Genomic DNA, 57,671 nt, shown 5'->3' on the forward strand with positions numbered 1-57,671 from the left:
CGGAGTCTACGTAAAGAATAAGGTCCCGAAGGACCTTATTGGTGCAGGCACTCTAAGTGCGAAAAAGAGTGAGCTTAGTTAGCTAGCCGATGGTCATCAGGCTGGCATTTCCTCCCGCGGCGGCGGTATTCACACTCAGTGAGTGCTCAATCAGCAGACGTTCCAGCAGTATATTTGTTTCACCACGGGCGAAGCCCTGTACCGAGACAATTGGCCCCTCAATTTGCGCTATCTGCTCACACAAGGTGCGCAATTGATCAGCATCACCGTGATAGATAACGGCATCAAACGGTACGTTGGCGGTTTGCCAGTCATGGGTAAGGGTAATTTGGGATTGCACTACCGCCGGTAGCTGGCGTAACAGATCCTTTTGTATCCCCTGTTCTGGCCATAAGATCTCGCAGCCGATTGCCAGAACGGCTGCCAGTTGTATTAGAGCATCAGTGTCATTATCCGCCAGACAAAGAACACGTTCACGTGGTAGTAGGGTATAACTGTTGCGCTCACCGGTTGGCCCAGGCAATAACTGTATGGTGCCACCTTGCGCCAGTTCGCCATAGCGCTGCGCTAAAGGTACTAATTCAGCATATTGTTGTTTGTCAGCCCATTGTATTAGGGCGCGATGGGCTATTTGTAATGCTTCGCGACCAGCCATATTCTGTGGTTGCTCAATATTTTGATGTGCCAGTGTCTTAAGAACTGCATCTTCTGGGCGGCTGCACAACAGGCGATACAGATACAGTGGACCACCCGCTTTAGGGCCGGTTCCTGACAACCCTTCACCACCAAAAGGTTGTACGCCAACCACTGCCCCAACCATATTGCGGTTAACGTAGAGGTTGCCTACCTTAGCTTTTTCAGTGACTTGGGCGATAGTTTCATCAATACGAGTGTGAATGCCCAAGGTTAAACCATAGCCGGATGCGTTGATTTGATCGACTAAGGCGCCAAGGTTCTGACGCTGGAAACGTACCACATGCAGTACCGGCCCGAAGATCTCTTTTTTCAACTCATCAAAGCTATCCAGCTCTATTAATGTTGGCTTAATAAAGGTACCGCGTTGCCACTCGGTTTCGTCCTGACTGTTGGTGCGGGCAGCCTGGTAAACTTTACGCCCTTTGGCGCGCATGGCCTGAATATGGCGCTCAATCCCAGCTTTGGCCTCGGCATCAATCACCGGCCCAATATCTGTAGACAGGCGTTCTGGATTACCCATCCGGCACTCGGCCATCGCGCCACGCAACATTTGCAACGTGTGCTCAGCAACATCATCCTGAATGCAAAGAATACGCAAGGCCGAACAACGTTGGCCCGCGCTGTCAAAGGCTGATGCGACGACATCGGTCACCACCTGTTCCGTCAATGCAGAGGAATCAACAATCATGGCATTGAGGCCACCGGTTTCGGCAATCAGCGGCGTTGGGCGGCCCTGAGGATCAAGGCGGCCTGCGATGCTGCGTTGCAAAATAGCAGCGACTTCGGTTGAGCCGGTAAACATCACGCCGCGCACACGGTTGTCATTGACCAATGTCGCCCCAACGTTGTCGCCTCGTCCTGGTAATAGTTGCAGTACGCCGTGAGGAATACCGGCCTCTAGCAAGATACGTACAGCTTGCGCAGCAATCAGTGGCGTTTGTTCTGCCGGTTTTGCCAAGACACTGTTACCGGCAGCTAATGCTGCGGCAATCTGGCCGGTAAATATTGCCAACGGGAAGTTCCACGGGCTGATACAAACCACAGGGCCAAGAGGGCGGTGGCTATCATTGGAGAAATCGTTTCGTACCATTCCAGCATAATAGTGCAGGAAATCAACAGCTTCACGCACTTCGGCAATGGCATTACTGAAGGTTTTACCCGCCTCTCGTACCAGTATCCCCATCAATGCTTGCATCTGACTTTCCATCAGTTCGGCGGCGCGCACTAAAATAGCCGCACGCTCAGCCGGTGGCGTTGCAAACCAGATAGCCCCCGCGCTGCCAGCCGCATCTAGCGCACGACTGATTTCAGCATCCGTTGTTTCGCGAACGTAACCGACGATATCAGCGGGTTCTGCCGGGTTGATAACGGCTTGCTCTATTAGGTTATCAAGTCCTATACCGTTATCTCTTTCTGCGTCAATCATCGGTTCTGCCCGCCATATCTGGCTGGCACTGGTGAGGAGAGCACTGGAGAGCGAGGCCAAACGGTGTTCGTTGGCCAAATCTAATCCGCTGGAATTGGCTCTATCTTTACCGTAGAGGTCGCGTGGTAACGGGATTCGTGGATGAGGCAAACCAAGTTGCCCTTCACTGGCGGCAATGGCTTCTACAGCACTAACAGGATCAGCGACCAGTTCATCCAATGGCAGAGTGGCATCGGCAATGCGATTGACAAACGATGTGTTGGCCCCGTTTTCCAGCAGGCGGCGCACTAGATACGCCAGTAAGGTTTCGTGGGTACCGACCGGAGCGTAAATACGACATGGGCGATTAAGCTTACCCTCGGCAACTTTCCCGACGACTTGTTCATATAGCGGTTCCCCCATGCCATGCAGGCATTGGAACTCATACTGGCCGGGGTAATAATTTTGCCCTGCAAGATGATAGATAGCGGACAAGGTATGCGCGTTATGAGTGGCAAATTGGGGATAAATCAGATTAGGTACGGCCAGTAATTTACGCGCGCAAGCCAGATAAGAGACATCGGTATACACCTTGCGGGTATAAACCGGATAACCTTCTAACCCATCAACTTGAGCGCGTTTAATCTCGCTGTCCCAGTATGCGCCTTTGACTAAGCGAATCATCAGCCGGCGGCGGCTGCGCTGGGCCATATCTATCACGGCATCAATAGTGGCGGGGCAACGTTTTTGGTATGCCTGAATGACGAAACCGATACCATTCCAGCCTGCCAATTTTGGCTCGAAACAGAGTTTTTCCAGCAGATCGAGGGAGATTTCCAGACGATCAGCCTCTTCTGCATCAATGTTAATGCCAATATCATACTGCCGTGCTTGCAAGGTCAACGATAATAGCCGTGGATACAGCTCATCCATTACTCGTTCATATTGAGCACGGCTATAGCGAGGGTGCAGGGCGGACAGCTTAATTGAGATACCTGGCCCTTCATAAATTCCCCTGCCATTTGAGGCTTTGCCGATAGCATGGATTGCTTGTTGATAGGAGAGCAGATAAGCCTGAGCATCTACCTCTGTCAGTGCTGCCTCACCCAACATATCGTAAGAGTAACGGAATCCTTTATCTTCCAGTTTACGGGCGTTCGCCAATGCCTCGGCAATGGTCTCGCCGGTCACAAATTGCTCGCCCATCAGGCGCATCGCCATATCCACACCTTTGCGGATCAATGGCTCACCACCTTTACCGATAATACGATTTAAGGAGCCGGAGAGCTTAGCCTCATTATGAGTAGAGACCAGATGGCCGGTAAAGAGCAGCCCCCAGGTCGCCGCATTGACAAACATCGACGGGCTGCGCCCCAAATGAGAGTGCCAGTTGCCGTTACTGATTTTATCGCGGATCAGTGCATCACGAGTGGGCTTATCAGGAATACGCAGTAGTGCTTCCGCGAGACACATCAATGCCACACCCTCTTGTGAAGAGAGGGAGAACTCTTGCAGTAAGCTTTGCACGATACCCGCGCGACCATTAGCACTCTTCTGGTTACGCAATTTTTCAGCAATGGAATAGGCCAGCTTATGGGTTTCTTGCGCTAAATCGGCCGGTAAACGTGCTTGCTCCAATAACATCGGTATGGCTTCAGTTTCGGGACGACGATAGGCCGCAGTGATGGCCGCACGAGTTACTGATTGTGGTAGCACTTGCTCGGCAAAATCTAAAAATGGTTGATGTGCGCTTTCAGTGACTTGCGGCATAATATCGTCCGTTTCCGCGATAGGGGTCACATGGGGTGTTGGCAATTCGGGTAGCTCACTGCCACTTTCCAGTCGTTCCAAATAGTTAAAAATGGCCTGCTTGATCAGCCAGTGTGGCGTGCGGTCAATACGCTGTGCCGCGCCCTTGATACGGTCGCGTGTTGCTTCATCGAGTTTCACGCCCATTGTGGTGCTACCCATGCTGTCCGGCTCCTTTAATAAGGGGGATTATGATTTGATTCCTGATAATATCAGGCATGTTGCAACTTTGTGCAACCGTGTTAAATCACGGCGTGAATGAAGTGTGAATTCAGTCTTGTTTTTAACAATCGAGCGGGGCGTAGGAGGGATCGAATATTATGTTTAACTAAGGCTAATGCTAACAATGGTAGGCTTTGTGAGGGATTAACCTTAGGTATGACTCATTTTGCAATGGAAGGTGTAACCTCTAACATGGCGTAATGTGATGCAGGGTGAATTTTTTGTAAAAAATTTGTTTAATTTGTTGTGAGTAAGGAAACTCCTCCACTAGGATAGCCACCGCGAGATGGCCGTTCGCCAGCGAATAGTTGTGCTGGTAGTTTATTTGAGTTCGAGATTCATCTCTGGTGCAACTGAGTGTCACGTTCCGGCTCTCCAGAGTGAAAACATGACACCGCACTGAGCGGAAAGAACTCAAAATAGCGGGATATATTAAAACGATAATACGCACTATGGAGACGTTGCATGACCATGAATACGCCAATGTTGGTGACTTTTTTAGTTTACATTTTTGGGATGATATTAATTGGCCTCATGGCCTACCGGGCAACCAATAACTTTGATGATTATATTCTGGGTGGGCGAAGTTTAGGCAGTGTGGTCACTGCATTATCTGCCGGTGCTTCCGATATGAGTGGCTGGTTATTAATGGGATTACCGGGGGCAATATTCCTGTCGGGTATTTCCGAGAGCTGGATAGCCATTGGTTTAACGATTGGTGCTTATCTTAACTGGAAGTTGGTCGCAGGCCGTTTGCGGGTTCATACCGAAGCCAATAACAATGCACTGACATTGCCTGATTATTTCACCAGCCGTTTTGAAGATAAGAGTAAATTGCTGCGGGTGATATCAGCGGTAGTTATCTTGGTTTTCTTCACTATTTATTGCGCTTCAGGAATCGTTGCCGGTGCGCGTTTATTCGAAAGTACGTTTGATATGAGCTATGGCACCGCATTATGGGCTGGTGCTGCGGCCACCATCGCCTATACCTTTATTGGCGGTTTCCTCGCAGTAAGCTGGACGGATACAGTACAAGCAACGCTGATGATTTTTGCTCTGATCCTGACCCCGATTATTGTTATTCTGGCGGTGGGAGGTATCGACACTTCCATGATGGTCATTGCTGCGAAAAATCCCGCGAATATCGACATGTTTAAAGGGCTGAATCTGGTTGCCATCCTCTCTCTACTCGGTTGGGGATTGGGTTATTTTGGTCAGCCACATATTCTGGCGCGTTTTATGGCGGCAGACTCTCACCGTACTATTCGTAGTGCACGCCGCATCAGTATGACTTGGATGATCCTTTGTCTGGCAGGGACCATCGCGGTGGGCTTCTTTGGTATTGCTTACTTTGAAAACCATCCTGAACAAGCTGGGAATGTGAGCCAAAATGGCGAACGTGTTTTCATTGAGTTAGCTAAATTACTCTTCAATCCATGGATTGCCGGTATTTTACTGTCCGCTATTCTGGCAGCCGTCATGAGTACCTTAAGCTGCCAGTTACTGGTGTGTTCTAGTGCGTTGACGGAAGACCTGTACAAAGCATTCCTGCGTAAAAAGGCCAGCCAGAAAGAGTTAGTGTGGGTCGGCCGTGCCATGGTGTTGCTGGTGGCATTGATAGCTATCGCACTGGCAGCGGACCCGGATAATCGGGTTCTTGGTCTGGTTAGCTATGCATGGGCTGGTTTTGGCGCCGCATTTGGTCCTGTGGTTCTTATCTCGGTGATTTGGCCACGAATGACTCGCAATGGCGCACTGGCAGGGATGTTGCTCGGTGCTATTACGGTTATCGTCTGGAAGCAATATGCCTGGTTGGGCTTGTATGAAATTATACCAGGCTTCCTATTTGCCAGTATCGCCATTGTGGTGGTGAGCTTGTTGGGCAATACGCCAAGTAATACCATTACTGAACGTTTCCGTAATGCTGAAGCGGAGTTTAAAACCATTTAATAGCGCACACATGCAGTTATTAATAGCATTTACTGTTGCTTAACATCGCCTCCTGTACAACAGGAGGCTTTTTTTTGCTGAAAATTGCGCCAGATATCGATAAATAGGCTGAGAGGGCGGTGCGACCTAAAAAAACGTATCTTAATGAATTTATTTGTTATTTAACCTAGCAGAAACAACTTGCCACAGTTTGTTTAACAATATTCTTATTTAGCCTCTTGAATTTCTTTTTGCCAGAATGATAATCACTATCGTTCTTAGTTTTACTTTTCTTTACGAAAATTGACGTTACTCATAATTACATATTTATACCCATATCCAGCGCAGGGGTGCTTAGCATGTTTGTCCCATTTCTAATTATGTTTCGTGAAGGGCTGGAAGCCGCGCTGATTGTTAGCTTGATAGCCAGTTACCTTAAGCGTACTCAACGCGGTCAATGGATGGGGGCAGTGTGGATTGGAGTGGTAACGGCAGCCGCGCTATGCCTTGCTATCGGCATCTTTATTAATGAAACCACGGGTGAGTTTCCGCAAAAACAGCAAGAGCTGTTTGAAGGTATTATTGCGGTGGTCGCAGTTTGCATTTTAACCTATATGGTTTTCTGGATGCGCAAGGTATCCAAGTCAGTCAAAGTCCATCTGGAAGGGGCAATTGATAATGCACTCAACTCAGGCCGCAGTCAGGGCTGGGCATTGGTGGCGATGGTCTTTTTTGCCGTGGCCCGCGAAGGGCTTGAATCGGTATTCTTCTTACTGGCGGCTTTCCAGCAGGATGTCGGGATTGGCGCGCCAATTGGCGCAATACTTGGCCTGACCTGCGCCATTTTGGTGGGGATGGCTATCTACTGGGGCGGCGTTAAGTTGCATCTGGCTAAATTTTTCAAATGGACCAGCCTGTTTATCTTGTTTGTCGCCGCAGGCCTGGCCGCCGGAGCCATCAGAGCTTTCCATGAAGCCGGTCTGTGGAATCATTTTCAGGATATCGCGTTCGATTTGACGAATGTGCTCTCCACTCATTCACTGCTCGGCACCTTCCTTGAAGGGATGTTTGGCTATCAGGAAGCACCAACAATCAGCGAAGTTGCGGTCTACTTTATCTATCTGATTCCGGCACTGATCCTCTTTTTCCTTCCACCACGCACTACGGCGGCCACAATTGCCCCTGCTGCGCGGAAAACTAACCAATAATTCAGGAATTTTCACATGTCTAACCGGTTCTTCCGTCGCACTGCATTGCACGCCGCGTTACTGGCACTACCTGCTGTGGCTATCAACGTACAAGCAGCTGATATTCCACAAATTAAAATTACCGTTAACGATAAGCAGTGTGAGCCGATGGCGCTGTCTATTCCGGCCGGTAAAACTCAATTTATTGTTCATAATGCCAGTCAGAAAGGGTTGGAGTGGGAGATCCTCAAAGGCGTGATGGTGGTTGAGGAACGCGAAAATATTGCCCCGGGCTTTACCCAGAAGATGACGGCTAATCTGGAGCCGGGTGAATACGATATGACCTGTGGCTTACTCAGCAACCCGAAAGGTAAATTGACAGTCACGGCGACTGGTGATAACGCGGCGGTAAAACCGGACGCGATGGCATTGGTCGGGCCAATTGCTGAATATAAAGTCTATGTAACACAAGAAGTTGCCCAATTAGTCACGCAAACTAAAGCCTTTACTGATGCAATCAAGAAAGGCGATTTGGCTCTGGCGCGCAAGTTGTATGCGCCAACCCGCCAGCATTATGAGCGTATCGAGCCGATTGCTGAACTGTTCTCAGATTTGGATGGCAGTATCGATGCCCGTGAGGACGATTTTGAGCAGAAGGCCGCTGATCCGAAATTTACCGGTTTTCATCGGTTAGAAAAAATCCTGTTTGGTGACAACACCACTAAAGGCGCGGATAAATTCGCCGACCAACTGTACAAGGACACCCTGGAACTGCAACAACGCATCACCGGCCTGACATTTGCGCCAAATAAAGTGGTTGGTGGTGCTGCGGGCTTAATCGAAGAGGTTGCGGCCAGCAAAATCAGTGGTGAAGAAGACCGTTATAGTCGTACTGATCTGTGGGATTTCCAGGCCAACGTTGATGGAGCACAGAAAATTGTTAATCTGCTGCGGCCATTGCTGGAAAAAGCCGACCAGCCGCTGCTGCAAAAAATCGATGCTAACTTCAAAACCGTCGATAGCGTATTGGCGAAATATCGCACGAAAGAGGGTTATGAGTCTTACGAGAAGTTAACTGACGCCGATCGTAATGCTATGAAAGGGCCGATTACGGCACTGGCGGAAGACCTTGCTCAGCTTCGTGGCGTATTGGGTTTGGATTGAGGCATTAAGATGAGTAAGAAAACCGACCCGCAACACGGGTCGTATCAACATGATAGCGGGGCGGCGTTGCCCTCCCGTCGGCGTTTACTGCTGGGTATGGGCATGATGAGTGGTGCCTTGGCTCTTGGCGGGGCAAAGATAGCCCGAGCGGCAGATTGCCCTGCACCCGAGGCTGCACTTGTGCAAGATGAACGCTGGCAGAAGCAGCCCTTTTATGGTCAGCATCAGTCAGGGGTATTAACCCCACAGCAAGCGGCCATGATGCTGGTAGCATTTGATGTACTGGCCACCGATAAGGCGGCCTTGACCCGATTATTCAAACTGCTGACGGAGCGGCTGGCCTTCCTGACCCGCGGCGGGCATGCACCTTCGGTTAATGCCAAATTGCCACCGCTGGATTCTGGAATTATGGGGCCGGAAATTTACCCGGATAACCTGACCATTACGGTTTCTGTGGGGGATTCCTTGTTTGATGAGCGGTTTGGTTTGCAGGGGCAGAAACCACTGCGGCTACAAAGAATGACGCGCTTCCCCAATGATTCACTGGATGCGGGTTTGTGTCATGGTGATATCTTGCTGCAAATTTGTGCTAATACCAATGAAACGGTGATTCACGCTCTGCGCGATATTATCAAGCACACGCCAGATTTACTCAGTGTGCGGTGGAAGCGTGAAGGTTTTATTTCTGCTCATGCGGCCCGTAGCAAAGGTAAAGAAACGCCGATCAATTTGTTGGGTTTTAAAGATGGGACTGCGAATCCCAAAACCAGCGATAAGCCGCTGATTAATCAAGTGGTATGGGTTCAGGGCAATATCGGCGAGCCCGCATGGGCAGTCGGGGGTAGCTATCAGGCGGCGCGGATTATTCGCTTTAAAGTGGAATTTTGGGATCGCACACCGTTACAAGAACAGCAGACTATCTTTGGCCGTGATAAACATAGCGGTGCCCCCTTGGGGAGCCTACATGAACATGATGAGCCGGATTACACCAAAGATCCCGATGGCAACGTGATTAAGTTAGATGCACATATCCGGCTGGCAAATCCACGTACCGCAGAAACTCAGAGTAACCTGATGTTACGCCGTGGCTACAGTTACTCGCTGGGAGTGTCAAATTCAGGGCAACTGGACATGGGCATGCTGTTTGTCTGCTACCAATCTGATTTGGAAAAGGCGTTCCTGACGGTACAAAAACGGTTGAACGGTGAGGCGTTAGAAGAGTATGTCAAACCGATCGGTGGGGGATATTTCTTCGTGTTACCTGGGGTGGTTGATGCTAACCACTATCTGGCACAAGGGTTGCTTGAAGCCTAACTCCGTTTAATGAGTAAGAAAAAGCACCGCTTTCATGCGGTGCTTTTTTATTGCCAGACAGCAGGGTTGATGCTCAAAGCAGATTTGAACGCTACTTGCCAAGCCCTGATATGGGCTGAATATTGAGCGAAACTAACCCCGCTGCGGTATTAGGTCTGAAGGGCGTTAGCTTACCAGTTTGGCGGTAATTTTTGCCACATGCTCGCCCTGGAAACGGGCGATAGCAAGCTCTTCAGCAGTTGGCTGACGGGAGCCATCACCACCGGCAATGGTTGTTGCACCATATGGGGTACCGCCACGGGTCTGTGAAACATCAAATAACTCTTTGGCCCCATAGCCGATTGGCACGATGATAAAACCGTGGTGGGCTAATGTGGTCCATGTGGAGGTGATGGTGTGCTCTTGTCCGCCGCCAGTACCGGTTGAGGAGAATACACTGGCAACTTTGCCGTACAGTGCACCAGAAGCCCATAGCCCGCCGGTTTGATCGAGGAAGGTACGCATTTGCCCTGCCATATTACCGAAACGGGTTGGGGTACCAAAAATGATGCCATCGTAATCGGCCAGTTCTTGCGGCGTTGCGACCGGGGCTTGCTGGTTGTTTTTGCCACCGGCATTGGCGAAGGCGTCTGGTGGCATGGTTTCAGGGACCCGTTTGATGGTCACTTCAACACCGCTGACTTTTTGGGCACCTTCGGCAATCGCACCGGCAAGTGTTTCAATATGCCCATACATGGAATAGTAAAGCACTAAAATTTTCGCCATCTCGCTATGCTCCAATCAAATTTATTGAATAATGCTGATGATGTAATCATAGTCGCTGCTAATGACACCTATTAACCATACGCCAATACAATCAGGCTGCAACTTATTAGTCGTGCGCAAAATGAATGGGATATGAGCTAACCTTCTCTTTCTGCTGGTTTTATTAGCGCAATATTGTTACAGATTACGTAACTTCTTTTGCAGGCGTTTTTGCTGCCAGCGCTCGACCCAATTACCCAGCAATAACAGATTTATTGCGCGCAGACACAGCGGGATACTTAGCCCTAGCACTACCCACCAGGCCCACATATAGCCAGGTGAAGTAAACCAATTGATAGCAAACAGCACTGCACACAGAATAACCGCCCGCAGTAACTGACGCAGTAAAGACATTTCATCCTCAACCGCTTTGCGGGCATCAATGACGCGTTGGTCAACAGCTTGCGACGGGGTGCTCTGTTCCTGAGAGACATTTGGGCAATACAGCTCACTGACTTTCAGATCCATGACGGCCGCAATAGCACTCAGTGTTTCCAAGCTGGCTTGTTCACCATTCTCTATGCGTTGAATCGTGCGTACACTCAGACTGCAAAGTTCAGCCAACTGTTCTTGTGACCAGGCCCGGGCCAACCGCAATTCACGAATACGATACATGTTCATACTGATTTTCCTATGAGGTTTGAAGCGATATCAACAAACCTATGCTTAAGCCCTCGTCACTGCCACGACAGCAGCATGACATGTTCCCGACAGCTTTCTGACACGCTTATCACGACTTATTTAACCGCTGTTGCGAGCATTTTACCGCGACGACCCTGCACATGGCGTGACGTCTTGGTTATAAAACGCCTTAACGCTCTTGATTGAGCTTTTTGGCACACTAACAGAGCGTTATGGCACAATGTAAACAAGCCTGTTTGCGTAAGCTACTAACTTACCTCACAGGAGAACCATCATGAAAAAGATAGCACTGTCTCTGGCGATTATCGCAGTGTCATTATCTGCTCAGGCACAAACCTTCAGCGTCAAAAGTAGCGATATGCCTGAAGGTAGACCCTTACAAACCCAGCAGGTTTTTAACGGATTTGGCTGTGATGGCGGGAATCAATCGCCACAGCTTTCATGGCAGGGTGCGCCCGCAGGAACCAAAAGCTTCGCCATTACCGCTTATGATCCTGATGCCCCGACGGGGAGTGGCTGGTGGCATTGGACGGTGGTGAATATCCCCGCCGATGTTCATTCATTGGCAACAAATGCTGGGCAGAGCAAAAATGGCACTTTACCTGTTGGTGCCGTTCAGGGGCGCAATGACTTCGGCTATGCGGGATTCGGAGGGGCTTGCCCACCAGCAGGAGATAAACCTCATCGCTATCAGTTCACTGTGTGGGCATTGAAAACAGATAAATTACCCCTCAATAGTGATGCCAGTGGTGCATTGGTGGGTTTTATGCTCAACAGTAATGTGATTGCGAAAACGCAACTGGTTGCCACTTATGGCCGCTAATTATTAATCCAAGAGCAGGAAGTATGCAGCAGATAAATCATAGCCAGATGACTATCTCCAGCGCTGAAGTTGTTGCCCGCCGAGCACATACGTTGCATCGGGTCACGGTGTTTTCACCGGCACTGTGCCATGTCCGTCAGGGCAGTAAATTGGTGCAATGGGGGGCACAGGCTGCCAGTGCGGGGCAATCGTCGCTTATTTTGTTTCCTGCCGGTATCGAAGTCAGTATCGCGAATACCCCGGATCGGGGGCATTATTGTTCTGATATGGTCTATCTGCCGCAAAGTTTATTACGCCAGTTTCGCCACTGGTACGGTGCCTCGGCGGTGACGCCAGTGGCAACTGCATCGCTATGTGTTCCTCTGGATAGCCATACCCGCCTTGCATGGGATAGCTTATTGCTCAACGTGAAGTGTCATGCGCCAGATGCGCTCTTACAGCATGCGGCGATGGGGGTTTTATTGGCGCTGCACTTGGCTGGACAGGCAGGGACGTTATTAATCGACCGACGAGATAAATGGGCGGAACAGGTACAACAAATTTTACTGCTCGATCCGGCGCGCAACTGGAGCGTGAGTGACGTCGCCCACTCTTTGCATATTGGGGATTCAACTTTGCGGCGCAAACTGATGCAAGAAGATCGTAGTTTTCGCGTGATTCTGGAAGAGGTTCGTATGGGGTGTGCATTAAATGCATTACAAACCACATCACTTTCGATTGGCGAGATCGCTGCACAGCACGGTTATATTTCACCGTCCCGCTTTACGTCACGTTTTCAGCGGCATTTTGGCTTAACGCCACGCCGATTACGCGAAGCAATCACGGCAGCCTAAGTATATCTATATAAAAACCTTACTCCCGTGCAGGGAGTAAGGTGATGATAATAAAACAACCGCTATAGGTGATGATGATGCCTTACTGATTACGGTTATCGTACAAGTAGCTTCTGCGCTTCTTCAAGATGAGATAGCCAATGGTCAGAATGACAAACCACAGCGGCGTCACTATCAGCGCTTGGCGGGTATCACTTTCCAAGGTTAACAGCACCAGGACAAAGGCAAAGAACGCCATACATACCCACGACATGAAAATACCAGCGGGCATTTTATAGATGGATTTCTTATGTAATGCCGGGCGTCTTTTGCGATACACCAGGTAAGAGCAAAGGATGATGGTCCAGACGAACATAAACAGAATCGCTGAAACTGTGGTGACCAGTGTAAACACCGTCATTACGTTCGGGATTAGGTAAATGAGAACCACACCACCTAGCAAACAGATACAAGAAAATGTCAGGCCGGATGCGGGGACGGAACGGCGCGACAGCTTACCAAATTGCTTTGGTGCATCACCTTCTTTTGCCAAACCGAACAACATACGGCTGGTGGAAAACACGCCACTGTTAGCTGACGAAGCCGCCGAGGTTAGGACCACAAAGTTGATCACACTCGCAGCGGCGGGTAACCCGACCAGAACGAATAACTCAACAAACGGGCTTTTATCGGCAACTACTGAACTCCATGGTGTCACTGACATAATCATAATCAATGAGAAAACATAGAACATGATGATGCGGATAGGGATGGAGTTAATAGCACGCGGTAATACCACTTCAGGATCTTTGGTTTCAGCGGCGGTGGTCCCAACTAACTCAATACCGACAAAAGCAAAAACGGCTATCTGGAAGCCCGCAAAGAATCCACTGATTCCTTTCGGGAACATCCCGCCATCATTCCATAAATGGGTAAATGACGCGGTGGTACCCGAAGGGGACTGATAGCTCATTAACACCATGGTTAAGCCGGCAAAGATCAGTGCCACAATTGCCACAATTTTAATCATGGCAAACCAGAACTCCATTTCACCGAACATTTTCACCGTGGCCAAATTCAGTGATAGCAACAGTAAAACCACTAGCAGTGAGGCAACCCACTGGGAGAAACCGGGGAACCAAAATTGGGCGTAAGCCGTGATGGCAACCACATCAGCGATACCGGTGATGACCCAACAAAACCAGTAGGTCCAGCCGGTGAAAAAACCAGCCCAAGGACCGAGTAAGTCGGCAGCGAAATCACTAAATGATTTATATTTCAGATTCGATAGCAGCAGCTCACCCATGGCCCGCATCACGAAAAACAGCATAAAACCGATTATCATATAAACGAAAATAATCGACGGCCCGGCAAGGCTGATGGTTTTACCCGATCCCATAAACAATCCGGTACCTATAGCCCCGCCAATAGCAATTAGCTGGATATGGCGGTTGGAGAGGCTTCGTTGAAGGTGCTCTTCAGGTTCCGGCAACTGTTCTGCCACTATCTTGGATTGGTCTACCATCTTTCCCATTCCCTCTTCCTGTATTTGTGAAGTTGTTGAGCTCTATGTTGGCTCTTTGGTCTTAACCTGTCTGTCTGTCTGTCTGTCTGTCTGTCTGTTAGTTTTTTGCTATGTTTTAAGTACAATTTGCGAATTATTTAATATCTTCGCAACAATAATTGCACAATACGCCTCGTTTTCCAGTGTTTATATTTCACACACTGAATTTTGTTAAGTTCATCACAGCATCTGGAATTACAACATGAAGTCACATAACTAACAATAATCGTAAAGAACAGATGAATAATTAATCTCCAGAGAGGGATATAAACAGTATAAACAGAAAAATCCGATGAAATGTTTGACAGCCAAGGCTAACAGGAGAATAATTATCGCCGTTGGGTCGTTAGCTCAGTTGGTAGAGCAGTTGACTCTTAATCAATTGGTCGCAGGTTCGAACCCTGCACGACCCACCAACAAAATCAATAAGTTACACTAAATTTCATATGTTTTATTTATATTTTCGTGCCATATTTGTATCGGTAATATTTAATATTCCATCTGTTTATTTTATATGCTGGATTAAATTGATAGGTTAACCACGAACAAGCCTTATTAGTATCTCAATATCTTCTCTCAGCCTATTTCTTATGATATATAAATAGTAAATCTCGATTTAAATAATTGACTTTTTTATGTATATCTTAACCAGGAATATGGGTAAAACACGTTAAAACCCGAATGTTAATTGAGTAAATAAAGTTGAATAAACATCAATTATGATTATAGGCTTGCGCTGAATAGTTTTATTTTCTCCGTAGTTGTGATAATCGTAATGCTTTATTCACTAACATTGCACAATAAAAATCTCAATTTTCCATAATATCCAGGGGCCGTGATATGAGAGGTCTGTAAACAGTAAATACCTATGGTGGTCGAAAGCGGAAATCGCTCAAACGTTTGATACTACCTTTCCTGAGAATATTCTTTCGACTTTAGGCTAAACGTCGAGGCGTAATGGCTGTATGACTGCCATGTAGGGTGAGGATCAATGAGTCAAACAATTATTTTTTTGCGTATTAATACGACAATTTATTGTACTTTTTACCCGAGATAAAACAAAAGAGCCGCGCATTAGCGAGACTCTTTTAGCGGTTACTGAAAAATAAAATTGATGGTTCCAGCAACCAGTAGCAGAAATACAGTATATTGTAAGTAGTACGCAGACATTGCTCTCATCTCTTCCTCCTTGCTGTTATGGTCTTTAATTAAGCAATATTTGCGCCATATCTAACTAATTGAAAAATAGTTTATTTTTATTATGGATAACTAAGTTAGTGCCCCTATTTAGTGAGTCGGCACCATTTAGGAGCATATCGGATATATCTCTCCTGGCAGATTTATTGTTTAGGCATTTAGTTTTGATTTGATTAATTATTAACACGACGACTTACTGGTGCTTTGAGAAGTGTAATAACACATGACATTAACTCTTAGAAAAAGGGGTTTTTTTAGTGCGTAGCTCTAATTTATGCATGTACATGGATGAATCGGCGGCGGCGAGTAGTTCATTAATCGGTGTATCTTTCTCTAAATTGCAATTAGCGTACCCCACGCTAAAATCAATATTATAACCACGCAATTCTTGGCTATTGCGTAATTCTAACGCATTCTTAAAGCGGCTTAATATTGCTGGCATATCACTACAACCTGATGCCGTGAGTAATGTGACAAATTCGTCGCCACCCAATCGGGCGACAACATCTGTGTCACGGAAGAAAAACTGTAACTCCTCAGCGAAAGTCACTAATGCCTTATCACCTTCAGCATGACCATAACTGTCATTTATTTCTTTAAAATCATTTAGATCAAAGAAAATCAAAGTGGCAGGAATATTATTATGTGAGCAAAATGTTAATGCATGCTGAGCCAGAATTTCAAAGCCTCGACGGTTGGTTAACTGTGTTAGTTCGTCAATAGTTGCTAATTGAACGGCAGCAATTTCTTGCTCAGCCATTTTCGCTAAGTCACATAAAAGTTGTTGGTCGTATTCATCTAAAGAGCGCGGTTTAAGATCGATAATACAGAGTGTGCCAAGTTTACTGCCATTGGGAACAACCAGCGGACAACCCGCATAAAAACGAATGCCAGGATCGTCGGTAACGAGTGGGTTGTCACTAAAACGAAGGTCGTTAAGGGCATTGGGTACCAAAAGGATATCGTCACCTAAAATCGCATGACCACAAAAAGATATATCCCTGGGGGTTTCGCTGGTTTCCAGTCCGGGATGTGATTTAAACCATTGCCGGTTTACGTCGACGATAGATATAAGCGCTATTGGCACATTAAATAAACGTTTAGCTAAGCGGGTGATACGATCAAAGCGTTCTTCGGGAGAGGTATCGAGAATATTATAAGAGCGTAATGTAGCAATTCTCTTAGCCTCATCTTGAGGTATCGGGGGAGCTTGCATATTCATCGTCTCCTGTTACTTGTCTTATCCACTTAGCGCGAAGTGTCGCTAACAAAGATTAGCAGTAGTGACCAAAGACTACTGGGTGTGGCTACAAAACAACATCAAAAATAAATTTAACGCATTGAAAAATAGTTATTTTCTCATCAGTGAGATGACATTTTACAGACGTAAAACTCAATCCAAGAAGCTATTTATCCGTATCACAAATTACCAACTGTGGATCGGGTAGCTTTTATTACCATCAGGCTCAATTCCCAGGCCAAATGATCGCTTGTGCTGCAATTATCGTCTTTTTCTCTGGGTCATAAGCGATTGATGGTGAGCAGTATAATACATAGCCAAGCTTCAATTGATCAGACACTCGGTGACAAAATGATGAATCATCTGGTCCGGTAATCAGCCGGTATATTGGTAATCCATCTGGCGGCACAGTGTTCATATACATCCCCCATTTTGTTGATTAGTCGTGTGTATGCTTTTGTACATTCTCTCTGGCTGCGGCTTTGGCTTCTTCAGCCAACTGTTCAATTTGCTCTTCGGTAAGTTGTTCTGAAGCTTCATGAATTTTAGCCAAACCTTCATTAACTGTTGTTTCTTCGTGATTTTTATTAGACATAATGGATCCCATACAGCGTTGCATTTAATTTATACTATAGGTCATTTAACCCTATTAAGGGGTTTTATAATGAGTTAGTGGTTTTTAGGCTCGCCGAGTCAATATCAAACAGGCGCTGGGGGAGTAAACCTCCCCAAGAGTCACGAGTTGATGCAGGAATTTTTAATAAAAACCATCCCGATTTCTATTCAGGTTTCTTCGCAGAAAGTAAAAATAGCATAGGGCGTTCTTTCTCTTCATCCAATTCAGGATAATCTATAATTTGCTGTGTTGTTGGTCCCCATTCTTCGACATGCGTAATTATAAAACCTTGTTTTATCAAAAAATTAATATAAGTCCCTAATGTCCGATGCTGCTTGATAACGCCTTCTGCCAACCAGTTTGTTATACGTTCCCCTTCCGCCTGATAACTGTTCACCGGCCAGGATTTTTGCCCATTATCGGCAATTAACCAACCAGGTTGCTTTGCTGCGGTAAAGATAGGGTGTTCGGCGGAAAAAACAAAACTGCCCCCAGGAGTTAGTGCTTGATACATCGTGGCAAACAGTGCTGGCAGTGCTTTTATATAATGCAATGTGAGTGAGCTATAGGCTAATTGGAACAGTTGTGGTGGTAGATGCAAATGTTCCAGGTCTTCCTGACGGTAAATAATGTTTTCGTCAGTGGTCATCTCTTTAGCGTGGTTTAACATTCGCGTTGAAACATCCAGCCCTAAAACTTCGCTGGCACCTTGCGAGCGTGCGTAGCGACAAAACCAGCCATAGCCACAACCCAGATCTACAACTTTACTTCCTGACAGCGACGGCAGCATCTGGCGAATGGCTTCCCATTCTGGCGCGCCAGCCAATCCATCAACTGAACGGGGAAGTTGTGCATACCCTGAAAAAAATGCCTGATTATCATAAATATTCTGAGTCATTTCTCTTCTCCTTTAAATTAACTTTTTACTCCTGAATAAAAAACATCGACAGTTTAGCACTAATGAAAAGATATTGAATATATCAGAGCAGCCGCCAAATGTTATTCCTTTGTTATAAATACAAATGACTGAGATTAGCTAAAGCGATATTGAGATGTAATAACGGATAGTTAAAACTATTTAATATGGAGTGCGGAGTAAATTAATATTATGCGGATTCTGTTATTTATTGAGAAATAGCCTAAACTTTATACAGTACGTGTTGACGGACTTCGTTAACCGTTCGGGAAGGGTCACCTTCTGTTTGGTGTTGCCAAAGACTGATAAAGCGTGAATATACTGCGAGAGCAGGTAGCCACTATGCCAGATTAAGGCACTTTATCCCTGATTAGATGCTTCTCTTGAAGGAGATAGCGATGACTCCCGTACAAATACTGATTATTCTGGTGCTAACACTTTTTGCATTGTACCGCCAGTCGGTCAGCCACGAGGTGTCTTTAGGCCCCGCCCGTTTTAAATGGGCCTGGGTTTACGGGATGGTCGGCCTGGTAGTCGGTGGAACATATATGCCCGCTACGATGACTTCCTGGGTAGTTTTAGGTAGCGGAGTTTTATTTAGTATTGTTGTCGGTGTTTTGCAAGGTCGCCTTATAGAGATTTGGCGTGAACCTGATGGACGTATTTTTTGCAAGGGAACACCACTGACGATAACTTTATTTCTGCTATTGGTTGGTTCTAAATGGATTATAGGGACACTGCAATATCTTTATAATCAACCAACGGAACAAGGCGGGTTTGGTGAAATCCTGATCATGATTGCAGTCATGGCAGCATTTCAGGTCGAGATTGTCAGACGACGTATTCGGGTTTTATACCCGGATAACCCCGTTGATTCATTACCTGAAGGGCAGTAACAACGTTTATTTCAGCTAACAGCCGAGGACTGGCTGCTAGCTGAATATAAAGGACTCATAGACATCTTCGAAAAACGTGATCAGTCGACAATAAAAAGTCTGGCCCCTGAGATTGTAGATGAACGATGTGCTTCGGCGCCATCGGCAACCTGATAACTCATACCTGCCTTCAATATAAAGCTTCGCCCATCGTCCAATTCAGTGCTTAGTTCGCCTTCAAGGCACAGCAATATATGCCCTTTAGAACACCAATGGTCAGCTTTGTATCCAGCACTGTACTCAACCATACGGACTCTAACACGACCAAAAAGTTGTGTTCGCCAGTAGGCAACCCCTTGCTCCCCCTTATGCTCAGTTGTTTCTATTTCTGACCAATCGGTGATACCGAAGGGGATATCCACTATTTTCATTTAAATTACCTCTTTTTAATTCTGGCCGACCTTACATTAACTCACTATTAAAACGAATACACAGTCTATTACCTTATTGCCAATCCAACTTTTTATAAAGTGGGCCATACTGTGAGATATACGGTTAAATGGAGTTATCAAGCCTATGAATAATCCCACAATCTTCCAGTTTTTCCATTGGTACTATCCTGATGGCGGTAAATTATGGCAGGAGGTCTCAGATCAAGCCGCACATATTAGCCAACTTGGAATTAATATCGTTTGGCTTCCCCCCGCATATAAAGGTGCCTCAGGAGGATATTCTGTAGGATATGACACCTATGATTTGTTTGATCTGGGGGAGTTTGATCAGAAGGGGACTCAGTCGACTAAATATGGCGACAAAGAAGGATTACAGAATGCGATTAACCGATTGAAGGAGAATGGCATAAAAGTTCTTTTTGACGTCGTATTCAATCACAAGATGGGGGCGGATGAAAAAGAACAGGTCAGTGTCCGTAAAGTTAATCCTGATAACCGGACTGAAATGGACGATGATATTATCGATGCCCTTGCCTATACCCGTTTTACGTTTTCTGGCCGCAATGAAACTTATTCATCCTTTGTTTGGGATAAACAGTGTTTTACCGGTGTTGATTATATTGAAGAACCCTCAGATGAGGGGGTTTTTAAGATAGTAAACGATTATAGCGATGAGGGATGGAATACAGAGGTTGATGATGAGTTAGGTAATTTTGATTATCTGATGGGGGCGGATATTGATTTCCGTAATCCTGCCGTTATAGATGAGTTAAAATATTGGGGGAAATGGTTACTGGAGTCACTACCAATTGATGGTTTTAGATTGGATGCAGTAAAACATATCCCGGCATGGTTTTTTAAAGCATGGATAGAATATATACAAAATGAAACAGAACATGATTTACTGATTATTGCGGAGTATTGGTCCCCTGATATCGAAAAATTACAACAATATCTGGCACGGGTAGAAGGCAATGTAATGTTGTTCGACGTTGCTTTACATCACAAGTTTCACGAAGCGTCGAAACAGGGCGAAGATTTTGATTTAACGCAAATATTCAATGGCTCATTAATTGAAGTTGACCCGTCACATACCATTACGTTGGTGGCCAATCACGATACTCAGCCACTTCAGGCCCTGGAAGCACCTGTAGAACCTTGGTTTAAACCTTTGGCTTACGCGTTGATCTTAATACGAGAACAAGGTATTCCCTGTGTTTTTTACCCCGATCTTTTTGGTGCCAATTATGAAGATAACGGTGAAGATGGGGGGACTTATCAGATAGCGATGCCGGTTGTTGCTGAATTAGAGAGGCTAATTCAAGCCAGACAACGCTTCGCTCATGGCGCACAAACCGATTATTTTGATGATAAAAACTGTATTGCTTTTGTTCGTGCTGGTACGGCGGAGGCACCCGGTTGTGTGGTGATTCTTTCGAATGGCGCAGAAAGTGAAAAAACAATCGTCCTTGGTGAAGGTTTTGAAAATAAAGAGTTTGCTGATTACTTAGGTAATCGTCAGGATATTATTACTACAGATGAAGATGGTGGGGCGACATTTCCTGTTAATGGCGGGAGCATTAGCCTTTGGGTACAGAAAGAACTTCTGTAATCCGTATAATGAATATGTTCTTCAGAGAAGATGCCATATCATCTTGAGCTAGGCACTAAGTTGCTATGATTCACACAACTTAGCGCTTAGTCATTATTTCCTTAGCTTAATGATGGCTGATTAATTTGAAAGAAACGGATAATCTGGCGCAACTCCGCGCCTTGCTCCGTTAATGATTGTGCGGCGGCGGCGGCTTGTTCAACCAATGCGGCATTTTGTTGCGTAACTTGATCCATCTGTTCTACAGCGATACCGATCTCTTGAATACCAATGTGTTGCTCGTGTGATGCCGTCGATATCTCGCCAACGATATGAGCAACTTTCCCCACCGAGTCGACTATCTCGCCCATCGCTTGACTGGCATGGTCAGCGCGTTCTGAACCCGCATTAATTTTCTCAACCGTACCAACAATTAATTGCTTTATCTCTTTGGCTGCATTTGCACTTTTCTGTGCCAAAGTGCGTACTTCGCTTGCGACAACGGCAAATCCCTTACCTTCGGTGCCCGCTCGGGCGGCCTCAACTGCAGCATTTAACGCTAATATATTGGTTTGGAAGGCAATGCCTTCAATAACAGCAATAATATCGACGATCTTCCTTGAGCTTTTGGTGATTTCTTGCATACGAAGTAGCATTTCATCAACAATAATTCCGCCTTCTGTGGCGGTTGCTGCTGTATTAACCGCTAACTCACTTGCTTGCCGTGCATTCTCCGCATTCTGACGTACGGTTTGGGTGAGTTCCTGCATATTTGCTGAGGTTTGAATCAGAGAGGATGCTTGTTCCTCGGTACGTTGTGATAAGTCAGCATTACCCTGAGCAATCTGATTCGACGCCACAGAAATTGATTCGCTCCCATGCATGATCTCATTAATCGTTTTCTTCAACTGCCGGTTCATGATATTCAGGGAAGCCAGTAAGCTATTATTATCACCTGGGCGAAGTTTTATTTCAGTGGATAAGTTTCCGGCGGCGATATGGCCCATAATAGCCACAGCATAGGCCGGTTCCCCTCCCAATAAACGAGAAAAGTTGCGGGCAATCATGACAGCAAGCAGTGCAGAAATGAAAACAGCAAAGAGCAATAAAGCGATAAGTACGTTTTTGGCAGTATTAAAGCTTTGTTGACCATCTGTTGCAGCTTGTTCCCCACCTTGAACTTCCAGTACGACTAATTCAGCGAGGTCTTTCATCAACTGTGTGCGATATTTTCTTGATGTATCACCACTAACTTTAGTGGCTTCAGCTAATTGATTATTATTAACCGCATCAATAACGAGACTGTTTGCCTGAGAAAAGTGGTCAAAATCTGACATTATTCTCTTGAATAGTTCGGAGTGATTGTAACCTTCGGGTAATTTCAGAAATCTATCTTGCGCGGCACGAAAGTTGTCTACGGCTTGTAATATCTCCAGGCGGTGTCCTTCGCGCTCTTTTTCTGTCGATGAGGCGATATACTGAACCTGCTGCAGGCGCAATTCGGCTAAAACGCCTCGCATCTCTAATGCATAGCGAACACCCGGTAACCAACTGTCGCGATAGGCTTCCAGCCTGGCGTTATTACTGCTTAACTGTGATAGTGCCACAGCACCTAGCAATAACATCATGACAATAACAACCGAAAAGCCTGAGAGTAACTTTGTCAAAATGGATAGGTCGGAGAACTTTTTCATGAACATTACGTATATTAAATAGAGGTGCAATGTATAACGGCAAATAAAATGAATTCTTGATGTAATAAAACTACTTAATTTGATTTTTTAAGCATTTTATTTGAATGTACAAAACACAGGATAATGTTGCTTTTTGAGCTGAATTTATCATGTTTTAGATAAAGTCATAGATGATTTGTCTTATAATTTAGTTATCGCTTTATCTTATGCTATTTAATTGTGGATGTTCAATACGGTTCTTTTTTTAAATTAACTATTTATTAACTTCATTTCTGCTGTTTATGATGTTTTTAGACTGACATTTTATGTTTTCTGCATTCCTTTTTTTCTTGTAAGTGGGTCTTAATGGTTTTTAAGGAGTGTGCTAAGCTCGGACTATCAAAACTTTAGGTGGTTAATCATGGTCTTTGTCATTCTTTGGTTTGCTATTGCAGGATTAAGTGAGTACTTAGTCTGGGGATCTCCACTCTTGGCGGTGTCTCTGGCCTTGCTTTTTGTGGTGCTCGGCGGGTACTGGGTTTACAGAGTCAGAAAAATTCAAGTAAGTGATATACCTTCTGATGAAGTCAGATCAAAATCTATCAGTAATTTGAATCTCACCTTCTCTGTGGCGCTGTTGGCTATTCATGCGCTTGTTTTATTACTATTGCGCTGATAATGGTATGGTTTTCGTTAACTATGCCATTGGTTCCAGGCAGCTATAAGTATCCAGGCGGCGATGGCCCAACATAACACAGCCGCGGTCAATGCGAGTGGTAGGCGTAAATAGTCAATTAAAAAATAAAGCGATATCAAATAGATAAAGTAGGGAATGATAGCCCATAAACCGAATATAATTGTTATGCGCAGTGCTTCGATATTGCGCTCATGGCCAACAATATAGTGTGCGATGAGGGCGAAAGTAGGGAATAACGGGATTAAACCAGCAATATAGTAATTGCGCGTCTTCGATAATAGCCCAATCAATACCACAACTATGGCGCCGATCAGTGCTTTAAGTAACAGTCCCATCGCAATCCCGAAAAATTTAAAAAAAGCTGCCAATAGAATATATTTCAATGAAAAACAAAGAAATTCCTATATATGGCAGCGGAGCAAAATAAGACTCTATATCTTGATAAGCTATTGACGATAGCCGTTCTTGATTTGTGCCAGGGTATTGGTGAAAACTTCAGCTTGAGCAGTGTCTTCGATACCGGCAATGGAACGTTCGATATTTAAGATTACTTTCCCAGCATCGGCTTGGCCGATCGCTTTTAGCAATAGAGTCAATGTTGCTTTCAAACATGCAACTTCATTTGCTAAAGTTTCTGGGTCAGCAGAAGTGGTAAAGTCTGGATTACTCATTTTTTTTCCTGAAGTGATAGCTTACCTGTGAACAAAGTGATGTGGGCTAACCCAGTATCGCAGTGAACATTCGCGGCATTATTAAACAGTTATAGCATTATATCATAAACTGATGGTCAGCTTTGATAACATGTGCTTAATCTTTAGTTTGTGGCGCAAAATGTGGTCGAAGGCGAGCAGGGGATAGGTATGTCTGGAAGATGCTTCCTCTGACTATGTAAGTATTATCTTAATTAAGTGAGTTTTGTTCATAAAAATCATACCATTTCTGAATGAGTAATTTTGTGTCAAAAATCACTCATTTTGAGCGTGAATAAGAGATAAACAATAAATAAACAAAACTAAGAATAATTCCTATGCCGCAAAATTAGAACGGAAATAGCCGATCCTGTGTGGTATCAATATGTTGTGCTTTTTCATGTAAAAATAAGTTTCGGGATGTCAGCAATTACTGTTTGCATGAATAGCAGTGTAATGCCAAGAAAACTCTTAAAAAAACTTTTCTTTTTTATCATGTCGTTAATTGATATGTCAGCGATTTTATGTACATAGTCGAAATGATGATAAAAATAATATCTGTCAAACAATATAGATATGAATTTGCAATTATTCTGTATTCATTCTTTGGTCGAAAACAAGTAATATCATTGTCGTAAACAAAGCGTGATTAGGTTACTCCCTTATTTTTGGAGAATTTTCTTTGATTAGCGTTCTTCTTGTTGATGACCACGAACTGGTGCGCGCAGGGATTCGACGCATTCTTGAAGATATCAAGGGTATCAAAGTAGCGGGCGAGATGCAGTGTGGTGAAGATGCGGTAAAATGGTGCCGTAGCCATGTTGTTGATATCGTTTTGATGGATATGAATATGCCCGGTATCGGCGGGTTGGAAGCAACTCGTAAGATTTTGCGTTTTTCTCCAGATACTAAAGTTATCATGCTAACCATCCATACTGAAAATCCGCTGCCCGCAAAAGTCATGCAGGCTGGTGCCGGTGGGTATTTAAGTAAGGGGGCAGCACCTCAGGATGTTGTTACGGCTATCCGTGCGGTTCATTCGGGGCAACGCTACATTGCTTCTGATATTGCGCAGCAGATGGCTTTGGGTCAGTTAGAGCCTCCAGCCGAAACGCCTTTTAGTTGTTTGTCAGAGCGTGAGTTACAAATTATGCTCATGATAACGAAAGGCCAAAAGGTGAACGACATTTCGGAACAACTTCATCTGAGTCCGAAAACGGTGAACAGCTATCGCTACCGGATGTTTAGCAAGCTTAATATAAGTGGTGACGTTGAATTGACCCATCTGGCTATTCGCCACGGTCTGTTTAACGCGGAGACGTTGTCTAATAGTGACTGATTGTTTCGATTCTAAAGAGTTTTTGAAAACTGTCACCAGCCAACCTGGTGTTTACCGTATGTATGATAAGACGGGGACAGTTATTTATGTCGGCAAAGCAAAAGACCTCAAGAAACGTCTGACGAGTTATTTCCGTGCTCAGGTTGCCAGTCGAAAAACAGAGACCTTGGTTAAGAATATTGCTCAAATTGATGTGACCGTGACACATACAGAAACGGAAGCACTGCTGCTTGAGCATAACTATATCAAGCTTTATCAGCCTCGTTACAACGTACTGTTGCGTGATGATAAGTCATATCCTCTTATTTTCTTGAGTGCGGATACTCACCCGCGCTTAGCTATTCATCGCGGTGCTAAGCATGAGAAGGGTGAGTATTTTGGCCCGTTCCCAAACTCTTATGCTGTCCGCGAAACCTTGGCATTATTGCAAAAACTTTTTCCAGTAAGGCAGTGTGAAAACAGTGTCTACCGCAATCGTTCACGGCCTTGTCTGCAATATCAGATTGGCCGTTGTTCAGGCCCCTGTGTTGCAGGTCTTGTGAGCGATGATGAGTACCAACGCCAGGTTGATTATGTGCGTTTGTTCCTCTCGGGCAAAGACCAACAGGTACTGACACAACTGATTTCCCGGATGGAGGAAGCCAGTCAATCGTTGCATTTCGAAGATGCGGCACGTATTCGAGATCAAATACAAGCAGTAAGGCGAGTTACTGAACAGCAGTTCGTTTCGGGCGACAGTGCAGATCTTGATGTTATCGGTGTGGCGTTTGATGCCGGATTAGCTTGTGTTCATGTGCTATTTATTCGACAAGGGAAAGTGCTGGGAAGCCGGAGTTACTTCCCGAAAGTTCCTGCTGGGACTGAACTCAGTGAAGTCGTTCAGACCTTTGTTGGGCAGTTTTATTTGCAAGGAAGCCAGGGGCGAACGCTCCCAGGTGAGATCTTGCTGGACTTTACCCTAGAGGAAAAGGATCTGCTGGCTTCCTCTCTTTCTGAGTTGGCCGGAAGAAAAATTCAGATCCAAAGCCGTCCTCGGGGGGATCGAGCGCGTTACCTTAAACTTGCGCGCACAAATGCCTCTACTGCGTTGATTACTCGTTTATCGCAGCAATCAACAATACATCAGCGAATGAAAGAGTTAGCCAAGATTCTTAATCTTGATGAGATCAATCGTATGGAATGTTTTGATATCAGCCATACGATGGGAGAGCAGACTGTCGCGTCTTGTGTCGTATTTGATGCAAATGGTCCTGTACGTTCGGAATATAGACGCTACAATATTAGTGGCATAACGCCCGGTGATGATTATGCGGCGATGTCTCAAGTGCTTAAACGTCGATATGGTAAGGCATTAGATGACAAAAAAATTCCTGATGTTATTTTCATTGACGGAGGGAAAGGCCAGCTGTCTCAGGCTTTTGACGTGTTTGCTTCTCTCACCGTTGAGTGGGATAAGCAAAAACCATTATTGGTCGGCGTTGCTAAGGGAAGTGATCGAAAAGCGGGGCTGGAAACATTGTTCCTGGAGGCGCAAGGGGAGGGGTTCTCGTTGCCACCAGATTCACCAGCATTGCATTTGATTCAACATATCCGAGATGACTCGCATAACCATGCTATCACCGGACATAGGCAGCGTCGTGCTAAAGTAAAAAATACCAGTGCATTAGAAACGATAGAGGGAGTTGGCCCTAAACGGCGGCAAATTTTGCTGAAGTATATGGGGGGACTGCAACCTTTACTGAATGCTAGCGTCGAGGAAATTGCAAAAGTGCCGAGTATTTCACAAGCATTGGCAGAAAAAATCTACAATGCATTGAAACACTGAGGCTAATGTTGCACCATACTCATAATATCCACCCCAGCCAGATAGTTATCGTAGCATTATGCAATTGAATATACCGACTTGGCTTACCCTGTTTCGTGTTGTACTCATCCCATTCTTCGTTCTGGCGTTTTATCTGCCATTCGTTTGGGCTCCGATGGTTTGTGCCATCATATTTGTGTTTGCAGCAGCAACCGATTGGTTTGATGGCTTTTTAGCGCGCCGCTGGAAACAAACTACCCGTTTTGGGGCTTTTCTTGACCCTGTGGCGGATAAAGTTATGGTTGCCATCGCATTAGTGTTGGTCGCTGAGCATTATCATGTCTGGTGGATCACTCTACCGGCGGCAACTATGATTGCCCGTGAAATCATCATTTCTTCCCTGCGTGAGTGGATGGCTGAAATCGGTAAGCGCAGCAGTGTTGCGGTGTCATGGATTGGTAAAGTGAAAACCACGGCTCAAATGGGTTCGCTGGTTGGCTTACTTTGGCGCCCAGACCATAATGTTGAGCTCGCCAGCTTTGTTCTTCTCTACATTGCTGCGGTACTGACATTCTGGTCAATGTTTCAATATTTAAACGCCGCCTGGAATGATTTGCTCGAACCTTGATCGAAGCGCCGCAAAAAGCAGCAAACGAACACATTAGTCAGATAATTTTATTGACTCATTGCGTCAGGTAAGTAGAATGCATCGCATCAGACGGCAGCAACGAAATGTCGAAAGATAGCAAAAGAATCAGTAAGTTCTGATGTTGCGGGAATAGCTCAGTTGGTAGAGCACGACCTTGCCAAGGTCGGGGTCGCGAGTTCGAGTCTCGTTTCCCGCTCCAAATTAGTAGGTTGGCTTAAGGCGAACCTCAGCTGTAAAGGCAAAGAAGAATAAGGCGCGTTGGCAGAGTGGCCATGCTACGGATTGCAAATCCGTCTACCTCGGTTCGACTCCGGGACGCGCCTCCAGTTTTCCAGAGCCCGGGTGGTGAAATCGGTAGACACAAGGGATTTAAAATCCCTCGGCTTATGGCTGTGCGGGTTCAAGTCCCGCCCCGGGCACCATGGAAAATATTCTAAGTAAAACAAAGTAGTATGAGTATGTCGTTAACCGCCGAGAGGCGGTTTTTTTGTGCCTAAAATCACCTTTCACCATTGTTTCGCCATATCACTTCGCCACATCTTGCCCGCCCACAACTGGAACAATATTAATTTTTCTATCATATCTTGCGGTCTGTGATGCGTTTTTGTGCCCAGAGATTGCCTGCTTGTCATATAGCGAACCAGTTAGATCTGAGATACCTTTTGCTTTCAGATCGTGGAAAGTGAAATTAAACTCCAGTTCTGGATATTTCACAGCAGCCGCTTTTTTTGCTTTCATCCAGTGTGCGTTAAAACTATCGCGGGTGAAGGGTGATCCCGATTGCTGGTGTAACAAATAGATACTCATAACACCGTGGTTTAGAGGAAGGGTACCCGCCTGCCGTATAGACTCATGCAGCCTAGGTGTCCAAGCTTTAATTTGGGCAACGCCAGTTTTGCTCTGTTGTATAAGTATACCATTCTCCAGCAACTGCCCTTTTTTCATATCTAAAATATCCGCTTGCCTGGTACAGCATAAATAAGCTAACTCCATAGCTACTTTTACGACTGATGGAGCAACATCATAAAGTGCAGCGTATTCTTCATCTGTTATATAGCGAGTTCTGGCTTTTTCTTTAAATTGCTTAACCCCTTGGCAAGGATTTAACTTCACTTTCCCACGCTCATATCCCCAGCGAAATACCCTCGACATGAAGGACTTTTCCCTGTTTGCCTGAACCCTGCTTTTTGCTCCGCGTTTATCCATATACTTCCGAATATGCTCTGGTTTTATATTATCTGGAGACATTTTTCCAAACACGGCTATTATCTTTGATGAGTATTTTCGATAATCTTTTTGTGTCTCTGTGGCCAGTTCACAGAAATCACCTGACAATAGAAATTCATTAATCAAACCAGTAAATGTCGAATCCTCTTTTTGGCTAATCATTAATTTTTCAAAGGCAACCCATACATCAGCCTGGCTGCATTCAAAGCTACATAGTCGAATTGTTCTCCCGTCTATTGCCCTGAATTCATATGCAGACTTGCCTTTACGAACCCGTGGTGGCATCCAGTTATCTGTTGGGTTCTTGCGTGGACGTGACATTAAATATTCAGGTGGTAGACCTTGCTGCTGAATGTCTGCTATACAGTTTTTATCATCCGGGTATACGTAGCCTTGCGGCTCGTACTGGCACGGCTGGAATGTGTAGCCGACGAGTAAAAACAGGCCGTACATCATGATTGGCTGGCCGCAGTAAGCTCATTGAAGCGCGCCAAGAAAACAACGCGAGCATGACTAGGCGACATAGGACAAATGGCAATATTGGCTGGTTGAATCCCTTCGAGCATCGGCCAGACTTCACCATCATCTATTTCCAGCTCTTGCCGCTCAGTGGCCAGCATGACTAAATCAAAGTGGTGAACCTCTGGTGACATATCTGCAGGTAAACCAAACTTGCTGCGGATAACTAGATCAATCCCGCGCTCAATACCTTTGTAATCTGGCAACAGGCGCTTTAAAGGGGAGGGGATACGCCTCGGCTGCATCGTGCAGTAAGGCTTCCAATGCGAATTCAGGGCTAACAAGTTGACTAACAAGCCATGAGTGCTCCGCCACTGAATAGAAATTAGGTAGATGGCCAGCGAACCGGCATTCATTAGAAAGTGCCTGGGCAATATCATTGATGCTGATACTGCTTTCTTTTGGGTTTGAATAATCAAAATGCAGTCGGTCTGGATATGTTTTTATGCATGACATTGAAATTTACTCCACTGTTGATAGCGCCCGCATGCGCCGGTATTTGTTTATGCTTTCTTCTTTTTGGCGGTTTTAATTGGCTTGGCCTTTTCACCGCTCATCTTTGCGTAATTGAGAGCCACTTTTAGGCAATCGTCGTAAATGCCACGACTGCGGGTAGTTGGCTGGGAAGCGCGGCGATACAGATCAACCGCTTCATTTGCCCCCCCTGAGCTACCGGCAAGGAGTAACCTTCATCCATAAGCTGCTGGGTAATGTTCTTGCTGATAAATTGAATCGGATTCATGAAGTAACCCTCAGCCTGAATTTAGCATCCTGCAAGAGTAGTCCACCAGCACCTAGAGCAGCCGAATTAATCCAGTTGTGGCCCCCTGAATCAGCATTAACTCAATGCGAAGTGCCGGAGTTCGTCGGTACCACTTGGGGCGATAGTGGGCTGTATGCACTGGCCCTCAAGCGTGAGCTACGGATCTGCAAAGGTCGGCTCGATGAAATCATTAGCTGGCGGCAGAACGCCACACGGAAGCAATGAAAAAGGATCGTACATTAAAGTTATATAAATGGAGTTAATAGCTTGTAAATAGGCTTGATAGAGTCACCTTTTAACTGTATAAAAAAACAGTTCATTAATTTATTGTTAAGTACAATACGTTAATAATTAGAAAGATAATTAATTCACAAGGAGTGATTATATGGTAGTTCGTTTATCTGCATTAATTGTTGCTTTAACTTCGTTCTCTTCGATTGCAGCAACTTCACAAGAAGATATCCAAGGAGCTAAGGTAGTGACTGTGACTACCGAAACAATATCCGGCCATCTTAATATTGCAAATGGCCGTAACTGTTTGGATGAGAATACGCAAGGTAAGCCCACCTTGTTAGCCTGTGATAGCGTGGCAAAGGCCAGTTCAGAAAAAAACATCTTCCATTACATCGTGTTGAAAAGTGGTCAGTGTTTGTCAGATGAAGGTGGCTCAACACCGGTCATGGCCGTCTGTGATTTTCAGGATAAGAAGCAGCAGTGGACAGCCCTTCAAGGTATTGGTACGGATGTCCGTAATATGGCATCAAATAAGTGCCTGACGACTGCAGGGCTGGATAAGCCGGTGACGATGGCTACATGTGCTGGCCTGCCAGCTCAGAATTGGACATTACCTCAGTAAAGTAGCATTACAGGTGGCATTCATTGAGTGCCATCGATAATGCCTGTAGTAATATGGTTTCGTTATTACTTCATTGACCAGAGGTTGTTATATGCAAGACATAATGCTTTTTGGTGAGGGGTGGAATGGGGAAGTGCGCAGTATTGAGCAGGGATTACGTAGGTTAAATTTAATTCCGCACCGAAAAGACCCACACTTACGTGAAGTCACCTTTCAGGTTACCGACTACTATTCTGATAATGATGAAATGTATCTTGTTGGTTATGTTGGTAATGAACCAGTAATGGAAGATATTGAAGAAGCAATTATGAGACAGAAGCCAAAACCAATATAAGCCCAGCATGTACGGCTAATCACTTAGCGAACAATAAGCCACTGACTTTATAAGCCGGTGGCTTTTCATTTGAAATATTTATCTAGTGGATCGAAGTATCTGTACTTTCTGTAGAAAGCTATCCAGTAAGCTAGTCCCATCAAGCCCCCGACAGCAGAAAGCTTGAAACAAGTTATTTTTCGGTTTGTAATAAACTCAAAAAATGAGTATTCATCTTTCAGTATATCAATAAGAGCACCACCAATAATCAGATCTAGTACCAGATACATTGCTGGGATAGCGGCAGCATAGGCTGCTGTTAGATAGATGAATAGAAATAGTCGATACTTTGTATCAATGTGCATATAAAAAACTCGTTAAAAGAAATAGTAATACCAATTCATCGGGATATCTTAGCAAGTATTTCAGAGCTTTGGCATAGCCCGAGGCTTTTCTATTTAGGGATAGATCATGGCAACTCTTAAAGATTTATCCAATCAGTTACAGTCGATAAAAAAGCAGATTCCCTTTGCTGCGGCTCAGGCGCTAACAAGTGTTGCTCGCCAGATTGCAGCAGCTCAGAAGGTGGGTATGCAGCGCAATCTGGATAATCCGACCCCTTTCACCGTTAGTTCTGTCGGCTCGTTTGGTGCCCGCAAGGATCGATTACAGGCCAAAGTATTTGTGCGTGATATTGCTGCCAGTTATCTCGAACCGTTCGAGTTCGGCGGTCAGCACAAACTCAATGGTCAGGCGCTGCTCAACCCTAAAAATATAAAGCTTAATAAGTTCGGCAACTTAGCCCGTAACAAAACGCAGCAGCTTAAAGCTAAAGAAAATGTGTTTGTAGGTGAGGTGAATGGCGTTAGTGGTTTCTTCCAGCGAAAGAAAGCCAAGAAGAGCAAAAAGGTTAAGAAGCGTCAGAAGCGCTCTCCTAACGGCGTGCATCGAGCCAGAGAGAAACAAAGAGCACCTAAGCTGCTGATTCAGTTTAGTGACGCATTGGCAGTTAAACCAACGCTTGGATACTTTGACCGGGCGAATGCAATGGCACAGGCTTTAATGCCTGGTGCGTTAAGCCTGGCAATCGAGCAGGCGTTGAAGACGGCTAAATAGATGAGGTAGCAACTGACTATCCTTTCAGCTCAAAACTGGAATCATTATGAGCCTGTATGACAATCATTCTCATCTAGAAAAAAATGGGTCCTTCCAGAAACCTTTGTAATGTACGGGCATTGCGCGCCGTGCAGTTTTACCAGCTATAAATTTTTCATTTTGTGTCCCATGTCCCACAGAGGCAATTTTCATCATGAGCACAATGACGCAGATTGATTATGCCAAGCATGCAGGTGTGGATCGGAAGACGGTGAGCCGCTGGATAAAGGCGGGAAAATATATTGTTCTTGATGGTGACCTGGTCAACGTAGAGGAAAGTGATAAGGCTGTTGCCACTTTGCGCGACAGTAAAGATCCACGGACTAAAAACGCCAGCAGAAAGAAGCCAGCAAAAGTTAAAGCCGCTGATATTGATGACAGTACCGATGCGACTGTTAAAGAAATCATGCTGGCAAACGGAGCTGAGTGGTCGAGGGAAGAGGCCTCAAGGGTGAAAGAAAATTACCTGGCATTATTAACCAAGTTGGAGTTTGAGAAAGAAGATGGGCAGCTAGTAGAGTTGACTGCCGCGGAAGCTATTTTGTTTAGCGCTTTTCGTGAACAACGTGATGCCTGGATGAACTGGCCGTCAAGGGGGGCTCCTTTGATGGCGGCTGACTTGGATGTTCCCGCCGATAGAATAACAGAGGTGTTATTAGCATATGTCCATAAACACATCTCTGGCCTCGGTGAACCTGAGTTTAACGCAGAGCAAACATGATCGGTTGCTTCGCAGCGTTCGTAAGGGATGGACACCACCACCACGAATTAGTGTCCCGGACTGGGCTGACGAATACCGAAAACTGGCAAAAGAGGCGGGTAGTACATCAGGAAATTGGGAAACTTCAACTGTAGAAATTGCCCGTGGCCCCATGCTTGCGGCGGACAGAATCCGGGGTGCATATCATTACCGTGATGTGTTGTACCCAGTTGATGAAAACAGCGTTGCTTGAAAATCTATTTGGTTACTTTGCTCATCTCGACCCTTTCCCAATGTTGTTATTACAACCAAAAGAAGATGCCGCCGAGCAGTTCTCGAAAGAGCGTATTACCCCACTGGTGAGAGTGACACCGGTACTTCGCCAGCTTATTGGCGGTAACAAGCAGAAAAATTCAAAAGAGACATTATTGTACAAGTCCTTTACCGGTGGGTTTCTGGCACTGGCGGGGGCAGGTAGCCCGGATAACCTTGCCCGTCGCCCGATTCGGGTATTGCTGGCCGATGAGGTAGATAAGTATCCAATTACACGTGAGGGTGACCCTATCACGCTGGCAGAAGAGCGCACCGCGACCTTTGGACTAAATTGGCTATCTGTCCGGGCCTGCTCTCCGACCGTTGAAGATGAAAGCCGAATAGCGGCCAGCTATGAAGAATCGGATCAGCGTCGGGCATCGATGGCATGTCCACACTGTAGTCACCGCCAATTTCCTGATTTCTTCAAGCATGTTCACTGGCCATCAGAGGGAGACAAGCACCATACAAAATTAGCCATGATCCACTGTGAAAGCTGTGGTTCTGGCTGGTCAGAGGGTGACCGGCTAACCGAGCGCCATCCGCTGCTGCGTCCGGCGGCACTGAACCTGACCTGATTCTATGGATTTTGTCATGGATGTGCTGGCCAACGGGCGCAGGATCAAATATCTGACTTGTGTAGACGATTCCACGAAGGAGTGCCTGACGGTGATCGTTGCCTTTGGTATTTCTGACGTTAAGGCCACACGCATTTTGGATAGCATTACGCTATTTCGTGGCTATCAGAGGCTACGATAAGAACAGATCAGGAGCCGGAGTTTACCTGCCGAGTGTTTGATCAGTGGGCATATGGACACTGAGTGGAATTAGGACTTATTTAGCCTGGGAAGCCGACCCATAATAGGGTTATTGAGAGTTTTTACGGATATTTTCGTGATGAATGCTTGAATGAACTCTGTATTGTCGATATCAGAGACTAACACCACCTCGCGTTACCTGGTAGTAGAGGTCAGCGACGTAATTATCGCGAACATATACTCAGATCAATTCTGAAATGAAAAAACGGGAACTTCTAGTCCCCATTTTTATATTGTTATCACAAAGTGATTAAGAGATGATTAATTCGAACTCTGAAGCAATTGAATTTTTTCGATGTTGAATTTTTTGCAACTTTCAATAGATTTTGGCTGTATGTCGAATCTGACTTTCTCGATATCACCACTTTTAGTCCAATTTGCCAATTTAGACATGTTAAAGATAGCTCCATTCTGAGGAAGAGAAATACTAATACTGTTTTCCTCACTAAAACCACTACTATATACTGAACTCCAGAATATTTGAACAAACAAATCAGTAGATTCACTATTATTGCAATTAACATTTAAATAAAGATTACTGTTTTTTTGTGCGTTTAATGGCGGATTAAAAATGAATGCGACAAATGGATCATTTCCAGTAATCTTATAACCATCCTTACTTTCGGTCACATCATGTGTCAAGTATTTACTGCCATTGGTTCCATTACCTTCATTTTTCGCTTTGTATGCGTATAAAGGTGGTGGAGACAGAAAGAAATTATTAATTATACTTCTCTCAACTGTTGTGACAAAAACATAGTCTGGTTTGTATTTTTTAATAACATTATACAACCACTCAGGATCAGACCCGAAGTAATGAAGCTGAACTGTTTCAGCGAAGTGAGCAGCCATAAAAGGTGACATTGCTGTACCAAATGAATCTCTTAGCCAAAGTACTTTAGCATTATGGCTAGCATTACTGGACGAAATACGAGTAGGTCTGTCTGGAGCATCGATAAGCACATTAGTGCTACTGCTAATTAAAGATCCACTAGCGAGATCATATTTTTTTATAGTTACATTTTCTTTTGAGATGGCATCAACATCCTGATAATGATCTGTGCTCAAATTCTCTGTTCGCAGAAATCGTGATAGGTCGCCTCCACTTTTATTGTGCCAACCTACATAATGCCCAGTATTTTCCGAGGAAAAACTCTTATCATTAAATACGCTATCCATGAAGTAGTTAAATGCTAACCAACCACCGAGAGCATTCCAGTGTGTATCAGTTTTATAATAAAGAGGTTCTTTGAAATTGTTTTTTTGTGCGATTAAAAAGTCAGTCGGATCGACAAAAATTCCATTTTTATCTGCTTCAACCACAGCACTAATCTGTCTGAAACTAGCTGGATGGGCCCATTGTGGTAAGTTTTCTGGATATATGTTCTCTTTATCCGGTCCAATTAATATCTTGAATTTCTTTACGCCATTCTCAAGAAAAAAATCGTTCCATTCTTTCACGGATAACGCGATTTTTTGTGCATTCTCTATATCGTTTTCAGTTGCACCTTGCCGTCTTGTTGATACTGTTTTAGCCTCTTGATCACCTAAAAATAGCCAACCATCATGACCGACTATTACTTGGTCAGGGAAGAGACTGATACCATAATTAGATAGGATGTTGCTAATAGGTGCAACAATTGAGTCTAATTTATAGTATTGCTTTGTTTGCAGATACTCGCCCAATCCCTTGTTCCACTGGAATAGATTGTATATAGGAAGTGCCATGAGCACTGATGCTGAAATAATAAGAAAAGTAATCACATTTTTTTTCATATCTATGCTCAGAATTTTGAATATAAGGAAACACTATTTGCTCCGGAAAGAGCTGATAGCATGGCAATTGAGAACAAAATAATTGACGCTGCTGTTCGTGTTTTCCCTGAAACACTGCCGGATAATTCAGTTGTGTTTCTTTGTGAGATAATGACAAATGCTATAGTAACGAAGATTAAGGTTAAGATGTTCCCAGATATTCCAATAGGTATTTCTGGTAGGAATTTTTCCAGAAAGAAACCGGACCAAGACAGTCGCCATGTTTCGATGTCTGCTGGTAACTTATTGTAGATTCCTTTGAGACCAAACATCCCACTTAATACTTTCATTGCGGACTCAAGATCTTTGGATCTAAAGAAAACCCATGTGATATTAATAAAATTAAAGGTTATTAACCAGGCGATAGCGTTTGGCATCGAAAAATTTAATTTACTCCAGAGTCGATGAATGATAAGCGCCAGACCGTGTAAAAGACCCCAAATGATGAACATCCAATTTGCACCGTGCCACAAACCTCCCAACAGAAAGGTTATCAAGAGGTTTGCATATGTTGTAGTATTCCCGTTTCTACTCCCACCTAGTGGGATATAAATATAGTTTCTAAGAAAACGGCTTAGTGTAATATGCCAACGGCGCCAAAAATCTTGGATGCTTAGTGCTTTATATGGAGAATTAAAATTTATAGGTAATTTAATATTAAATAGCAGTGCTATGCCGATTGCCATATCAGTATAACCACTGAAATCAAAGTATAACTGGAATGTATAGCTAAGGCTGGTTAACCATGCATCTAACATTGTTAAATGTGATGAATTATCAAACCCATGATTAGCCCATATCGCGAATATATCTGCAATTATTATTTTTTTGAAAATCCCAATAGAGAAAATAAAAATACCAATCGAAATATTTCGATAGTTTTTTAATAAATTCCACTTTGATGTAAATTGTGGGATGATTTCTTTATGGTAAGTTATTGGTCCCGAAAAAAGTTGTGGGAAGAAAGTTACAAATAGAAAGTAGTTCAATAAACTATAGTTACGTGTTCTTTCTTTATAACTATCGACAATATAAGCTATTTGTTGGAAAGTGAAAAAGCTAATGGCAAGTGGTAATGCGATGTTTGGTAAGTTGAAATGGCCACCTAACGAATTTAAGTTAGAAAGAAAGAAATCTGTATACTTAAAATATCCGAGTAATGATAAGTTAAATACAATACCACAAATGAAAATTATTCTTTTAATGTTACATATCGAACTTATCTTTCGTGATATTGCAATTTCGTTTCTTAACAATGAGCCAATTAAAAAATTTACGATTATTGAACTCAGTATGAGCGGAAGGAAATGTACATCCCACCAACTATAGAAAAAAAGACTCGCCAGTATTAACCATACTTTTGCAAGGGCTACTAATTTTAGATGATTTAGCCAGAAATACGTACAAAAAGTAATAGGTAAAAAAAACAAGATAAATTGATATGAGCTAAAAAGCATCTTGGATCCTTGTACTGAAATTAACAAAAATGTATTACTTCAATATCTCACAATCAGTAATTATACTTAATTTACTTAAACTTACAATTCAAAAATGTTCTTTTTTGTACGTTGCTAAGGAGCTCCTGTATAAGGAAATATATGTTTTTGACACAGCTAAGATCCTGATGTGATGAGTCAGATCTATGCTTAACTGCAAATCTTGACTGTTTCGAGAACAGTCGCTCCGTTTGCTCTATGTACATGTCAAGTAGACTTGAGAGCAAAAGGGATTAGAGGCTTAATTACTACGAAGGTCATAATATACGATTTTTAACGTTTAATGTTATGTTGTAACCAATTTATACTTAAGCGTTTTCTCCACGTTGTTATCATAAAGCTGCAATCAGGTTATTGTGAAAAATAAAATGAAAGGACTAGTTCCCTTTTTAACTACTGATATCACTGGATGTGTATTCAATACTAATGATATTTTGACCAATAATTTATATTGGTTTTTTACCACTATGGTGAATTATAGACACAAAAATCAATCTAAGCAGTTTGGGATTTTTAGCATTACAGAAGAGAGGAGGGTTAAACCTCTTAACTCTGGCACCCCATGACGTGACATTTCGATACCTGTCAGATAATAGGATTTTATTTGTCACTTAAAGAGTGCAAAGCCCGCAATCGTTCTATTTATAAGCGATATTCTTCTTAAGTCAGTATTGAAGAGGTTTATAACCTATTGATATAACACGACTAATGTGGTCTAGGCTCTCGGGCTTATGGTTTACGGTTCGAGTTCCATTTCAGGCGTGACCTGCCCCTAGGATTAGATATAATGCTCAGTTAGTAATGTCGGATCCTTCACTCTCAGAATTACCCTTTCTCCAAGCCGCCGCAAATTCAGACGGCGTCTGATAATTCAGCGCGGAGTGCGGGCGGCGCTCGTTATAATCCTGACGCCATTCATTGATGGCTTTCCTGGCATGACTGACATCGTGGAACCAATGTTCATGCAGGCATTCATCGCGAAAGCGTCCGTTAAAACTAACAATAAATCCATTCTGTGTCGGCTCGCCTGGCTGGATAAGCCGCAACTCTACACCATGCTCATAAGCCCACTGGTCAAGTGCTCTGCAGGTAAACTCCGGCCCCTGGTCAGTTCTTATCGTAGCCGGATAGCCGCGAAACAGTGCAATGCTGTCCAGAATACGAGTGACCTGTACGCTTGAAATCCCAAAGGCAACGGTTACAGTCAGGCACTCCTTCGTAAAGTCGTCCACGCAAGTCAGGCGCTTGATCCTGCGACTGGTGGCTAGCGCGCCCATGACGAAATCCATCGACCAGGTCAGATTGGGGGCCGCCGGGCGGAGCAGCGGCAGACGTTCTGTTGCCAGCCCTTTACGACGTCTTCTGCGTTTTACGGCCAGGCCACTGAGATGATAAAGGCGGTACACGCGCTTGTGATTAACATGAAGCCCTTCGCGGCGCAGCAGCTGCTATATGCGGCGGTAGCCAAAACGCCTGCGCTTCAGTGCCAGCTCTGTAATGCGTCCTGATAAATGCGCACCCGCGGCCGAACGCTGTGCCCCGTAGCTGCCGGTCGACAGGGATAAACCTGTTAACCTGCAGGCACGACGTTGCGACAGACCGGTCGCATCACACATCAACACCACGGCTTCCCGCTTCTGGTCTGTCGAAGGGCCACCTGAAGCGCTTCCTTATCCAGCATGGCTTCCGCAAGCAGCTTCTTGAGTCGGGCATTCTCTTCCTCAAGCGACTTCAGGTGCTTAACCTCGGGTACCTCCATACTTCTTACGCCAGGTGTAAAACGTGGCGTCGGAAATGGCATGCTTGCGGCAGAGTTCACGGGCAGAAACCTCGGCTTCAGCCTCACGGAGAATACTGATGGTCTGTTGGTCGGAAAAACGCTTCTTCATGGGGATGTCCTCATGTGGCTCATAAAGACATTACTAACATCGGGGTGTACTAATCAACGGGGAGCAGGTCACCGCTATACTTTAGGCCAAAATCACGTCAGTTATTTCTGATCATTATATCATTAGCTTTGGCTATGAGATTACAATATCAGCTCTAGCCATGTGGCCATACTTACTATGCGATTACAGGTAGCGTAGCCTAAATAGCAGGTGGATTTTATAATAAATCTCTTATTTAATAATGGGTTGCAGAACATGTGCTTGGTGTCGTCTTAACGTAGTGGTTGATAATAAGCATGACTTGGGGTTTACTCATCTCTTATTTTTGGGGCAGACTCTCATTTTTATAGTAAAATAAATAAATGAAATGTGACAACCAGTCTGATTTAATACCAATCTTTAAGATTTGTTCCCTTGTTTCCAGTTCCATTTAAGATAAATATATTCGTTTAGCTTTTAGTTCGTGTGCGCAAAAAAGAAACATTATAACGTTCCTAAACCACCGATTGTTACACAGTAAACTGGTAACTGTAGAGCCAGAGGCGGTAGCGTGTCTGTTAACTGACCTAACCCGTGACGACGACCCTGCAGATCTCGCCTTCACGCATAAGTTTAGTCCAAATATTGCAAAGTAAGAAGTGGACATTTAACGTGAAAATAGTGGTCACCGGTGAAGCTGGTTTATTGAACCAGTCTTGATTAGCCATATCATTAATAACACATGCGGCGCTGTAGTTGATGTCGATAAATTAACCGCTGCAAAAAAATCTGAGTTACTGATGGAAATTGAAAACAGCGTTCGTTATGCCATCGCACATGTAGATATCTGTGGCGCACTGGCAATGATGTGTATTCTTCTAGAACATCAATCTGATGTTATTACGCACTTGGCTGCGGAGATTCATGTTGAAAGCTTTATTATCAGGCCCACAGCCTCTATTGATGCCGAAATCATTTGTATATATATTCTACTTGACGCAGTCCGTAACTACTGTTCTGAACTGGAAGAAACGTACAGATGACATTTTGTTTCCATCATATTTCAACTGATGAATCTTACGGTGACTTACCACACCTTAACTCAGTGTGTATCAGAGCTGCGTTATCGTTACATACTGAACTAACCACTTATGTACCTAGCTGCCAGTATTCTTCTTTGAAAGCATCCTGTGACCACATGGCTTGTGTCGGGTGCCACACCTACGCTTTGCCTACTATTGTGACTAATTATCCCAATAACGATGGTCCGTATCATTCGTCTGAACAATTGATCCCACTGATTATATTTGATGTACTGTTGGTTAAACCGCTATCAGCTTACCGCAATTGTGAGCAGACTAGTAATTGGCTGTATGTTGAGGGTAGTATGTGCGCACTTTATAAAGTAGTAGCGAAAGGCAAAAACTGCGAAGCTTATAATATCGCTGGACTCAATAAGTGTCAAAATATCGAGGTTGCGAATGATATCTAGAGTACCCTTGATGCAACAATTAGTAAAAAAATAGCAAGTATATAGAGCATCTGCTCCAGATGATTATCGTTCTGTGTACGAGCTGTATTACATAGTTGATATATCAAAATTAAAATATAGCCTCTGCAAGCGGCCTTTGAATAAGGTCTTACGAAGACTGCTCACTAGTACTTAAATAATAAAATGGTAGCAGTACGCAATGAAGGGTCCATATGTAGGAGATGTACCCCTCAACGAAGGAAAAATAATGAAAGGCATTATACTCGCGGGTGGTACCGGAACACGACTGTATCCAATTACTTTGGGTGTTTCTAAGCAACTTTTACCTGTTTATGACAAGCCAATGATTTACTACCCATTATCAACATTAATGCTTGCCGGTATTAGAGATATACTGATTATTACGACGCCGGATGATAATGCAGCGTTTAAACGAATGTTTGGCGATGGTAACCATTTAGGAATCAATATTGAATATGCGATTCAGTTGAACCCTGAAGGACTAGCGCAAGCATTCATAATTGGTGAGAAATTTATCGGAGATGATACTTGCTGGTTAGTCTTGGGTGATAATATCTTCTATGGCCAGTCGTTCAGCAATACTCTTAAAAAAGTTTCTGCGAGGCAGAGTGGAGCCACGATATTTGGTTATCAAGTGAAAGATCCTGAGCGATTTGGTGTTGTTGAGTTTGATAAAGACTATCTAGCCCTTTCCATCGAAGAAAAACCATTAGAACCTAAATCTAATTATGCAGTTACAGGGTTATATTTCTATGACAAACATGTTGTAGAATTCGCAAAGCAGGTTAAGCCCTCACATCGTGGTGAGCTAGAAATTACATCAATTAATCAGATGTATCTTGATAAAGGTTTGCTAAACGTTGAACTACTTGGGCGTGGGTTTGCGTGGTTAGATACCGGAACCCATGCCAGCTTGCATCAGGCATCTTCATTTGTTCAGACAATAGAAAGTGTTCAAGGACTTAAAGTAGCCTGTCTTGAAGAGATCGCATGGCGTAATGAATGGCTTACTTCTGATGATCTTATTATGCTAGCCAAACCTATGTTAAAAAATGATTATGGCTGTTATTTAATGGCTCTAGTAGAGGGTAATTTGAAAGGAAAATGATGCGCATACTTATAGTAGGATGCAATGGCCAGGTTGGGCGTTGTCTCACGAACCAACTTGAGAATAAAGCAACTATACTAGCTGTTGATCGTAATAAGCTTGATATAACTGACAATGACTCAGTTAGAGGAGTGGTGGCTGAGTTTAAGCCTGATTATATTATTAATGCAGCAGCACATACTGCCGTTGATAAAGCTGAAGATGAAATTGAGCTAGCATATGAAATAAATGCTAAAGGGCCAGAGAATTTAGCATTAGCTGCAAATGAAAATGCTGCTGTATTGATCCATATTTCTACTGACTATGTTTTTGATGGTCAATATGAAAATGAGTATACAGAAGATATGCCAACAAATCCTCAGAGTGTTTATGGCGAGAGTAAATTAGCAGGAGAAATAGCTGTCACTAGTAATACAGATAAGTATTTAATATTGCGTACCTCCTGGGTATTTGGCGAACATGGTAATAACTTCGTCAAAACAATGCTGCGTCTAGCACAAACGCGAGATGAGCTAAATATTGTATCCGACCAATTTGGTGGGCCAACTTATTCTGGTGATATTGCAGATGCAATTATTAAAATGATTGTTCATATCGAGTCTGGGAATGTAGCAGAATGGGGAGTTTACCATTTTTCAGGTGCCCCTCATATAAGTTGGGATGATTTCGCACGAATTATTTTTGCTAAAGCATACGAGCATCAACGGTTAGCTTGTATCCCAAAAGTTAATAGCATTCTGACTAGTGCGTATCCTACTCGTGCAAAAAGGCCAACTAATTCTAGGCTGAATTGTCATAAAATTAAGCAAAAATTCAATATTGATTGTAGTGATTGGCAGAATGCCTTGAATAATATTAAGGAGTATAGGTAGTTTTATGAAAATAATTGATACGAAAATAGCTGATGTAAAAATAATTGAACCTATGGTGTTTGGTGATGAACGTGGTTTTTTTATGGAAACTTGGCAACAAGCAAAATTTGAAGAGTTAGTCGCTAAAAAAAAGTGTTACTTTGTGCAGGACAATCATTCAAAATCTAAAAAAGGGATCTTGCGTGGGTTGCATTATCAAACTAAAAACACACAAGGAAAACTTGTTCGTGTTATTAACGGCGAAGTCTTTGATGTAGCAGTAGATATAAGAAAGGATTCTCCAACTTGTGGCGAATGGATTGGTGTTTTTCTTTCTGCTGAAAATAAACGACAACTTTGGATTCCTGAGGGTTTTGCCCACGGATTTTACGTAACAAGTGAAGAAGCTGAATTTGTTTATAAATGTACTGATTATTATAACCCACAATATGAACAATCTATCTTGTGGAATGATAAAGAGCTAAACATTGAGTGGCCAATACATCAAAACTTAGTCCTGCTATCGGAAAAAGATCAGTCTGGGCAATTATTCAAAGACTGTAGTTTACTGTAACTAAACAAAGCGAATTAAATGAAAAGCTATCTTGTAGAAATAGTCAATAACAAGACATTGATTTATCAAATGACAAAGCGAGATATATTAAGTCGCTATAAAGGTTCTATAATAGGTATGGGGTGGTCATTTTTCACTCCATTATTGATGTTGGCTGTATATACTTTTGTTTTTTCGGTTGTGTTCAAGGCTAAATGGGGTGTAGGTGGCGAAGAGAATAAAGCCTCATTTGCAGTGATATTATTTTCCGGAATGGTGGTTTTTAACATATTTTCAGAGTGTTTTAATCGCTCAGTTACCCTAATAACAAGTAATGCGAATTATGTCAACAAAATTGTTTTCCCTTTATCAATTCTTCCGATAACAATACTCCTTAGTAGTTTGTTTCATGCTGCTATAAGCCTAGTGATATTACTCTTGGCTAGTATTATACTTATGGGGGAAATACATTTTACCTTGCTCTTATTACCGGTTGTTTGGTTGCCGTACTTAATCGCTCTGGTCGGAATGATGTTGATATTATCCTCTGTAGGTGTTTATTTACGGGATCTGGCACAAATTACTGGTGTACTGACAACAATTCTGATGTTTACTTCGCCTTTATTTTTTCCCCGTTCAGCATTGCCAATGTCATTGCAGCCTCTATTAATGCTTAATCCTTTAGCCTATTTTATCGAGGTCACTCGTGACGTTATTGTTTGGGGGAAAGCGCCGCAGATAGTACCTTTAGCAATATCCTACATTGCATCCCTAATGTGTCTACATTTAGGATACATTTGTTTTGAGAAGTTACGGAAGGGATTCTCTGATGTCATCTAATACTACGATCCATGTAAATAAAGTCAGCAAATGCTATTTTATTTACGATAATCCAAAGTACAGGTTGATTGGCCCATTTATAAATAAAATCAGAAAACTCATTGGGGCTCGTGAAAAAAATTACTATAAGGAGCATTGGGCACTCAAAGATCTAAATTTTTGTATCGAAAAAGGTGACTCTGTAGGAATTGTTGGCAAAAATGGTGCCGGTAAATCAACATTACTACAGATGCTGACTGGAACATTGTCTCCAACCGAAGGTACTATCAAGGTTAATGGGAGGATTGCTGCGTTGTTGGAGTTAGGAGCAGGGTTCAACCCTGAGTTCACTGGTCACGAAAATATCTATATGAATGCCAGTATTCTCGGCTTATCGAAAGAAGAAATAGATTATAGGTACGATGAAATAGTTAGTTTTGCTGAAATTGGTGATTTCATTAGTCAACCAGTTAAAACCTATTCATCCGGTATGTATGTCCGACTGGCATTTGCTGTTGCAGCAAATATACAGCCAGACATTTTAATAATTGATGAGGCACTAGCTGTTGGAGATATTAGATTTCAGCTTAAATGCTTAAAGCATATGAATAAGTTGAAGGAGGATGGTACGACTATTTTATTTGTGTCGCATTCTCCAGAGCAAGTTAAACGCTTTTGTAATAAAGCGATTTGGATTGATGGAGGAACAATTCGTGCATCCGGCACAGCAAATGATGTATGTGACCAATACAATGATTTTATGTATCAAATACAACATTCAGATAGTAGCGGCCAGGATAATCGATGTGCCGGGGCACCAGCTAAAATCTTATCAACAAAAATAAGTTCGAATTACCTTAAAACAGGCTCAAATTTGTCTCTGACAATCGAGTATGAAGTCAATGACAATGAAGTTGATGGTTTAATGGTTGGTGCTGCATTATATTCTTCAGAAAGAAAATATTTATATGGAATTAATACTGGCTTAGACGGAATTATTATTTCAAATAAGAAAGGTGTTCATACAGTTGTATACAACATTCCAAATATTCCTCTTCTTCCCGGTACTTTTAGTTTTGACGTCGGTCTCATGGGGGACAGAAGTTTAATTGGGTTTGATTATATTACTGATGCTGAAAAATTCACAATCTATAATGATTACGAAGGCGAAGGAATTATCAAAATAGAACATGAATGGTTCCAACCGCCACATATTTAATGAGAATACAATGACTGACAATCATAAATACAGTAGAAACCAGTTAGGCATGAATGAAGATTCACTATACGTTGTTTCTTCCTACATTGAAAATATGACCGAAGTCCTGGACGTAGGTTGTTATGAAGGCGCTTTAGGCCGTTTTTTGATTTCAGAAAAAAAATGTATTGTTGATGGTATTGAATATGAAGAGAAGGCAGCAGAGTTAGCTAGAGAATATTATCGAGACGTTAGAGTTGTTGATCTAAATATCGGTAATGTTTTTGATACTATCAGTAAAAAATACGATTATATAATTTTTGCCGATGTGCTAGAACATTTATATGACCCAAGCACTGTACTAAAAAACAGCTTGGCATGTCTAAAAGATAAAGGTCATATTATTGTATCCGTACCAAATATTGGATACCAAGGAGTGCTCGCTGAATTATTAAATGGTGAGTTTAAATATAGAAAAACTGGAATTTTAGATAAAACACATCTTCGTTTTTTTACCAGAAAAAGTTTGAAGCGAATGATTTCTGAATCTGGGCTTTCAACGAGAAGTATACGCGATGTAACTCTTGCCAATAATGATTCTGAGTTTGCAAAAAATGCTTCTATCGCAAATTCACAGGAATTGAACCAAGTAATTAATAAATTCCCTGATACTGATGTATATCAGTTTGTTGCATCATGTGCACTTTGTGAGCAAAAAAATCATGTTATAGAGAATCTATCTAATCGCATTGATTTAGATAGTGGGTTAAAATATAAAGCCAAATTATATTGGCGAAAAGGTAATGATTCATATAATGAAAGTCAGAGCATATCACTATATATGCCTTACACTGATGAAGATACCTCACTAAGTTTTGAGATGCCGAATGTTCTCGATTTTACAGAAATAAGAGTTGATATTTGTGAAGAACCGATGTGCTGCCATATTTATGGAGTAACTGTAAAATCATTTAAGGATGAAATATTAAATATAGTTCCGCTATCTGATATTTTCCCAAGTAACCAGTCAACAAGAATGTCATCTATGGGACGTGATAACTATGTAATATATAGTTTTACAGACGATGCTGCTTTTAGTTTTAAATTAAATAGCGATAATTTCAGTGGACTAAGGTTTAAAATAGAAATCCGTATTGGAAATCTAAAGCCAGTAACCGAACTTAACGATGTTATAGACGATTTAGTGCTAGCTAACACCCAGTTAATGTCATCGACATCATGGCGTATTACTGCACCGATGAGATATGGTATAAAACTGTTAAAAAGTGCAAAGAAAAAAGTGGGTGTTCTTGTAAGAGAAGTTAAGTCTATAAATTATAGATTATCACTTTCTTTACTTATTGAATCTATTCGAAAAGATGGCTTTAGTCAGACTTATAGAAAAGTAATAAAAAAATGTTCAGGCAATACTGCTAGTAGAAAATTGATAACCTATCAGGATTATTTACGGTATGAAATAAATCGTAATGCTACAGAAGTTGCTAAGATAGCTAAAAATGTTGAAAAAGATCTGAAGCCGAAAATATCTATAATTTTGCCAGTTTATAAAACGGATTTGAAATTCCTGAAAGAATGTATTGATTCTGTATTTAGCCAGAGTTACGGCGAATGGGAACTGTGCATCTGCGATGATTTTTCTAATTCGACAGAAATAACGGCGTTTTTAGAAAGTTATACGACAGATCCTAGGTTTAAGTTTATTACAAATGAGAACAATGGTCATATTTCTGATTCATCGAATAAAGCATTGCAACTTGCTACTGGCCGCTATGTAGTATTACTTGATCATGATGATCTCCTGCACAAGTATGCGCTCCACTATATTGCAGGAGTAATAACTGAACATCAGGATGTGGATATTATCTATACTGATGAAGATCATGTTACAGTCGATGGAGTTAGGAAATCACCGTTTTTCAAACCCGACTGGTCGCCGGTATTGCTTTATGGCCAAAACTATATCGGCCATATTACCTGTATTTCTAAAAAAGTAATCGATGAGGTTGGTGGTTTTAGATTAGGCTTAGAAGGTGCTCAGGACTATGATTTGGTGCTTAGAGCATCTACAAAAGCGCGCAGGGTAGTTCATATTCCACGAGTCTTATATCACTGGAGAGAGCATCCCCTTTCAACAGCAATGAATGCAGAGTCTAAACCCTATGCTCATGACGCAGGGAAACAAGCCGTAGCTGACTTTCTAAGACAAAAATACCCTAATAATTTTGTGAAAGTAAACGATGGTGATAATTTGTTTACTTATGAGCCAGAATTTAGTGTCAATAACATTAAAAAAGTATCGATCATTATTCCTATTCGAGACAAAATAGAGCTGTTGATTGATCTCATACAAAGTATTGAGAAATACACGACTTGGCTACAATATGAAATTATCGTGATCGATAACGGTTCGTTAGAGTTGGCTACAAGTGATTATCTCAATAGCTTAGTTGAAAAAGAGAATTGCAAAGTTATTCGAGATGACAGTAAATTCAACTGGTCAAAACTTAACAATGATGGTGCTAAGGTAGCAACGGGGGATGTGTTAATTTTCCTTAATAATGATACGCTTGTCATTACACCCAAGTGGATTGAGTATTTGGTCTCCTGGGCCGTTTTACCCGATATTGCAGTTGTTGGGCCCCAGTTATTATACGAAGACGGAAGTTTACAACATGCAGGTGTTGTTGTTGGTATGTCCGGTTGGGCGGATCATGTATTTAAAGGTCAATCCAATGCTCATTCTGTTGGCCCGTTTGTCTCTCCAGCTATAAGTAGAAATGTATTGGCATTGACAGGTGCGTGTCATGTTATTGAGCGCCAAAAATTCAATCTCTTAGGGGGATATGACGAACTCTTTGAAATTTGCGGAAGTGATATCGAACTTTGTATTCGGGCACATAAGTTGGGTTATAGCAATGTCTACCTGGCTCAGGCAAAACTTTATCATTTAGAATCCAAAAGTCGTACAAGTTTTGTACCTGATTGCGATTTTAAGCGTTCTGCGCAGATGTACGAGCCATATCGTATACAAAGTTGTGATCCTTTTTATAATGTTAATTTAGATATGTTCAACACACAACCAAGCGTTAAAATATGATTAAGAAAATTATACGTAAATTATTATCAAATAGATTTATTTACAAAATTGCGAAGGATGCACACGAGTCTTATAGAATTGAATCATCGTTAACGATGAACTATGAGGTGCCAGAAATAACGCCATTTAACTTTATTAAAAGTGAATTTTCAGGTAAACGTATTAATTTACTTATTCCTGCACTTTCCGAAAAGCATGTTTTTGGTGGTATATCTACAGCATTACGTTTTTTTGATAAAGTTAGACTGGACTTTCCGATTGCGAGGATCATTGTAACTGATGAAGTTAGTGTTGAACTAAAAGAAAATCAGTTTTATTCGGATTGGAAGCTGAATGATTTATCCGCAGATGATATTAACAGTAATAGTATCGTTGTTTCCGGGAATAGGAGCTGTGCATCAATTGCAATATCTGAAAATGACTATTTTGTAACAACTGCCTGGTGGACGACATATAATGCGTTTAAGATGATTGAATGGCAGAGTGCTACTTTCAATATATATGAGCGTAAACTTATATATTTCGTACAGGATTATGAACCTGGTTTTTATCCGTGGTCAACACGCTATGCATTAGCAGAGTCAACATATCTAAACTCTAAAGCTACTATACCGGTATTTAACACTAAATTATTGAGCGATTTTTTTATTAAAAATGGATATTTGTATCCTCAAAGTTACTACTTTGAACCTATCATTAATCCTGTACTTTCTGCTGCCCGAGACCAAAGAAAAAATGAGTGTCGAGAGAGAAAAATTTTGATCTATGGGCGGCCGGGGGTTGAACGAAATTTGTTTAACTTAATTGTTCAGAGTATCAGTATTTGGGCTGAGCTTTATCCAAAAGCAAAAGAATGGAAAGTTTTTTCTGCAGGTGAGAAGCATCCTGAAATTATTTTAAGCGACAAAGTTACTATTAACTCCTTAGGTAAACTAAACTTGGATGAATATGTACACCAACTGTCAACATCATCAATAGGAATTTCATTAATGCTTTCACCACATCCAAGCTACCCGCCACTTGAAATGGCTAGTTTTGGAATGAAAGTAATTACTAATTCTTATTCGAATAAAAAGTTATCAAAATCAAGTTCAAATATAGTTGAACCTGAAAATTTGACACCTGAAAAAATAGCAAATCTATTATCTCAACTCTGCGATGTTTTCGAAGAGAAACACGAAGTTATTTATGAGGAAAATTTATTCTCATCTTCAGGAATAGAATTTTCATTCATTAATGATATAACAAAACTTATTCAGAAAAATTAATCAGTGATGGTAGGTTACATGCAGAATATCATTTTATTTATTCCATGCTACAATTGCCAAAATCAAATCTCTCGTGTCTTAGCTCACTTAAAAGAGAATGACAATTATAAGTATTTCAGTGAGATTTTGATAATCGATAACAGAAGTACAGACAATACAGTGGGGAAAAGTCTTGAAGTAGTGGAGTTGCTAAATTTGACTAATGTGAAAGTATATACCAACAGCCACAATGTTGGTCTTGGTGGTACTCACAAGATGGCTTTTACTTACGCTCAAAACATAAACGCTACTCATGTGGCTGTTTTGCATGGCGATGATCAAGGGAATATTAATGATTTAATTAAGATCATCCGTAGCAATAAACACAATGAACATGATTGCTGTCTGGGAAGTCGCTTCAGTACTGACTCACAACTGAAGGGATACTCAAAATTTAGAATTTTTGGTAATTATATATTCAATATTATTTATTCACTCTGTTCGCTTAAGCTGGTAAAAGATTTAGGTGCAGGAGTTAATATTTATAAAGTAGATGCAGTTAAGGATAAATGTATCCGCGAATTTTCAAATGATTTGACATTCAATTGTTTCTTACTGCTTTATTCAATTAGTCGGAAGCAAGATATTTTATATTTCCCAATTGAATGGAGTGAGGATGATCAAATTTCTAATGTTAAATTGATTTCTCAAGCTAAAAGAACACTAAGAATAGCTCTTATATATTTAGTTAAAGGAATTCCAGGCCTAATTTCTGAAGGAAATAATAAGTATGATTTTGATAAAATAGAACTTCAGATACAATTTAAAAAGGGTTCTAGCAATGATTAATTTGATTGTTCCAATGGCTGGAAGGGGGAGTCGATTCAGTAAAAAAGGATACATTCTTCCCAAACCGCTTGTTGAATTGAAAAACAAACCATTCTTTTGGTGGGCAATAGAGTCGGTTAAGCGAAGTATAGAGATCAAGCAACTGGTTTGCGTTGTACTGAAGGAACATGTAGTTCAGCATAATATTATTAACCGGGTTAAATTTTACTACCCTGAAGTTGAGTTTGTCATTTTAGACAGTGTTACCGATGGAGCTCTTGATACAGCACTCTGTGGATTGGACATTATTAATAACTCACTACCAGTTCTTGTTAATGATTGCGATCAGGCTTTTGAAATCAATGGGTTGAATGAGTATATTAATAATCTGCTACCGAATGGTGAGATCAGTGCATACCTATGTCACTTTAATTCTGATTCACCATCATATTCTTATGCACTATATGACAAAGGATACCTTATTCAAACCGCGGAGAAACGGATTATAAGTAACCTTGCCATATCAGGTGCATATGTATTCGCCGATAAAAATATTATTATTCAAAATCATGATAAATATAAGTTAGAGTGTGATTATGAGGAACTATTTATTAGCGGGATCTACAATGTTCTGATAGAACAAGGTAAAAAAGTGAAAGGAATTCAACTTAATAGTCATTTGTCATTTGGCACTCCTGACGAATTAGACAAAGTTGAAAAAGACTTCCCTTATTACTCATGGTTATGATGTAGGATGCTAATTATGGCGTTTATTTATTTTTTTCTGGCTGTTAGTTTTCTTATTTTAGGACATTCGGTTAGGGTCAAGCGTTGGAATAATATTTTTCCTGGCAATGATAATACATTGAGAGGAATCCAATTTGCATCGCTATCTTTAGGATATGTGGTAAACTTTTTTGTTCCATTACGTTTGGGTGAGGTTGTCCGCGCAAGTGTTTTTTCATACTTAGGTAAGAAGAACTTCTCTTTATCATTTGCTTCCGTCATTTTTGAACGGGTTTTAGATGTTCTTATAATTATAATAATAATGCTTTTTCTCGAAGGTGGAATAAAACATGAATTTAATTCATACTTTAATGAATTAATAATCCCATTATGTTTGGCGATCTTTTTTTTGCTATTTTGTTCAACAATTGGTGATGGTAAAAAAATAAAAAAAATTGTTAATAGCTTAACTGGGATATTTAATGATGAAATATCCTATTCGCTAAGACATTTCTTCTGGTGCTTTAATGAGGTTTATCTTTCCTTTCGAAAATCATTTTCATCATTTCTACTGAATAGCTTATTTATGTGGGCAGCATATATTGCTAGTTATTTCTTTATTGCAAAGTGTACTAACATATCTGTTTCTATATTAATTAACTCACTATTTGATTCACCTTTTGAATCAACCTTTAATATACTTCAAAGCAAATCAGTTCCTGATGTGTTTTTTATATTAACACTTTATTTTTTAAGTCCCGTATTGTTTATTTTCTCATATCTTTACATTAAGAATAAATATAGTTTCCATCCACAGAAGTTATTAAACTGGTTCTCGTGTAGTGATGAGTCTATACCAAATAAAAAAGATTTATTTGCTACTGAAGAGCAATATAAAATGTTTTTGATTAGAAATTTTAGAAATGATGTAGATCTGCTTTCTGAGTTTTATAAAAAAGGAATGACCAGGGATACAATCCTCCATCGTATTTTTCATGGTGGTTCTGATGCTTTGACTACGTTAATATCCTATAACAATAATCTTTATGTTAGGAAATTTGCGTCAGTGCTGGGAAGCTCAAAGCTTAAAGCTCAACGAAAATGGCTAAATGACTATTCATCTGATTTAATGCTTGCTCCTGTCACCAATGAGAATTTACTTGAACAGGCTTATATCTATGACATGCCCTATAGTCATACTTCAATAGATTTTTATGAATTTATACATTCCTCATCACTAGAAACTTCGTGGAGCTATCTTGAGGGTGTATTAAATTCGATTAAAGCCTTTCATGCAAAAAATTCCGCAGGAATGGCAGAAAATAAAATTGTTGAAATATATGTAAATGAGAAAATGGTTGCTAACTTTGACAAAATAAAATTGTTGGCACCAATGTTTTTTGATCAAGAAAAAATCACCATAAATGGTCAGAATATTGATCTGAAGCGGATCGACTCTTGGGTGCACAATGAAGCTCGTATTAATGATTTTACTATCCGTGATATATCTGTAATTCATGGCGATTTAACTATTGAGAATATTGTCATTGATAAAAATCATAGTAATGGATGGTTTATTATTGATCCGAATATAGGTAACTTTTTTGAATCACCCTTACTTGATTATGCTAAATTGATGCAATCATTACATTTAGGCTATGAGTCGCTTAATAGATCAATTACCTGCCAATGTGATGATGATAGCGTGACTGTGAGCATTTTTCGTTCTTCACAATATGCAGATATCTATGATGCATACAAAAAATGGATTAATGATAGCTTTGGGGAAACCTTCCTCAAGGAGGTTTTTTTGCATGAAATCATTCATTTTGCTCGATTAGTACCCTACAAGTTTAGAAAAGATAAAACTGTTGGTAACGCATTTACTGCATGTATGTTATTGCTAATAAATGAATATTTGGATGAGATTGAATATGGCAATTGAAGCAATATTAACAGATATGGATGGTACATTAATCGATACTGAACATGCTAATGCGGCTTCATATTGTGAGGCTATCTCAGCCTATGGCGTAGATATTTCCACCGAATACTTTTGTCAGGAATATGGTGGAATGTCCTGGAAGCAATTTTTGCCAATAATACTTCCTGACCATGAAATGGATGTTTACAGTGCAATTGCAGCCGATAAAAAAGATATTTATCGAAATAATATGGCAAAGACTAGTGTGTTTGAGCCAGTTCATCAGTTTCTTTTAAATTTTTATGGATTGGCTAAATTAGGCATAGTCACTACAGCATCACGACAAGCTGTCAATAACCTGCTTCAGTATCATAATTTAGGAGGGATTTTTGATGTGATTGTTTCTGGTGACGATGTTAAAAATGCTAAACCTCATCCTGAACCCTACCTGTTAGCTGCCGCTAAGCTTGATGTTGATATCAAGAAATGTATTATCCTTGAGGATTCTCTTATTGGAGTTGAATCTGGGACAGCCTCTGGTGCTACAGTCTTTGTTGTAAAACATGCAAAATAAATCAATAATTTTCGTTATCGTATCTGGTTTTGGTTGGATTCTTGATGTTTTGGTAATGGCGTCCTTGGTACATAATGGGGTTGTCCCTGGGATTGCGAATATGATGAGTGCTGGCATTGCCATCACTTTTGTATATTGGATCTCTAGGGTGTTCATCTTCCAAAAGAAAGCTGATCGTAGGGGGGGGATTGGCTATGCTATTTACTGTTGCTATAGTGTAATCGTTATTTTAGTGTTCTCTGCTTTAATTCAATATATAAGCCTTCATCTCTACGATTATTTTGATTACAAACGACCCTTATCACTCCTTGCTGTTGTTGTGAAAATAATGGTAACGCCATTTAATTTATATATTAATTATGTTGTTTCGAAAGTTATAGTTAGGAATACTTAATGAATCAGAAAGTGAGTTTTAAGCTAAATTATCAGAATGTGCTATTCTTGATATTACTCTTCGTTACATCCTTCGCTATCTTTATGTTGAGGAACTTGGACCCTATTACTTATCCAACACTGTACGCTGAAGATGCTCTCTGGACTGAAAAACTACTTAGCAAAGGATTTATTGACACAGCTTTCAACACCAGAAGTTTCCCAATATTAGGCTTTGTTATTTTTTATCAACTAGGAATATTAATTGTAAATATTTTCGCTCAAGGAAATATATTTTACTTACCTTTAGCCTATTTTATCTTGTCAAATATTTTTTTCGCTCTAATAATTGTTTCATTAGTATTAACATTCTATAAAAGAATATCTAGGATTAGCATTTTTGCTATTATGGTTGCAGTATATCTAATGCCTGTCGGTCTTGATGGCAATGAGATATATGGGAGGATCCTTAATCTTGGTTTTATCTTTCCTGTAATGCAAGTTATATTATTATCTTCACTGATTTTTAATCGTAAGAGCTCAATGTTAGTATCGGCTATTTTTATCTTCACCTTTATTTCTTGCTTAACGTTTCCAGTTGGCATTGGTATTTTTCTTATCTTTTCATTTATTTGTGGGGCACGCTATTACTTTGAGCGAAATACCTATTATCTGACATTATTACTCATTAGTTTACTGCTCGCTTTCACGTCTATATTACTAATCTCCGGAACTGCAATCAACGATAAAGGTGGTGCAGATCTTCCTGTTAACTTGCAAGCTTTTATCGAGTTCTCCGGTGCCAGAGCATTAATTTACCCATTAGTTTTTAGCTTCTATCATTATCTTAGTGATATGCTAACTCTTGCTATAGTTTTAATTGTAGCTGTGGTTATTACTAGTGTTTTTTACGTGTCTTTTAAAAATGATAAGAGGTTGTTTACAACACAAAACTATTTTTTATTATTTATATGGGCTTCATTTTTTTTATATTATTTGTCGATAATAGTTCTACGCCGCGGGCTGTCTGGTTTATTTGATAATTATCAGTCGAGTTTCCCGGATAGATACTTCCTCGGATTAAATTTACTGTTTATGATCGCTCTTATATGTTCATTTGATCGGTTTAAATTTACCCGATTACTTTCTGTCATTGCTGTAGTTCCGATGATTTTTTTTGCTAAAAACGCCTTTGAATTAAATAAACCAGCAACCAAATTCAATGCTTCATATACATGGACAAGCGAATTTTGTTATTCACTAGCCGATCGCAACAGTGAGCTAAAAAGTATTTCAGTACCACCACAGGGCTGGCAGATGAATTTAGATCTTAGCTACTTTTCTGAGCTGCAAAAAAATATTTTCAATGAAAAATGCAAGGAATCAGTTTTGTACCAAATCCCATTTTTGGATAAGTTTGAACCACTTTTTCTCGTCCAAAAAAATGATACCGGTAATTCTCAATCGTTAGAGGCAAAATTCACTGGTATATCAAACGGTACTAAAATCGAGGAGCATGATGGTTACGTGCTTGTTGACGTTAATGGTGATGATCCACACATTCTTCTTTCATCTTCATCCCTATATAAAATTGATGCTAATCTTAGGGCTAGTGTATTTCTAAATATTAAATCCTCAACGGACGAAGTTGTTCAGATTTATTATTCAATTAAAGGTCGCCCAGGTTTTAGCGAGCAAGAAAGCATTTTTGTGGATATTGTTCCTGGAGAAAATCCTATTTATATCAATATGAGTGACGTTATTAATCCAAATACTTTACGTATTGATTTTCCAGAAGGTCATGGAAATAAATACGTTGTATACTTTAAAAAACCAAATTAATCCATGACCATTTAATGAAATAATTATTATGATTTATGCTGTTATAGTTACGTTTTATCCAAATACTGATACTGTCGCCAATCTATTACATCTGCTTGCACCGCAATTAAATGGTATTATCATTATTGATAATACGCCCAGTGAACGTGTAATAGATATGGGTGATATTGGATCTGATATTAGTGTAGTAAATCTTGGTGAGAATGTAGGTATTTCTCGGGCCCAAAATATCGGAATTAAATTGGCTGAAGCTCGGGGAGCTACCGATGTTATTTTATTTGATCAGGATTCTTTACCATCGCTATCGCTTATTGAAGATTTATTAACAGCTCGTGACCAAGCCATTAATGATGGCATCGATGTCGCAGCAGTTGGTCCTGTGCATTACGATATAGATAATAGAGTCCCGTCTAAATTTTTACGTACAGCCAAATATAATATTAACTTAATCCCCCCTGATTTCACTTCTGCATATCTTCGCGCTGATTTTATAATCGCGTCAGGATCGCTTATTAGCATCCCATCGATAAAAGAAGTTGGCTATATGGATGAAACACTTTTTATCGATTGTGTTGATATCGAGTGGGGGTTCCGTGCGCTTAAATGTAATAAAATATGTATTGCTGCACAGTATGCATCGATGGATCATAAAATAGGCGATAAACCAATAGTTATTTTTGGTCGGCAAATAACAACACACATACCAATTCGTCATTATTACTTCTTTAGAAATGTCATGTTATTAATGAAACGAGATTATATCCCAATTGCTTGGAAACTACATGTTTTCCCAAAAGCAATAGTCCAGTTTTTTATATTTTCTACTTTACTTAAACCGAGATTTTTGCATTTCAAATATGGTTTAAAGGGTTTCATCCATGGTTTCTTTGGCCGGTCAGGAGCTCTGTGATGAGTAAAATATTATTATACGTAGTCAATGCTGATTGGTATTTCAAACTACATTGGTATAACAGAGCCCAGGCAAATATCGCTAGCGGATATGAAGTTAAAGTTATTTCTAGCTTTTCCACTATGGGTATTAAAGAG

50 protein-coding genes, 4 tRNA genes and 4 pseudogenes (1 of these 58 cut by a window edge) are annotated in these 57,671 nt (G+C 41.8%); 39 read left to right on the top strand and 19 right to left on the bottom strand.

What is annotated here, in order from left to right; translation table 11 throughout:
- Positions 1–82: 82 nt before the first annotated feature.
- Positions 83–4,072 carry a trifunctional transcriptional regulator/proline dehydrogenase/L-glutamate gamma-semialdehyde dehydrogenase gene (putA, locus tag Q2T72_RS09380; protein WP_372569043.1) on the bottom strand — a complete coding sequence of 1,330 codons (3,990 nt, stop codon included), beginning with the start codon at positions 4,070–4,072 and terminating at the stop codon, positions 83–85.
- A 525-nt stretch (positions 4,073–4,597) separates the two neighbouring features.
- Between putA and putP the strand changes: the two genes are divergently transcribed.
- From putP to efeB, 4 genes are all read left to right on the top strand, one after another.
- The gene (gene putP / locus Q2T72_RS09385) at positions 4,598–6,082 is read left to right on the top strand and encodes a sodium/proline symporter PutP (protein ID WP_083159131.1); all 1,485 of its coding nucleotides are present in this window, start codon (positions 4,598–4,600) and stop codon (positions 6,080–6,082) included.
- Between the two features lie 338 nt (positions 6,083–6,420).
- Positions 6,421–7,269, top strand: a complete 849-nt coding sequence (efeU, locus tag Q2T72_RS09390) for an iron uptake transporter permease EfeU (RefSeq protein ID WP_372569044.1) — start codon at positions 6,421–6,423, stop codon at positions 7,267–7,269.
- Positions 7,270–7,284: 15 nt separating this feature from the next.
- Positions 7,285–8,412, top strand: a complete 1,128-nt coding sequence (gene efeO / locus Q2T72_RS09395) for an iron uptake system protein EfeO (RefSeq protein WP_372569045.1) — start codon at positions 7,285–7,287, stop codon at positions 8,410–8,412.
- A gap of 9 nt (positions 8,413–8,421) precedes the next feature.
- Complete coding sequence (efeB, locus tag Q2T72_RS09400) at positions 8,422–9,726, top strand: iron uptake transporter deferrochelatase/peroxidase subunit (RefSeq protein ID WP_372569046.1); 1,305 nt, start codon at positions 8,422–8,424, stop codon at positions 9,724–9,726.
- A gap of 165 nt (positions 9,727–9,891) precedes the next feature.
- On the opposite strand, the gene wrbA is transcribed toward efeB, so the two are convergent.
- Positions 9,892–10,491, bottom strand: a complete 600-nt coding sequence (gene wrbA, locus Q2T72_RS09405) for an NAD(P)H:quinone oxidoreductase (RefSeq protein ID WP_083159127.1) — start codon at positions 10,489–10,491, stop codon at positions 9,892–9,894.
- Positions 10,492–10,668: 177 nt separating this feature from the next.
- Entirely contained in the window at positions 10,669–11,151 is a 483-nt protein-coding gene (locus tag Q2T72_RS09410; RefSeq protein WP_083159126.1) for a helix-turn-helix domain-containing protein, read from the bottom strand.
- Between the two features lie 295 nt (positions 11,152–11,446).
- On the opposite strand from Q2T72_RS09410, the gene Q2T72_RS09415 reads away from it, so the two are divergent.
- Both Q2T72_RS09415 and Q2T72_RS09420 read left to right on the top strand, forming a co-directional pair.
- Positions 11,447–11,995, top strand: coding sequence for a kinase inhibitor (locus Q2T72_RS09415; protein WP_083159125.1), 549 nt, complete (start codon positions 11,447–11,449; stop codon positions 11,993–11,995).
- Positions 11,996–12,018: 23 nt separating this feature from the next.
- Complete coding sequence (locus tag Q2T72_RS09420) at positions 12,019–12,828, top strand: helix-turn-helix transcriptional regulator (RefSeq protein WP_372569047.1); 810 nt, start codon at positions 12,019–12,021, stop codon at positions 12,826–12,828.
- Between the two features lie 82 nt (positions 12,829–12,910).
- Here Q2T72_RS09420 and cycA read toward each other — a convergent pair whose 3' ends face one another.
- A complete protein-coding gene (gene cycA / locus Q2T72_RS09425; protein ID WP_193784822.1) occupies positions 12,911–14,332 on the bottom strand; it encodes a D-serine/D-alanine/glycine transporter in 1,422 nt (473 codons plus the stop codon).
- Positions 14,333–14,711: 379 nt separating this feature from the next.
- Here cycA and Q2T72_RS09430 point away from each other — a divergent pair.
- Positions 14,712–14,787: transfer RNA gene (locus Q2T72_RS09430), tRNA-Lys, on the top strand.
- Between the two features lie 1,010 nt (positions 14,788–15,797).
- On the opposite strand, the gene Q2T72_RS09435 is transcribed toward Q2T72_RS09430, so the two are convergent.
- From Q2T72_RS09435 to Q2T72_RS09450, 4 genes are all read right to left on the bottom strand, one after another.
- Complete coding sequence (locus Q2T72_RS09435) at positions 15,798–16,790, bottom strand: diguanylate cyclase domain-containing protein (protein ID WP_372569048.1); 993 nt, start codon at positions 16,788–16,790, stop codon at positions 15,798–15,800.
- A gap of 244 nt (positions 16,791–17,034) precedes the next feature.
- Positions 17,035–17,232, bottom strand: coding sequence for a DUF1737 domain-containing protein (locus Q2T72_RS09440; protein WP_372569049.1), 198 nt, complete (start codon positions 17,230–17,232; stop codon positions 17,035–17,037).
- 15 nt (positions 17,233–17,247) lie between these two features.
- Positions 17,248–17,415, bottom strand: coding sequence for a hypothetical protein (locus tag Q2T72_RS09445; protein ID WP_372569050.1), 168 nt, complete (start codon positions 17,413–17,415; stop codon positions 17,248–17,250).
- A gap of 172 nt (positions 17,416–17,587) precedes the next feature.
- Positions 17,588–18,322 (bottom strand): class I SAM-dependent methyltransferase, encoded by a 735-nt coding sequence (locus Q2T72_RS09450; RefSeq protein ID WP_372569051.1) that lies wholly within the window; start codon positions 18,320–18,322, stop codon positions 17,588–17,590.
- A gap of 416 nt (positions 18,323–18,738) precedes the next feature.
- On the opposite strand from Q2T72_RS09450, the gene Q2T72_RS09455 reads away from it, so the two are divergent.
- Entirely contained in the window at positions 18,739–19,236 is a 498-nt protein-coding gene (locus tag Q2T72_RS09455) for a hypothetical protein (protein WP_083159119.1), read from the top strand.
- Between the two features lie 80 nt (positions 19,237–19,316).
- On the opposite strand, the gene Q2T72_RS09460 is transcribed toward Q2T72_RS09455, so the two are convergent.
- Positions 19,317–19,646: a DHCW motif cupin fold protein gene (locus tag Q2T72_RS09460; RefSeq protein ID WP_083159118.1), complete on the bottom strand. Its 330-nt coding sequence runs from the start codon at positions 19,644–19,646 to the stop codon at positions 19,317–19,319.
- 145 nt (positions 19,647–19,791) lie between these two features.
- Here Q2T72_RS09460 and amyA point away from each other — a divergent pair, with 145 nt between their 5' ends.
- Entirely contained in the window at positions 19,792–21,279 is a 1,488-nt protein-coding gene (gene amyA / locus Q2T72_RS09465) for an alpha-amylase (RefSeq protein WP_372569052.1), read from the top strand.
- Positions 21,280–21,380: 101 nt separating this feature from the next.
- On the opposite strand, the gene Q2T72_RS09470 is transcribed toward amyA, so the two are convergent.
- Complete coding sequence (locus Q2T72_RS09470) at positions 21,381–22,952, bottom strand: methyl-accepting chemotaxis protein (protein WP_372569053.1); 1,572 nt, start codon at positions 22,950–22,952, stop codon at positions 21,381–21,383.
- A gap of 400 nt (positions 22,953–23,352) precedes the next feature.
- Here Q2T72_RS09470 and Q2T72_RS09475 point away from each other — a divergent pair, with 400 nt between their 5' ends.
- Positions 23,353–23,607: a hypothetical protein gene (locus Q2T72_RS09475; RefSeq protein ID WP_083159115.1), complete on the top strand. Its 255-nt coding sequence runs from the start codon at positions 23,353–23,355 to the stop codon at positions 23,605–23,607.
- A 17-nt stretch (positions 23,608–23,624) separates the two neighbouring features.
- Here Q2T72_RS09475 and Q2T72_RS09480 read toward each other — a convergent pair whose 3' ends face one another.
- Both Q2T72_RS09480 and Q2T72_RS09485 read right to left on the bottom strand, forming a co-directional pair.
- Positions 23,625–23,963, bottom strand: a complete 339-nt coding sequence (locus Q2T72_RS09480; RefSeq protein WP_083163697.1) for a GlpM family protein — start codon at positions 23,961–23,963, stop codon at positions 23,625–23,627.
- A 111-nt stretch (positions 23,964–24,074) separates the two neighbouring features.
- Positions 24,075–24,299, bottom strand: coding sequence for a DUF2594 family protein (locus tag Q2T72_RS09485; protein ID WP_083159114.1), 225 nt, complete (start codon positions 24,297–24,299; stop codon positions 24,075–24,077).
- Positions 24,300–24,999: 700 nt separating this feature from the next.
- Between Q2T72_RS09485 and uvrY the strand changes: the two genes are divergently transcribed.
- From uvrY to Q2T72_RS09515, 6 genes are all read left to right on the top strand, one after another.
- Positions 25,000–25,656 (top strand): UvrY/SirA/GacA family response regulator transcription factor, encoded by a 657-nt coding sequence (uvrY, locus tag Q2T72_RS09490; protein WP_083159113.1) that lies wholly within the window; start codon positions 25,000–25,002, stop codon positions 25,654–25,656.
- The gene (gene uvrC / locus Q2T72_RS09495) at positions 25,649–27,481 is read left to right on the top strand and encodes an excinuclease ABC subunit UvrC (protein ID WP_372569054.1); all 1,833 of its coding nucleotides are present in this window, start codon (positions 25,649–25,651) and stop codon (positions 27,479–27,481) included. The genes uvrY and uvrC overlap by 8 nt, the downstream gene beginning before the upstream one ends.
- A 58-nt stretch (positions 27,482–27,539) precedes the next feature.
- A complete protein-coding gene (pgsA, locus tag Q2T72_RS09500) occupies positions 27,540–28,088 on the top strand; it encodes a CDP-diacylglycerol--glycerol-3-phosphate 3-phosphatidyltransferase (RefSeq protein WP_083159111.1) in 549 nt (182 codons plus the stop codon).
- Positions 28,089–28,232: 144 nt separating this feature from the next.
- Positions 28,233–28,308 (top strand) — tRNA-Gly (locus tag Q2T72_RS09505).
- Between the two features lie 53 nt (positions 28,309–28,361).
- Positions 28,362–28,435: transfer RNA gene (locus Q2T72_RS09510), tRNA-Cys, on the top strand.
- A 10-nt stretch (positions 28,436–28,445) separates the two neighbouring features.
- Positions 28,446–28,531, top strand: a tRNA-Leu gene (locus Q2T72_RS09515).
- Between the two features lie 103 nt (positions 28,532–28,634).
- On the opposite strand, the gene Q2T72_RS09520 is transcribed toward Q2T72_RS09515, so the two are convergent.
- The 3 genes and pseudogenes from Q2T72_RS09520 to Q2T72_RS09530 form a co-directional block, all read right to left on the bottom strand.
- The gene (locus Q2T72_RS09520) at positions 28,635–29,657 is read right to left on the bottom strand and encodes a tyrosine-type recombinase/integrase (RefSeq protein WP_372569876.1); all 1,023 of its coding nucleotides are present in this window, start codon (positions 29,655–29,657) and stop codon (positions 28,635–28,637) included.
- A gap of 131 nt (positions 29,658–29,788) precedes the next feature.
- A pseudogene (locus Q2T72_RS09525) lies at positions 29,789–30,311 on the bottom strand (HD family hydrolase).
- Positions 30,312–30,435: 124 nt separating this feature from the next.
- Positions 30,436–30,597 carry a hypothetical protein gene (locus Q2T72_RS09530; protein WP_372569055.1) on the bottom strand — a complete coding sequence of 54 codons (162 nt, stop codon included), beginning with the start codon at positions 30,595–30,597 and terminating at the stop codon, positions 30,436–30,438.
- Positions 30,598–31,003: 406 nt separating this feature from the next.
- Between Q2T72_RS09530 and Q2T72_RS09535 the strand changes: the two genes are divergently transcribed.
- Positions 31,004–31,474, top strand: coding sequence for a ricin-type beta-trefoil lectin domain protein (locus Q2T72_RS09535; RefSeq protein ID WP_372569056.1), 471 nt, complete (start codon positions 31,004–31,006; stop codon positions 31,472–31,474).
- A gap of 91 nt (positions 31,475–31,565) precedes the next feature.
- Positions 31,566–31,808: a hypothetical protein gene (locus Q2T72_RS09540; RefSeq protein ID WP_372569057.1), complete on the top strand. Its 243-nt coding sequence runs from the start codon at positions 31,566–31,568 to the stop codon at positions 31,806–31,808.
- Between the two features lie 65 nt (positions 31,809–31,873).
- On the opposite strand, the gene Q2T72_RS09545 is transcribed toward Q2T72_RS09540, so the two are convergent.
- A complete protein-coding gene (locus Q2T72_RS09545) occupies positions 31,874–32,152 on the bottom strand; it encodes a hypothetical protein (RefSeq protein WP_372569058.1) in 279 nt (92 codons plus the stop codon).
- Positions 32,153–32,258: 106 nt separating this feature from the next.
- On the opposite strand from Q2T72_RS09545, the gene Q2T72_RS09550 reads away from it, so the two are divergent.
- From Q2T72_RS09550 to Q2T72_RS09565, 4 genes and pseudogenes are all read left to right on the top strand, one after another.
- Positions 32,259–32,903, top strand: a complete 645-nt coding sequence (locus Q2T72_RS09550) for a hypothetical protein (protein ID WP_372569059.1) — start codon at positions 32,259–32,261, stop codon at positions 32,901–32,903.
- Between the two features lie 193 nt (positions 32,904–33,096).
- Complete coding sequence (locus Q2T72_RS09555) at positions 33,097–33,663, top strand: hypothetical protein (protein WP_372569060.1); 567 nt, start codon at positions 33,097–33,099, stop codon at positions 33,661–33,663.
- A 212-nt stretch (positions 33,664–33,875) separates the two neighbouring features.
- Positions 33,876–34,424: pseudogene (locus Q2T72_RS09560) on the top strand (phage terminase large subunit family protein); the annotation flags it as partial.
- Between the two features lie 60 nt (positions 34,425–34,484).
- Positions 34,485–34,886: pseudogene (locus Q2T72_RS09565) on the top strand (DDE-type integrase/transposase/recombinase); the annotation flags it as partial.
- A 147-nt stretch (positions 34,887–35,033) separates the two neighbouring features.
- On the opposite strand, the gene Q2T72_RS09570 reads toward Q2T72_RS09565, so the two are convergent.
- From Q2T72_RS09570 to Q2T72_RS09580, 3 genes and pseudogenes are all read right to left on the bottom strand, one after another.
- Positions 35,034–36,548: a DHHW family protein gene (locus Q2T72_RS09570; protein WP_372569061.1), complete on the bottom strand. Its 1,515-nt coding sequence runs from the start codon at positions 36,546–36,548 to the stop codon at positions 35,034–35,036.
- Positions 36,549–36,556: 8 nt separating this feature from the next.
- The gene (locus Q2T72_RS09575) at positions 36,557–38,044 is read right to left on the bottom strand and encodes an MBOAT family protein (protein ID WP_372569062.1); all 1,488 of its coding nucleotides are present in this window, start codon (positions 38,042–38,044) and stop codon (positions 36,557–36,559) included.
- An 830-nt stretch (positions 38,045–38,874) separates the two neighbouring features.
- A pseudogene (locus Q2T72_RS09580) lies at positions 38,875–39,972 on the bottom strand (IS3 family transposase).
- A 695-nt stretch (positions 39,973–40,667) separates the two neighbouring features.
- Between Q2T72_RS09580 and Q2T72_RS09585 the strand changes: the two are divergent.
- The 17 genes from Q2T72_RS09585 to Q2T72_RS09665 all read left to right on the top strand — a co-directional run.
- Entirely contained in the window at positions 40,668–40,994 is a 327-nt protein-coding gene (locus Q2T72_RS09585; RefSeq protein WP_372569063.1) for a GDP-mannose 4,6-dehydratase, read from the top strand.
- Positions 40,991–41,443, top strand: a complete 453-nt coding sequence (locus Q2T72_RS09590; RefSeq protein ID WP_372569064.1) for a GDP-mannose 4,6-dehydratase — start codon at positions 40,991–40,993, stop codon at positions 41,441–41,443. The genes Q2T72_RS09585 and Q2T72_RS09590 overlap by 4 nt, the downstream gene beginning before the upstream one ends.
- A 247-nt stretch (positions 41,444–41,690) precedes the next feature.
- Positions 41,691–42,572 carry a glucose-1-phosphate thymidylyltransferase RfbA gene (gene rfbA / locus Q2T72_RS09595; protein WP_372569066.1) on the top strand — a complete coding sequence of 294 codons (882 nt, stop codon included), beginning with the start codon at positions 41,691–41,693 and terminating at the stop codon, positions 42,570–42,572.
- Complete coding sequence (gene rfbD / locus Q2T72_RS09600; protein ID WP_372569067.1) at positions 42,569–43,444, top strand: dTDP-4-dehydrorhamnose reductase; 876 nt, start codon at positions 42,569–42,571, stop codon at positions 43,442–43,444. The genes rfbA and rfbD overlap by 4 nt, the downstream gene beginning before the upstream one ends.
- Positions 43,445–43,448: 4 nt before the next feature.
- Complete coding sequence (rfbC, locus tag Q2T72_RS09605; protein WP_372569068.1) at positions 43,449–43,997, top strand: dTDP-4-dehydrorhamnose 3,5-epimerase; 549 nt, start codon at positions 43,449–43,451, stop codon at positions 43,995–43,997.
- Between the two features lie 18 nt (positions 43,998–44,015).
- On the top strand, positions 44,016–44,816 hold the full coding sequence (locus Q2T72_RS09610) for an ABC transporter permease (RefSeq protein WP_372569069.1): 801 nt from the start codon (positions 44,016–44,018) through the stop codon (positions 44,814–44,816).
- A complete protein-coding gene (locus Q2T72_RS09615) occupies positions 44,806–46,014 on the top strand; it encodes an ABC transporter ATP-binding protein (RefSeq protein WP_372569070.1) in 1,209 nt (402 codons plus the stop codon). Before Q2T72_RS09610 ends, Q2T72_RS09615 begins: the two co-directional genes overlap by 11 nt.
- 10 nt (positions 46,015–46,024) lie before the next feature.
- A complete protein-coding gene (locus tag Q2T72_RS09620) occupies positions 46,025–49,111 on the top strand; it encodes a glycosyltransferase (RefSeq protein ID WP_372569071.1) in 3,087 nt (1,028 codons plus the stop codon).
- Positions 49,108–50,379, top strand: a complete 1,272-nt coding sequence (locus Q2T72_RS09625) for a hypothetical protein (RefSeq protein ID WP_372569072.1) — start codon at positions 49,108–49,110, stop codon at positions 50,377–50,379. Before Q2T72_RS09620 ends, Q2T72_RS09625 begins: the two co-directional genes overlap by 4 nt.
- A gap of 18 nt (positions 50,380–50,397) precedes the next feature.
- Entirely contained in the window at positions 50,398–51,207 is an 810-nt protein-coding gene (locus Q2T72_RS09630) for a glycosyltransferase family 2 protein (protein WP_372569073.1), read from the top strand.
- The gene (locus Q2T72_RS09635) at positions 51,200–51,934 is read left to right on the top strand and encodes a hypothetical protein (protein WP_372569074.1); all 735 of its coding nucleotides are present in this window, start codon (positions 51,200–51,202) and stop codon (positions 51,932–51,934) included. Before Q2T72_RS09630 ends, Q2T72_RS09635 begins: the two co-directional genes overlap by 8 nt.
- Positions 51,935–51,949: 15 nt before the next feature.
- The gene (locus tag Q2T72_RS09640; RefSeq protein ID WP_372569075.1) at positions 51,950–53,857 is read left to right on the top strand and encodes a lysylphosphatidylglycerol synthase transmembrane domain-containing protein; all 1,908 of its coding nucleotides are present in this window, start codon (positions 51,950–51,952) and stop codon (positions 53,855–53,857) included.
- Entirely contained in the window at positions 53,847–54,410 is a 564-nt protein-coding gene (locus tag Q2T72_RS09645; RefSeq protein ID WP_372569076.1) for an HAD family hydrolase, read from the top strand. Before Q2T72_RS09640 ends, Q2T72_RS09645 begins: the two co-directional genes overlap by 11 nt.
- A complete protein-coding gene (locus Q2T72_RS09650) occupies positions 54,400–54,804 on the top strand; it encodes a GtrA family protein (RefSeq protein WP_372569077.1) in 405 nt (134 codons plus the stop codon). The genes Q2T72_RS09645 and Q2T72_RS09650 overlap by 11 nt, the downstream gene beginning before the upstream one ends.
- Positions 54,804–56,624 carry a hypothetical protein gene (locus Q2T72_RS09655; RefSeq protein WP_372569078.1) on the top strand — a complete coding sequence of 607 codons (1,821 nt, stop codon included), beginning with the start codon at positions 54,804–54,806 and terminating at the stop codon, positions 56,622–56,624. The genes Q2T72_RS09650 and Q2T72_RS09655 overlap by 1 nt, the downstream gene beginning before the upstream one ends.
- 28 nt (positions 56,625–56,652) lie before the next feature.
- On the top strand, positions 56,653–57,534 hold the full coding sequence (locus tag Q2T72_RS09660; RefSeq protein WP_372569079.1) for a glycosyltransferase family 2 protein: 882 nt from the start codon (positions 56,653–56,655) through the stop codon (positions 57,532–57,534).
- On the top strand, positions 57,534–57,671 hold the beginning of the coding sequence (locus tag Q2T72_RS09665; RefSeq protein ID WP_372569080.1) for a glycosyltransferase family 4 protein. The gene runs 1,011 nt beyond the window's last position; 138 of the gene's 1,149 nt are visible here — the first part of the coding sequence; the start codon lies at positions 57,534–57,536; the stop codon falls past the right edge of the window. The genes Q2T72_RS09660 and Q2T72_RS09665 overlap by 1 nt, the downstream gene beginning before the upstream one ends.

The sequence above is a fragment of the Yersinia sp. 2466 StPb PI genome (assembly GCF_041538325.1).
GTDB lineage: Bacteria > Pseudomonadota > Gammaproteobacteria > Enterobacterales > Enterobacteriaceae > Yersinia > Yersinia enterocolitica_E.

What these genes read in the sequence shown, in the direction of transcription:
- Q2T72_RS09485 (WP_083159114.1), bottom strand. Translation starts at nt 24,299, where the DNA reads ATGAGTAATCCAGACTTTACCACTTCTGCTGACCCAGAAACTTTAGCA.
- Q2T72_RS09650 (WP_372569077.1), top strand. Translation starts at nt 54,400, where the DNA reads ATGCAAAATAAATCAATAATTTTCGTTATCGTATCTGGTTTTGGTTGG.
- Q2T72_RS09635 (WP_372569074.1), top strand. Translation starts at nt 51,200, where the DNA reads ATGATTAATTTGATTGTTCCAATGGCTGGAAGGGGGAGTCGATTCAGT.
- Q2T72_RS09535 (WP_372569056.1), top strand. Translation starts at nt 31,004, where the DNA reads ATGGTAGTTCGTTTATCTGCATTAATTGTTGCTTTAACTTCGTTCTCT.
- putA (WP_372569043.1), bottom strand. Translation starts at nt 4,072, where the DNA reads ATGGGTAGCACCACAATGGGCGTGAAACTCGATGAAGCAACACGCGAC.
- Q2T72_RS09570 (WP_372569061.1), bottom strand. Translation starts at nt 36,548, where the DNA reads ATGAAAAAAAATGTGATTACTTTTCTTATTATTTCAGCATCAGTGCTC.
- efeO (WP_372569045.1), top strand. Translation starts at nt 7,285, where the DNA reads ATGTCTAACCGGTTCTTCCGTCGCACTGCATTGCACGCCGCGTTACTG.
- Q2T72_RS09455 (WP_083159119.1), top strand. Translation starts at nt 18,739, where the DNA reads ATGACTCCCGTACAAATACTGATTATTCTGGTGCTAACACTTTTTGCA.
- Q2T72_RS09460 (WP_083159118.1), bottom strand. Translation starts at nt 19,646, where the DNA reads ATGAAAATAGTGGATATCCCCTTCGGTATCACCGATTGGTCAGAAATA.
- efeB (WP_372569046.1), top strand. Translation starts at nt 8,422, where the DNA reads ATGAGTAAGAAAACCGACCCGCAACACGGGTCGTATCAACATGATAGC.
- Q2T72_RS09645 (WP_372569076.1), top strand. Translation starts at nt 53,847, where the DNA reads ATGGCAATTGAAGCAATATTAACAGATATGGATGGTACATTAATCGAT.
- Q2T72_RS09660 (WP_372569079.1), top strand. Translation starts at nt 56,653, where the DNA reads ATGATTTATGCTGTTATAGTTACGTTTTATCCAAATACTGATACTGTC.
- wrbA (WP_083159127.1), bottom strand. Translation starts at nt 10,491, where the DNA reads ATGGCGAAAATTTTAGTGCTTTACTATTCCATGTATGGGCATATTGAA.
- Q2T72_RS09630 (WP_372569073.1), top strand. Translation starts at nt 50,398, where the DNA reads ATGCAGAATATCATTTTATTTATTCCATGCTACAATTGCCAAAATCAA.
- Q2T72_RS09550 (WP_372569059.1), top strand. Translation starts at nt 32,259, where the DNA reads ATGGCAACTCTTAAAGATTTATCCAATCAGTTACAGTCGATAAAAAAG.
- Q2T72_RS09470 (WP_372569053.1), bottom strand. Translation starts at nt 22,952, where the DNA reads ATGAAAAAGTTCTCCGACCTATCCATTTTGACAAAGTTACTCTCAGGC.
- Q2T72_RS09445 (WP_372569050.1), bottom strand. Translation starts at nt 17,415, where the DNA reads ATGGGATCCATTATGTCTAATAAAAATCACGAAGAAACAACAGTTAAT.
- rfbD (WP_372569067.1), top strand. Translation starts at nt 42,569, where the DNA reads ATGATGCGCATACTTATAGTAGGATGCAATGGCCAGGTTGGGCGTTGT.
- Q2T72_RS09520 (WP_372569876.1), bottom strand. Translation starts at nt 29,657, where the DNA reads ATGTCACGTCCACGCAAGAACCCAACAGATAACTGGATGCCACCACGG.
- putP (WP_083159131.1), top strand. Translation starts at nt 4,598, where the DNA reads ATGACCATGAATACGCCAATGTTGGTGACTTTTTTAGTTTACATTTTT.
- Q2T72_RS09480 (WP_083163697.1), bottom strand. Translation starts at nt 23,963, where the DNA reads ATGGGACTGTTACTTAAAGCACTGATCGGCGCCATAGTTGTGGTATTG.
- Q2T72_RS09640 (WP_372569075.1), top strand. Translation starts at nt 51,950, where the DNA reads ATGGCGTTTATTTATTTTTTTCTGGCTGTTAGTTTTCTTATTTTAGGA.
- Q2T72_RS09545 (WP_372569058.1), bottom strand. Translation starts at nt 32,152, where the DNA reads ATGCACATTGATACAAAGTATCGACTATTTCTATTCATCTATCTAACA.
- rfbC (WP_372569068.1), top strand. Translation starts at nt 43,449, where the DNA reads ATGAAAATAATTGATACGAAAATAGCTGATGTAAAAATAATTGAACCT.
- Q2T72_RS09615 (WP_372569070.1), top strand. Translation starts at nt 44,806, where the DNA reads ATGTCATCTAATACTACGATCCATGTAAATAAAGTCAGCAAATGCTAT.
- Q2T72_RS09575 (WP_372569062.1), bottom strand. Translation starts at nt 38,044, where the DNA reads ATGCTTTTTAGCTCATATCAATTTATCTTGTTTTTTTTACCTATTACT.
- Q2T72_RS09415 (WP_083159125.1), top strand. Translation starts at nt 11,447, where the DNA reads ATGAAAAAGATAGCACTGTCTCTGGCGATTATCGCAGTGTCATTATCT.
- Q2T72_RS09435 (WP_372569048.1), bottom strand. Translation starts at nt 16,790, where the DNA reads ATGAATATGCAAGCTCCCCCGATACCTCAAGATGAGGCTAAGAGAATT.
- Q2T72_RS09540 (WP_372569057.1), top strand. Translation starts at nt 31,566, where the DNA reads ATGCAAGACATAATGCTTTTTGGTGAGGGGTGGAATGGGGAAGTGCGC.
- Q2T72_RS09475 (WP_083159115.1), top strand. Translation starts at nt 23,353, where the DNA reads ATGGTCTTTGTCATTCTTTGGTTTGCTATTGCAGGATTAAGTGAGTAC.
- Q2T72_RS09655 (WP_372569078.1), top strand. Translation starts at nt 54,804, where the DNA reads ATGAATCAGAAAGTGAGTTTTAAGCTAAATTATCAGAATGTGCTATTC.
- Q2T72_RS09450 (WP_372569051.1), bottom strand. Translation starts at nt 18,322, where the DNA reads ATGACTCAGAATATTTATGATAATCAGGCATTTTTTTCAGGGTATGCA.
- pgsA (WP_083159111.1), top strand. Translation starts at nt 27,540, where the DNA reads ATGCAATTGAATATACCGACTTGGCTTACCCTGTTTCGTGTTGTACTC.
- Q2T72_RS09530 (WP_372569055.1), bottom strand. Translation starts at nt 30,597, where the DNA reads ATGAATCCGATTCAATTTATCAGCAAGAACATTACCCAGCAGCTTATG.
- rfbA (WP_372569066.1), top strand. Translation starts at nt 41,691, where the DNA reads ATGAAAGGCATTATACTCGCGGGTGGTACCGGAACACGACTGTATCCA.
- cycA (WP_193784822.1), bottom strand. Translation starts at nt 14,332, where the DNA reads ATGGTAGACCAATCCAAGATAGTGGCAGAACAGTTGCCGGAACCTGAA.
- Q2T72_RS09590 (WP_372569064.1), top strand. Translation starts at nt 40,991, where the DNA reads ATGACATTTTGTTTCCATCATATTTCAACTGATGAATCTTACGGTGAC.
- amyA (WP_372569052.1), top strand. Translation starts at nt 19,792, where the DNA reads ATGAATAATCCCACAATCTTCCAGTTTTTCCATTGGTACTATCCTGAT.
- Q2T72_RS09620 (WP_372569071.1), top strand. Translation starts at nt 46,025, where the DNA reads ATGACTGACAATCATAAATACAGTAGAAACCAGTTAGGCATGAATGAA.
- Q2T72_RS09555 (WP_372569060.1), top strand. Translation starts at nt 33,097, where the DNA reads ATGAGCACAATGACGCAGATTGATTATGCCAAGCATGCAGGTGTGGAT.
- Q2T72_RS09610 (WP_372569069.1), top strand. Translation starts at nt 44,016, where the DNA reads ATGAAAAGCTATCTTGTAGAAATAGTCAATAACAAGACATTGATTTAT.
- efeU (WP_372569044.1), top strand. Translation starts at nt 6,421, where the DNA reads ATGTTTGTCCCATTTCTAATTATGTTTCGTGAAGGGCTGGAAGCCGCG.
- Q2T72_RS09410 (WP_083159126.1), bottom strand. Translation starts at nt 11,151, where the DNA reads ATGAACATGTATCGTATTCGTGAATTGCGGTTGGCCCGGGCCTGGTCA.
- Q2T72_RS09420 (WP_372569047.1), top strand. Translation starts at nt 12,019, where the DNA reads ATGCAGCAGATAAATCATAGCCAGATGACTATCTCCAGCGCTGAAGTT.
- Q2T72_RS09440 (WP_372569049.1), bottom strand. Translation starts at nt 17,232, where the DNA reads ATGTATATGAACACTGTGCCGCCAGATGGATTACCAATATACCGGCTG.
- Q2T72_RS09625 (WP_372569072.1), top strand. Translation starts at nt 49,108, where the DNA reads ATGATTAAGAAAATTATACGTAAATTATTATCAAATAGATTTATTTAC.